Annotated in this window: 52 protein-coding genes, 1 tRNA gene and 1 pseudogene (1 of these 54 cut by a window edge); 40 read left to right on the top strand and 14 right to left on the bottom strand. The window is 61.8% G+C overall.

The genetic code is table 11. The annotated features are described in order from the left end of the window. The 10 genes from rpoE to pdxJ all read left to right on the top strand — a co-directional run. Window positions 1-461, top strand: partial view of an RNA polymerase sigma factor RpoE gene (gene rpoE / locus HKD46_RS09145; RefSeq protein WP_171865323.1) — the 3' portion only. Its footprint begins 121 nt before the window's first position; only the last 461 of its 582 coding nucleotides appear in the window; its start codon lies beyond the left edge, outside the window; the stop codon is at window positions 459-461. A gap of 22 nt (window positions 462-483) precedes the next feature. After that, window positions 484-1,071 carry a sigma-E factor negative regulatory protein gene (locus HKD46_RS09140; RefSeq protein WP_161470275.1) on the top strand — a complete coding sequence of 196 codons (588 nt, stop codon included), beginning with the start codon at window positions 484-486 and terminating at the stop codon, window positions 1,069-1,071. A 21-nt stretch (window positions 1,072-1,092) separates the two neighbouring features. Further along, a complete protein-coding gene (locus tag HKD46_RS09135; RefSeq protein ID WP_010675643.1) occupies window positions 1,093-2,073 on the top strand; it encodes a MucB/RseB C-terminal domain-containing protein in 981 nt (326 codons plus the stop codon). 90 nt (window positions 2,074-2,163) lie between these two features. Then, entirely contained in the window at window positions 2,164-2,625 is a 462-nt protein-coding gene (locus HKD46_RS09130; protein ID WP_039040538.1) for a SoxR reducing system RseC family protein, read from the top strand. A gap of 159 nt (window positions 2,626-2,784) precedes the next feature. Continuing rightward, the gene (lepA, locus tag HKD46_RS09125; RefSeq protein ID WP_010675641.1) at window positions 2,785-4,578 is read left to right on the top strand and encodes a translation elongation factor 4; all 1,794 of its coding nucleotides are present in this window, start codon (window positions 2,785-2,787) and stop codon (window positions 4,576-4,578) included. A gap of 3 nt (window positions 4,579-4,581) precedes the next feature. Beyond that, complete coding sequence (gene lepB, locus HKD46_RS09120; RefSeq protein ID WP_010675640.1) at window positions 4,582-5,505, top strand: signal peptidase I; 924 nt, start codon at window positions 4,582-4,584, stop codon at window positions 5,503-5,505. Beyond that, on the top strand, window positions 5,506-6,177 hold the full coding sequence (rnc, locus tag HKD46_RS09115) for a ribonuclease III (RefSeq protein ID WP_010675639.1): 672 nt from the start codon (window positions 5,506-5,508) through the stop codon (window positions 6,175-6,177). 61 nt (window positions 6,178-6,238) lie between these two features. Then, window positions 6,239-7,138, top strand: coding sequence for a GTPase Era (gene era, locus HKD46_RS09110; RefSeq protein WP_041211854.1), 900 nt, complete (start codon window positions 6,239-6,241; stop codon window positions 7,136-7,138). Then, window positions 7,139-7,849, top strand: coding sequence for a DNA repair protein RecO (gene recO / locus HKD46_RS09105; RefSeq protein WP_039040537.1), 711 nt, complete (start codon window positions 7,139-7,141; stop codon window positions 7,847-7,849). It begins immediately after the preceding gene. Between the two features lie 157 nt (window positions 7,850-8,006). Further along, window positions 8,007-8,744 carry a pyridoxine 5'-phosphate synthase gene (gene pdxJ / locus HKD46_RS09100; RefSeq protein WP_010675636.1) on the top strand — a complete coding sequence of 246 codons (738 nt, stop codon included), beginning with the start codon at window positions 8,007-8,009 and terminating at the stop codon, window positions 8,742-8,744. A 141-nt stretch (window positions 8,745-8,885) separates the two neighbouring features. Here pdxJ and HKD46_RS09095 read toward each other — a convergent pair whose 3' ends face one another. The 3 genes from HKD46_RS09095 to barA form a co-directional block, all read right to left on the bottom strand. Further along, window positions 8,886-9,776, bottom strand: coding sequence for an N-acetylmuramoyl-L-alanine amidase (locus tag HKD46_RS09095; protein WP_171865321.1), 891 nt, complete (start codon window positions 9,774-9,776; stop codon window positions 8,886-8,888). Between the two features lie 32 nt (window positions 9,777-9,808). Then, window positions 9,809-10,294, bottom strand: a complete 486-nt coding sequence (locus HKD46_RS09090; RefSeq protein WP_010675634.1) for a DUF1456 family protein — start codon at window positions 10,292-10,294, stop codon at window positions 9,809-9,811. 64 nt (window positions 10,295-10,358) lie between these two features. Then, the gene (gene barA / locus HKD46_RS09085) at window positions 10,359-13,079 is read right to left on the bottom strand and encodes a two-component sensor histidine kinase BarA (RefSeq protein WP_171865319.1); all 2,721 of its coding nucleotides are present in this window, start codon (window positions 13,077-13,079) and stop codon (window positions 10,359-10,361) included. Window positions 13,080-13,348: 269 nt separating this feature from the next. Here barA and rlmD point away from each other — a divergent pair, with 269 nt between their 5' ends. The 14 genes from rlmD to rpoS all read left to right on the top strand — a co-directional run bounded on the left by rlmD (window position 13,349) and on the right by rpoS (window position 28,234). Further along, window positions 13,349-14,671 (top strand): 23S rRNA (uracil(1939)-C(5))-methyltransferase RlmD, encoded by a 1,323-nt coding sequence (rlmD, locus tag HKD46_RS09080; RefSeq protein ID WP_171865317.1) that lies wholly within the window; start codon window positions 13,349-13,351, stop codon window positions 14,669-14,671. A gap of 349 nt (window positions 14,672-15,020) precedes the next feature. After that, the gene (gene relA, locus HKD46_RS09075) at window positions 15,021-17,231 is read left to right on the top strand and encodes a GTP diphosphokinase (RefSeq protein WP_109421795.1); all 2,211 of its coding nucleotides are present in this window, start codon (window positions 15,021-15,023) and stop codon (window positions 17,229-17,231) included. Window positions 17,232-17,402: 171 nt separating this feature from the next. After that, window positions 17,403-18,200, top strand: coding sequence for a nucleoside triphosphate pyrophosphohydrolase (mazG, locus tag HKD46_RS09070; protein WP_109421796.1), 798 nt, complete (start codon window positions 17,403-17,405; stop codon window positions 18,198-18,200). A 141-nt stretch (window positions 18,201-18,341) separates the two neighbouring features. Further along, window positions 18,342-19,979, top strand: coding sequence for a glutamine hydrolyzing CTP synthase (gene pyrG, locus HKD46_RS09065; RefSeq protein ID WP_039041042.1), 1,638 nt, complete (start codon window positions 18,342-18,344; stop codon window positions 19,977-19,979). An 89-nt stretch (window positions 19,980-20,068) separates the two neighbouring features. After that, the gene (gene eno / locus HKD46_RS09060) at window positions 20,069-21,370 is read left to right on the top strand and encodes a phosphopyruvate hydratase (protein ID WP_171865312.1); all 1,302 of its coding nucleotides are present in this window, start codon (window positions 20,069-20,071) and stop codon (window positions 21,368-21,370) included. 177 nt (window positions 21,371-21,547) lie between these two features. Further along, a complete protein-coding gene (gene ftsB / locus HKD46_RS09055) occupies window positions 21,548-21,865 on the top strand; it encodes a cell division protein FtsB (protein WP_010675628.1) in 318 nt (105 codons plus the stop codon). Further along, window positions 21,858-22,589 (top strand): 2-C-methyl-D-erythritol 4-phosphate cytidylyltransferase, encoded by a 732-nt coding sequence (gene ispD / locus HKD46_RS09050; protein WP_010675627.1) that lies wholly within the window; start codon window positions 21,858-21,860, stop codon window positions 22,587-22,589. Before ftsB ends, ispD begins: the two co-directional genes overlap by 8 nt. A 58-nt stretch (window positions 22,590-22,647) precedes the next feature. Further along, a complete protein-coding gene (gene ispF, locus HKD46_RS09045; RefSeq protein WP_010675626.1) occupies window positions 22,648-23,124 on the top strand; it encodes a 2-C-methyl-D-erythritol 2,4-cyclodiphosphate synthase in 477 nt (158 codons plus the stop codon). After that, window positions 23,124-24,182: a tRNA pseudouridine(13) synthase TruD gene (truD, locus tag HKD46_RS09040; protein WP_171865337.1), complete on the top strand. Its 1,059-nt coding sequence runs from the start codon at window positions 23,124-23,126 to the stop codon at window positions 24,180-24,182. The genes ispF and truD overlap by 1 nt, the downstream gene beginning before the upstream one ends. Next, window positions 24,163-24,924, top strand: a complete 762-nt coding sequence (gene surE / locus HKD46_RS09035; RefSeq protein WP_104454747.1) for a 5'/3'-nucleotidase SurE — start codon at window positions 24,163-24,165, stop codon at window positions 24,922-24,924. Before truD ends, surE begins: the two co-directional genes overlap by 20 nt. Window positions 24,925-24,928: 4 nt before the next feature. Next, window positions 24,929-25,546 (top strand): protein-L-isoaspartate(D-aspartate) O-methyltransferase, encoded by a 618-nt coding sequence (locus tag HKD46_RS09030; RefSeq protein WP_010675623.1) that lies wholly within the window; start codon window positions 24,929-24,931, stop codon window positions 25,544-25,546. Then, complete coding sequence (locus HKD46_RS09025) at window positions 25,543-26,124, top strand: YqaA family protein (RefSeq protein WP_010675622.1); 582 nt, start codon at window positions 25,543-25,545, stop codon at window positions 26,122-26,124. The genes HKD46_RS09030 and HKD46_RS09025 overlap by 4 nt, the downstream gene beginning before the upstream one ends. A 9-nt stretch (window positions 26,125-26,133) precedes the next feature. Continuing rightward, complete coding sequence (locus HKD46_RS09020; RefSeq protein WP_010675621.1) at window positions 26,134-27,204, top strand: LysM peptidoglycan-binding domain-containing protein; 1,071 nt, start codon at window positions 26,134-26,136, stop codon at window positions 27,202-27,204. A 46-nt stretch (window positions 27,205-27,250) separates the two neighbouring features. Then, window positions 27,251-28,234: an RNA polymerase sigma factor RpoS gene (gene rpoS / locus HKD46_RS09015; protein WP_052814807.1), complete on the top strand. Its 984-nt coding sequence runs from the start codon at window positions 27,251-27,253 to the stop codon at window positions 28,232-28,234. 73 nt (window positions 28,235-28,307) lie between these two features. On the opposite strand, the gene tsaD is transcribed toward rpoS, so the two are convergent. Further along, on the bottom strand, window positions 28,308-29,321 hold the full coding sequence (tsaD, locus tag HKD46_RS09010) for a tRNA (adenosine(37)-N6)-threonylcarbamoyltransferase complex transferase subunit TsaD (RefSeq protein WP_041213897.1): 1,014 nt from the start codon (window positions 29,319-29,321) through the stop codon (window positions 28,308-28,310). A gap of 179 nt (window positions 29,322-29,500) precedes the next feature. On the opposite strand from tsaD, the gene rpsU reads away from it, so the two are divergent. From rpsU to HKD46_RS08985, 5 genes are all read left to right on the top strand, one after another. Further along, entirely contained in the window at window positions 29,501-29,716 is a 216-nt protein-coding gene (rpsU, locus tag HKD46_RS09005) for a 30S ribosomal protein S21 (RefSeq protein WP_005309452.1), read from the top strand. A gap of 15 nt (window positions 29,717-29,731) precedes the next feature. Continuing rightward, window positions 29,732-30,175: a GatB/YqeY domain-containing protein gene (locus HKD46_RS09000; RefSeq protein ID WP_010675618.1), complete on the top strand. Its 444-nt coding sequence runs from the start codon at window positions 29,732-29,734 to the stop codon at window positions 30,173-30,175. 89 nt (window positions 30,176-30,264) lie between these two features. Continuing rightward, complete coding sequence (gene dnaG, locus HKD46_RS08995; protein ID WP_171865310.1) at window positions 30,265-32,052, top strand: DNA primase; 1,788 nt, start codon at window positions 30,265-30,267, stop codon at window positions 32,050-32,052. A 183-nt stretch (window positions 32,053-32,235) separates the two neighbouring features. Next, window positions 32,236-34,131: an RNA polymerase sigma factor RpoD gene (gene rpoD, locus HKD46_RS08990; RefSeq protein WP_263639565.1), complete on the top strand. Its 1,896-nt coding sequence runs from the start codon at window positions 32,236-32,238 to the stop codon at window positions 34,129-34,131. A gap of 194 nt (window positions 34,132-34,325) precedes the next feature. Further along, window positions 34,326-34,402, top strand: a tRNA-Ile gene (locus HKD46_RS08985). 47 nt (window positions 34,403-34,449) lie between these two features. Here HKD46_RS08985 and HKD46_RS08980 read toward each other — a convergent pair. From HKD46_RS08980 to purH, 6 genes and pseudogenes are all read right to left on the bottom strand, one after another. Then, window positions 34,450-34,920, bottom strand: a complete 471-nt coding sequence (locus HKD46_RS08980) for a tetratricopeptide repeat protein (RefSeq protein ID WP_171865308.1) — start codon at window positions 34,918-34,920, stop codon at window positions 34,450-34,452. A 147-nt stretch (window positions 34,921-35,067) separates the two neighbouring features. Beyond that, window positions 35,068-37,643 (bottom strand): annotated as a pseudogene (locus tag HKD46_RS08975) (alpha amylase C-terminal domain-containing protein). 266 nt (window positions 37,644-37,909) lie between these two features. Beyond that, on the bottom strand, window positions 37,910-38,464 hold the full coding sequence (locus HKD46_RS08970; RefSeq protein WP_103243703.1) for a cytochrome b/b6 domain-containing protein: 555 nt from the start codon (window positions 38,462-38,464) through the stop codon (window positions 37,910-37,912). Next, a complete protein-coding gene (locus tag HKD46_RS08965; protein WP_045521970.1) occupies window positions 38,445-38,819 on the bottom strand; it encodes a cytochrome b562 in 375 nt (124 codons plus the stop codon). The genes HKD46_RS08970 and HKD46_RS08965 overlap by 20 nt, the downstream gene beginning before the upstream one ends. Before the next feature lie 405 nt (window positions 38,820-39,224). After that, window positions 39,225-40,514, bottom strand: coding sequence for a phosphoribosylamine--glycine ligase (purD, locus tag HKD46_RS08960; RefSeq protein ID WP_041211074.1), 1,290 nt, complete (start codon window positions 40,512-40,514; stop codon window positions 39,225-39,227). A gap of 104 nt (window positions 40,515-40,618) precedes the next feature. Next, complete coding sequence (gene purH, locus HKD46_RS08955; RefSeq protein ID WP_103243702.1) at window positions 40,619-42,211, bottom strand: bifunctional phosphoribosylaminoimidazolecarboxamide formyltransferase/IMP cyclohydrolase; 1,593 nt, start codon at window positions 42,209-42,211, stop codon at window positions 40,619-40,621. Between the two features lie 432 nt (window positions 42,212-42,643). Here purH and zntR point away from each other — a divergent pair, with 432 nt between their 5' ends. The 3 genes from zntR (at window position 42,644) to HKD46_RS08940 (ending at window position 43,933) form a co-directional block, all read left to right on the top strand. Beyond that, a complete protein-coding gene (gene zntR / locus HKD46_RS08950; RefSeq protein WP_041211075.1) occupies window positions 42,644-43,081 on the top strand; it encodes a Zn(2+)-responsive transcriptional regulator in 438 nt (145 codons plus the stop codon). Further along, window positions 43,071-43,607: a dihydrofolate reductase family protein gene (locus tag HKD46_RS08945; RefSeq protein ID WP_010675608.1), complete on the top strand. Its 537-nt coding sequence runs from the start codon at window positions 43,071-43,073 to the stop codon at window positions 43,605-43,607. Before zntR ends, HKD46_RS08945 begins: the two co-directional genes overlap by 11 nt. Before the next feature lie 107 nt (window positions 43,608-43,714). Continuing rightward, window positions 43,715-43,933: an alternative ribosome-rescue factor A gene (locus HKD46_RS08940; protein WP_010675607.1), complete on the top strand. Its 219-nt coding sequence runs from the start codon at window positions 43,715-43,717 to the stop codon at window positions 43,931-43,933. A gap of 116 nt (window positions 43,934-44,049) precedes the next feature. Here HKD46_RS08940 and hemW read toward each other — a convergent pair whose 3' ends face one another. Together hemW and rdgB are read right to left on the bottom strand one after the other, a co-directional pair. Then, window positions 44,050-45,195 carry a radical SAM family heme chaperone HemW gene (hemW, locus tag HKD46_RS08935; RefSeq protein ID WP_171865306.1) on the bottom strand — a complete coding sequence of 382 codons (1,146 nt, stop codon included), beginning with the start codon at window positions 45,193-45,195 and terminating at the stop codon, window positions 44,050-44,052. Between the two features lie 132 nt (window positions 45,196-45,327). Beyond that, entirely contained in the window at window positions 45,328-45,924 is a 597-nt protein-coding gene (gene rdgB / locus HKD46_RS08930) for an RdgB/HAM1 family non-canonical purine NTP pyrophosphatase (RefSeq protein WP_010675605.1), read from the bottom strand. A gap of 234 nt (window positions 45,925-46,158) precedes the next feature. On the opposite strand from rdgB, the gene HKD46_RS08925 reads away from it, so the two are divergent. The 3 genes from HKD46_RS08925 to HKD46_RS08915 all read left to right on the top strand — a co-directional run bounded on the left by HKD46_RS08925 (window position 46,159) and on the right by HKD46_RS08915 (window position 49,027). After that, a complete protein-coding gene (locus tag HKD46_RS08925; protein WP_039040832.1) occupies window positions 46,159-47,322 on the top strand; it encodes a multidrug effflux MFS transporter in 1,164 nt (387 codons plus the stop codon). Between the two features lie 103 nt (window positions 47,323-47,425). Further along, on the top strand, window positions 47,426-48,475 hold the full coding sequence (locus HKD46_RS08920; protein WP_041213888.1) for an oxidoreductase: 1,050 nt from the start codon (window positions 47,426-47,428) through the stop codon (window positions 48,473-48,475). Window positions 48,476-48,781: 306 nt separating this feature from the next. Further along, window positions 48,782-49,027 (top strand): hypothetical protein, encoded by a 246-nt coding sequence (locus HKD46_RS08915; protein WP_010675602.1) that lies wholly within the window; start codon window positions 48,782-48,784, stop codon window positions 49,025-49,027. 80 nt (window positions 49,028-49,107) lie between these two features. On the opposite strand, the gene HKD46_RS08910 is transcribed toward HKD46_RS08915, so the two are convergent. After that, window positions 49,108-49,563, bottom strand: coding sequence for an NfeD family protein (locus HKD46_RS08910; RefSeq protein WP_010675601.1), 456 nt, complete (start codon window positions 49,561-49,563; stop codon window positions 49,108-49,110). Then, window positions 49,560-50,483, bottom strand: coding sequence for an SPFH domain-containing protein (locus HKD46_RS08905; RefSeq protein WP_029314806.1), 924 nt, complete (start codon window positions 50,481-50,483; stop codon window positions 49,560-49,562). Before HKD46_RS08905 ends, HKD46_RS08910 begins: the two co-directional genes overlap by 4 nt. 197 nt (window positions 50,484-50,680) lie before the next feature. On the opposite strand from HKD46_RS08905, the gene cysG reads away from it, so the two are divergent. The 5 genes from cysG (at window position 50,681) to cysC (ending at window position 57,297) form a co-directional block, all read left to right on the top strand. Continuing rightward, window positions 50,681-52,105, top strand: a complete 1,425-nt coding sequence (cysG, locus tag HKD46_RS08900; protein WP_161470263.1) for a siroheme synthase CysG — start codon at window positions 50,681-50,683, stop codon at window positions 52,103-52,105. 104 nt (window positions 52,106-52,209) lie between these two features. Then, window positions 52,210-53,178 carry a sulfate adenylyltransferase subunit CysD gene (gene cysD, locus HKD46_RS08895; protein ID WP_171865304.1) on the top strand — a complete coding sequence of 323 codons (969 nt, stop codon included), beginning with the start codon at window positions 52,210-52,212 and terminating at the stop codon, window positions 53,176-53,178. Window positions 53,179-53,202: 24 nt separating this feature from the next. Then, window positions 53,203-54,630: a sulfate adenylyltransferase subunit CysN gene (gene cysN, locus HKD46_RS08890; RefSeq protein WP_171865302.1), complete on the top strand. Its 1,428-nt coding sequence runs from the start codon at window positions 53,203-53,205 to the stop codon at window positions 54,628-54,630. Window positions 54,631-54,634: 4 nt separating this feature from the next. Further along, a complete protein-coding gene (locus HKD46_RS08885) occupies window positions 54,635-56,359 on the top strand; it encodes an SLC13 family permease (RefSeq protein WP_042016322.1) in 1,725 nt (574 codons plus the stop codon). A gap of 347 nt (window positions 56,360-56,706) precedes the next feature. Continuing rightward, window positions 56,707-57,297, top strand: coding sequence for an adenylyl-sulfate kinase (gene cysC / locus HKD46_RS08880; protein WP_171865300.1), 591 nt, complete (start codon window positions 56,707-56,709; stop codon window positions 57,295-57,297). Window positions 57,298-57,457: the final 160 nt, after the last annotated feature.

The raw sequence follows: 57,457 nt of genomic DNA, 5'->3' as shown, positions 1-57,457 counted from the left end.
ATGTCAACAATCCGGGCGATGTACCGGATGTGGCGCAGGAGGCATTCATCAAGGCCTACCGTGCGTTACCGACATTCCGTGGCGAGAGCGCGTTTTACACCTGGTTGTACCGGATTTCCGTCAACACGGCCAAAAACTACCTGACGTCACAGGGGCGCAGACCGCCCAGCAGTGATGTCGAAGCGGACGAGGCTGAATATTATGGTGGTGGTGAAGCCCTGCAAGAGGTGGCCACCCCGGAAAACCTGGCGCTGACCGACGAGATCAAGCGTACCGTGTTTACCGCCATAGAAGCCTTGCCAGAAGATTTGAGAACGGCGATCACCCTTCGTGAAATGGAAGGGCTGAGCTACGAGGAGATTGCGGAGATCATGGATTGTCCGGTGGGTACGGTGAGATCCCGCATCTTCCGGGCGAGGGAAGCAATCGATAAAAAGCTGCAACCTCTGATCGAGCATTAACTGGGGAAAGACAGGCAAACTTATGGCAAATAAAGAGCAACTTTCAGCCCTGATGGATGGCGACCTTAGCGAAATCGAGGTACTGAACGAGCTGGGAACGGATCCCGCTCTGCAGGATACCTGGTCGCGTTACCATCTGATCGGTGATGCCATGCGGGGTGACCTGCCGGTCAATCTGCAACTGGATCTCAGCGACAGCATCATGCTGGCGCTGGAGGATGAACCCACCATACTGGCGCCCAAGCCGGCACAGCCTGCTGCGCCCCAGGTGCAGCCCGCCGGCAAGGTGATCCCCTTCGTTCGCCGCTTTGGCCAGCAAGTGGGGCAGTATGCCATTGCCGCCTCCGTGGCTGCCGCCGTCATCTTCGGCGTGCAGCAGTACCAGGGCAAGGATGGTGTGCCGACCAGCCCGGTGCTCAATACCATACCCGTGGGTGGCAGTGCTGCGCCGGTGAGCGTGCACTATCCCCAGGATGGCAGCCGGACCGGTGTGCGTCAGCAAGGTCTGAGCGAGCAGCAGATGCAGGAGCAGCGCGAGCGCATCAATGCCTTCCTGCGCGACCATCAACTGCAACAGCGTCTGCTGCAAGACAAGCAGATTCAGGAATAACGCATTTTTAGGGATCAGATCGTGCGCCAGTCCAGCCGTATCCTGCTGGCCTCTCTCCTGTTGATTTGTGCCAAGGCCTCGGCCGACGATCTGTCGGCCGAGGCCTTGTTGCAGCAGATGCAGAGTGCCGTTTCGCAACAGAACTTCGAATTGTCCATGGTCAAGGCCCGCCAGGGGCGCCTCGAGCCTATCCGTTTCAGCCACGGGATCATCGATGGCAAGGAGGTGGCTCACCTGAGCTATCTCGACGGCAAGGCCGTGGAGTTCCTGCAACGCCAGAACGAATACACCTTCTTCGAAAACACCCATGAACCCTACACCCTCAAGGGGGCGCGTTTCCCCGGGGTCTGGTCGAGCCTGGTGAGGATGCCGCTGCCCCGGGTGATGGAGAGTTATGACCCCGTGCTGGCGGGCCGCAGCCGGGTGGCCGGCCTGGTGGCACAAGTGGTGCGGCTGGTGCCCAAGGAGGCGGACAAGTACGGCTTCGTGCTCTGGATTGATGAACAGAGCCATCTGCTGCTGCGGGTGGACATGGTGGATCGGGAAGGCAATCTGGTGGAGCAGGTGCTGGGGGTGGATCTGGACAGGCAATCTGCGCCGGCCCCCTGGCTGGTCACCCTGGCACGCAGCAAGCTGCCGGATGCGCTGGCGCTGGAAGATGCCTATCCCGCTCCCCAGCAGACCCTCAACTGGCACCTGACCTGGTTGCCCGATGGCTTCAAGGTGCTCTCTCAGGATCGGCATCAGCTGGTCAGCACCAGTCTGCCGGTGGATTACATGATGCTCTCCGATGGGCTGGTGGATCTCTCCGTCTACGTCTCACGGGTCGATCCCAAGCAGGCGGTGCGCCAGCAGTTGATTCGCCAGGGGGCCACCTCGCTGGTGAGCTTCGTCAACGAGGTCGGGGTGGAGATCACCGTGGTGGGCGAGGTGCCCGCCGAAACCGCCAAGCGCATCGCCGAGGCAGTGCAGCCATTGGCCCGCAACGAGGCGGTGCAGTGAGTCTTTGCCGTGAGACTTGCCCTGAGGGTGCCGCCGTGCTGAGATCCGGAGCATCCACCGCCCCCTGTGAGGAGTCATCAGGTGAGTAACATGAGTGAAGAGCTGGCCACAGTAGTGGCCATCGACGGCAATCACGCCTGGGTGGAGTGTGAGCGGCGATCCGCCTGCAGCGGTTGCCACCAACAATCCAGCTGCGGGACCGGCACCGTCGCCAAGGCCTTTCCCATGAAGGCGCAGCGGCTGCGGGTCGCCCTCACCGGCGATGTGGCGGTGGGCCAGCAGATCCGCCTGGGCATCCCTCAGGCCAGCATCCTGCGCGGTGCGGCTCTGGTGTACGTGCTGCCGCTCTTCTGTCTGCTGCTGGGCGCCCTGCTCGGCCAGCTCTGGCTGGTGCCGCTCTTGTCGGCGGGAGAGGGGGTGACCATCCTCTGCTGTCTGCTGGGCGGCGCCATCGGATTTTTACTGGTTCGTTACTTTTCTGACCGGCTCGAGCAGGGGGAATACGGTCCCCGCATGCTCGGGGTGGTGCTCAATACCCGTCATCTCTCTTGAGGGGCCGGGTCTGGCGGAGGGCATCCAGGTGCCCAACGCCCGCCAGACAAGGCGCTATTTGTGGGGCCCGCCGACTAAAGATTGGCCGTCGACCGGGTTATCCAGTAAAATCCTGCCCTCATATCCGACCCTAACTTAATTTTGAGTGATTCTTGCTCGATGAAACACATTCGTAACTTTTCGATTATTGCGCACATCGACCACGGTAAGTCGACCCTGTCGGACCGTCTGATCCAGACTTGCGGCGGCCTGTCCGATCGCGAGATGCAGGCCCAGGTGCTGGACTCCATGGATCTGGAGCGGGAGCGCGGCATTACCATCAAGGCACAGAGTGTGACCCTGAACTACCAGGCACAAGACGGTAACACCTATCAGCTGAACTTTATCGACACCCCGGGCCACGTGGATTTCTCCTACGAGGTTTCTCGCTCCCTGGCTGCCTGTGAAGGGGCACTGCTGGTGGTGGATGCCGGTCAGGGGGTTGAGGCACAGACTCTGGCCAACTGCTACACCGCCATGGAAATGGATCTGGAAGTGGTGCCGGTGCTGAACAAGATTGACCTGCCGGCCGCAGAGCCCGAGCGGGTTGCCGAGGAGATCGAGGACATCGTCGGCATCGATGCGGTGGACGCGGTGCGCTGCTCCGCCAAGACCGGCCTCGGTGTCGATCTGGTGCTGGAAGAGATCGTCGCCAAGATCCCGTCCCCGGAAGGGGATCCGGAGGCGCCGCTGCAGGCGCTGATCATCGACTCCTGGTTCGACTCCTACCTCGGGGTCGTGTCGCTCGTGCGGATCAAGAACGGTTCCCTGAAAAAGAACGACAAGATCAAGGTGATGAGCACCGGTCAGGTATGGGGTGTGGATCGCATCGGTATCTTCACGCCGAAGCAGGTGGACACCGACGGCCTGGGTTGTGGCGAGGTAGGTTGGGTCGTCTGCGGCATCAAGGACATCCACGGTGCGCCGGTGGGGGATACCCTGACCCTGGCCAAGCACGGTGCCGAGAAGGCGCTGGCCGGCTTCAAGAAGGTGAAGCCCCAGGTCTATGCGGGCCTGTTCCCCATCTCCAGCGATGACTACGAGTCCTTCCGTGATGCGCTGGAGAAGCTCTCCCTCAACGATGCCTCCCTGTTCTACGAACCGGAGAGCTCCACGGCGCTGGGCTTCGGCTTCCGCTGCGGCTTCCTCGGGATGCTGCACATGGAGATCATCCAGGAGCGTCTGGAGCGTGAATACGATCTGGATCTCATCACCACAGCGCCGACCGTGGTCTACGAGATCGAGCTGAACGATGGCTCCACCATCCACATCGACAGCCCGGCCCAGATGCCCGCCATCAACAACATCAAGGAGATGCGCGAGCCCATCGCCGAGTGTCACATCCTGCTGCCGCAGGAGTACATGGGCAACGTCATCACCCTCTGCATCGAGAAGCGCGGCGTACAGACCAACATGGTCTACCACGGTAAGCAGGTGGCGCTGACCTACGAGATCCCGATGGCGGAAGTGGTGCTCGACTTCTTCGACCGTCTGAAGTCCACCAGTCGCGGCTACGCCTCCCTGGACTACGGCTTCAAGCGCTTCGAAACCTCCGACATGGTCCGTCTGGACATCATGATCAACGGCGAGCGGGTCGACGCCCTGGCCATCATCACCCACAAGGAGAACGCCCAGTATCGTGGTCGCCAGGTGGTGGAGAAGATGCGCGAGCTGATCCCGCGCCAGATGTTCGACATCGCCATTCAGGCCGCCATCGGCAACCAGATCATCGCCCGCAGCACTGTCAAGGCATTGCGTAAAGACGTCACCGCCAAGTGCTACGGTGGTGACGTGAGCCGGAAGAAGAAACTGCTGAACAAGCAGAAAGAAGGCAAAAAGCGGATGAAGTCCCTGGGCCGTGTGGACGTGCCGCAAGAGGCCTTCCTCGCCATTCTCCACGTCGGAAAGGATTAATCGATGGCAAGCACCTTTTCCCTGATCCTCGTCGTCGTCACCCTGCTGACCGGCATCATCTGGACGCTCGACAAGCTGGTCTGGGCCAAGCAGCGGGCGGCCAAGATTGCCGCCGCCCGTGCCAATGCCGGTCCGGATGTGGACGAGAAGACACTGGCCAAGGTGGCCCCCATGCCGGTCTGGATCGAACAGACCGGCGGGGTTTTCCCGGTGATCGCGCTGGTGCTGATCCTGCGCTCCTTCATCTTCGAGCCGTTCCAGATCCCGTCCGGCTCCATGATGCCGACCCTGCTGGTGGGCGACTTCATCCTGGTTGAGAAGTTTGCCTACGGCCTCAAGGACCCGGTGACCAACACCAAGTTCCTCGAGACCGGTGAGCCGAAGCGCGGTGATGTGGTGGTCTTCAAGTATCCGCTGGATACCCGGGTGGACTACATCAAGCGGGTGGTCGGCATGCCCGGCGATCGGGTCATCTATCGCAACAAGGAGCTGATGATCCGGCCCAAGTGCGATGAGCAGGAAGGGAAAACGTGCCCTGGCTTCCAGAAGCTGGACGTCAAGTTCGAGCAGCGCGGCGAGTTCAGCCAGATGGGGATCCCGCTGGATCGCTACACCGAACAGTTGGGCGATGTCTCCCACGAGACCTTGCGCAACCCGCTGATGCCGGACTTGGTGGACCGCTACTATCGCCAGCCCGGCACCTACCCCGACGAGTGGGTAGTGCCGGAAGGCCACTATTTCGTGATGGGTGACAACCGCGACAACAGCACCGACAGCCGTTTCTGGGGTTTCGTGCCCGAGCAGAACCTGGTGGGCAAGGCGGTCGCCATCTGGATCAGTTTCGAATTCGAGCGCGAGGAAGGGTCCAGCTTGCCGAGCTGGGTGCCGACCGGTGTGCGCTTCAACCGCATTGGCGGAATCAAGTAAATGAATATCAAGATGAACAGACTGCAGTCCCGTCTCGGGCATGTCTTTCAGGATCCTGAGCTGCTGACCCGAGCACTGACCCATCGCAGCGCAGGGTCCCGTCACAACGAGCGCCTGGAATTTCTGGGGGACTCCATCCTGAGTCTGGTGATTGCCGATGACCTCTTCCACCGCTTCCCGCAGGCGGCGGAAGGGGATCTCAGCCGGATGCGCGCCACCCTGGTGCGCGAGAAGACGCTGGCCGAGCTGGGCCGGGAATTCGACCTCGGGGATCACCTGATCCTGGGGCCGGGGGAGCTGAAAAGCGGCGGTTTTCGCCGCGAGTCCATCCTGGCCGACACCGTCGAGGCGGTGATCGGCGCCATCTATCTGGACACGGATCTGGAGCGGGTGCGCAGCCTCCTGCTCGGCTGGTATGCCAGCCGCCTTGGCGAGATCAAGCCCGGGATCGAACAGAAGGATCCCAAGACCCGTCTGCAAGAGATCCTGCAGGGAAGCCGCAAATCCCTGCCGACCTACACGGTGACCAACGTCAAGGGCGAGGCCCACAACCAGGAGTTCACCGTCCAGTGCGAAGTGGATGGGCTGGATGGCCCCCTGGTCGGGATCGGCTCCAGCCGCCGCAAGGCCGAACAGGCCGCGGCGCAGCAAGCACTGGAACGGCTGTCATGAGCACCATGACGGATCCGGCACTGTGCGCTCTTTTCACTCCATCAGCATTGGGAACGCGGTCATGACAGATACCACTTATTGCGGCTTTGTCGCCATCGTGGGCCGCCCCAACGTGGGCAAGTCCACCCTGCTCAACAAGTTGCTCGGCCAGAAGGTCAGCATCACCTCGAAGAAGCCCCAGACTACCCGTCACCGGATCCTGGGGATCGACACCGAGGAGAACCATCAGACCATCTATGTGGATACCCCGGGTCTGCACATCGAGGAGAAGCGGGCCATCAACCGCCTGATGAACCGCGCCGCCACCAGTTCCCTGGGGGACGTGGCCATGGTGGTGTTCGTGGTGGACGGCACCCACTGGACCAAGGATGACGAGATGGTGCTGGGCAAGCTGCGCCACCTCAAGTGCCCCGTGGTGCTGGCGGTCAACAAGATCGACAACGTCAAGGAGAAAGAGGATCTGCTGCCGCACCTCGAGTGGCTGGGTCAGCAGATGAACTTTGCCCACATCCTGCCCATCAGCGCCGAGAAGGGCACCAACGTGGAGAAGATCCGCGAGTGGGCCAAGGATCTGCTGCCGGAGAACGTCCACTTCTTCCCGGAAGATTACGTGACCGACCGCTCTTCCCGCTTCATGGCCTCCGAGATCATCCGCGAGAAGCTGATGCGCTTCACCGGTGAGGAGCTGCCCTATTCGGTGACGGTGGAGATCGAGCGCTTCAAGGTGGAGGAGACAGGTCTTTACCACATCCACGGCCTCATCCTGGTGGAGCGCGAAGGCCAGAAGAAGATGGTCATCGGCAACAAGGGCGAGAAGATCAAGACCATCGGCACAGAGGCGCGCATCGACATGGAACGGCTGTTCCAGAACAAGGTGCATCTCGAGCTGTGGGTCAAGGTCAAGTCCGGCTGGGCCGACGACGAGCGGGCCCTGCGCAGCCTCGGGTATGGCGACGACTGATTGCTGACCCCGGCTTTCGTCATCCACAGTCGGCCCTATCGGGAGACCAGCCAGCTGGTCGAGGTCTTCACCCAGGATAGCGGTCGATTCACCCTGGTGGCTCGCGGTTCCCGCGGGCCACGCTCCTCTCTGAAGGGGCTGCTTCAGCCCTTCACCCTGCTCACCATTGCCTGGCGCGGCAAGGGGGATCTCAAGAACCTCACCCAGGTGGAGTGCCCGGATCACTCGTTGCGCCTCGGCGGGGATCGTCTCTTCTACGGCCTCTATCTCAACGAGCTGGTCTACTACCTGCTGGAAGCGCACACCCCCTTCCCCGAGGTGTTCGACGCCTATGCCCGTGCCATCATGGCCCTGGCGGACGGAGAGACCCCGGAGCTGCCCCTGCGCCGCTTCGAGTTCCTGCTGCTGCAGGCCCTGGGCTACGCGGTGGACTTCGAATATGCCGCGGACGACGACTCCCCCATCGACCCCACCCTGCTTTATGGCTTCGAGCGGGAGCTCGGCTTTGTCGCTTGCGAGCGGGCGCCGGATCCCCGTACCCTGTTCCTCGGCGCCCACCTGCTGGCCTTCGCCGAGGGGCGTTTCGACACTCCTCCCTTGCTGCAGGCGGCCAAGCGTTTCAGCCGGCTGGCGCTGCAGCCCTATCTCGGCAAGCGTCAACTGAAGAGCAGGGAGCTCTTTTTGAAGCGAAAAGGCAGTGTTTCAAGCTGATTTTTATTATCTAGTGATGTTTTGTGTTTATGACATCGCTTTTGATGAACAATAATGCTGTCGCCGCGACCAGAACCGGCCTGCGGCGGCACATGGACAGAGGGGCGGGCACCACCCGTCCCGGCATTCACAGATGACCTGTATCAAGGAGTAAGCAATGAGCGAGATCTACCTGGGTGTGAACATCGACCATATCGCCACCCTGCGCAACGCCCGCGGCACCCAGTATCCGGATCCGGTACAGGCCGCCTTCGTGGCCGAGCAGGCCGGTGCCGATGGCATCACGGTCCACCTGCGGGAAGATCGCCGCCACATCACCGACCGGGACGTGGAGATCCTGCGCCAGACGATCCAGACCAGGATGAACCTGGAGATGGCGGTGACCGAGGAGATGATCGGCATCGCCTGCCGCATCAAGCCCCACTTCGTCTGTCTGGTGCCGGAGAAGCGCACCGAGGTGACCACCGAGGGTGGTCTGGACGTGGCGGGCCAGCTGGACAAGGTGACCGATGCGGTGACCCGTCTTGCGGCCGTCGGTGCTCAGGTATCCCTCTTCATCGATGCGGATCCGTTGCAGATCGATGCGGCCGCCGCGAGCGGTGCTCCCTTCATCGAGATCCACACCGGCCGCTACGCCGATGCCACCACGGACGCCGAGCGCAACGCCGAGTTCAAGCGCATCGCCGCCGGTGCTTCCTACGCCGCTGGCAAGGGCTTGAAGGTCAATGCGGGCCACGGTCTGCACTACCACAACGTCAAGGCCATCGCCGCCATCCCCGAGCTCTATGAGCTCAACATCGGTCACGCCATCATCGGTCGCGCCGCCTTCGACGGTCTGGCCAAGGCGGTCAGCGACATGCGTGCGCTGATGCAGGAAGCCCGTCAGGGGATCTGATGCCGCTTCGCAGGTATGAAAACCACAAGGGACGCTTCGGCGTCCCTTGTGGTTTTCAGGAGTGGAAGGCGGGGTGAACCCCGTGTTCATCTGGCATGGGGCCGGGCATCCGTGTGCAGAGGGCGAAAGGGAAGGGGCGTCTCAGCCTGGTTCCGGGAAGTAGCGCTCCAGCAGGGCGGTGAGGATGGCCTGGCACTCGGCATCCGGCTCGCCGGTGACCAGGGCGGGGCGAAAGTGAAGCTGGAAGGCGCGCAGGACGGCGCGGCTCTGCTCATCCCAGGCGCCGTGCTGGGGTAGGCCGTAGCCGTAACGGGCAAGCTGCTGCTGCCATTGCAGCGCATCCCAGGGGATGAGCTGCGTCTGGCGCAGCTCGGCCACCCGGGCCTCGTCGGGCCAGGCGCCGACACCGTAGCGCAGGGCGAGCTCGCGCCAGGGGAACCGGGGGCCGGGATCCTGCTTGCGCTCGGGGGCGACATCGCTGTGGGCCAGCACCTGGGTGGGGGGGATCTGGTAGCGTTCGACCAGATCCCGGGCGAGGGCGCCGAGGGCGTCGATCTGAGCAGGGGGATAGGGTTGCCAGTGTCTCAGATGGGCGGGCAGGGCCGCGTCTTTCTCGTCATACCCGAGATTCACTATCTCGATGCCGAGCGAACTGGCGTTGAGCCCGGCGTAGTGATGCCAGCGACTGCGTCCGGCGTGCCAGGCCCGCTGGCTGTCGGGCACCAGCTGGTAGACCGGGAACGGTTGCTCGTCGGTGTCGCGGGGGATCAGGTAGTGGGCGCTCACCTTGTGCTCCGGCTCGGTCAGCAGGCGCAGGGAGCGGGCATCCTCTTCATCCGTGTAGTGCAGGATGAGAAAGGCGATGCGCTCGTTCTGGCTGGCGCTCTGATGATCCTGATTGAGCCGATAGGGTGCAGGCTGGCAGGCGCCGAGCAGCAGGATGAGGGGCAGTGACCAGCGCCAGCGCGCCGCGAACCGACACGCACCGCCGCTCGCCGACGGGCGTGGAGTCAGCAGGCGGCGCCAGCCCATGGTCTAGCCTCGCACCTGGCCGAAGGCGGTCATCAGGGCCCGGGCCTGTATTTGGCGGTGAGGCCAATCAGGAAGTTGCGCAGGATCTGATCCCCGCAATCCTGATAGTGCTTGTGATCCCTGGCGCGGAACAGGGCGCTCAGCTCGGACTTGGAGAGGTTGAAGTTCGCGAGCTTGAGGGTGCCCAGCATCTCCTCTTCCTTGTAGTTGAGGCCGATGCGCAGCTTGCGCAGGATCAGGTTGTTGTTGATCCGGTTCGGGATCACCTGGGGCGGGGCATCTTCCCGCACACCGCGGCGCAGGGCGATGAAGCCGTCGAGGAACTGGCTCAGTGCCGAGTCCGGGCAGGCGGCGAAGCCCGCTTCCTGTGCCTCGCCCTCTTCGGCCTCTTTCATCAGCCAGCCGTGCAACTGGGCATGGGTGATGGCCAGATTGCCCTTGGCAAAGATCTCGACCATCTGGTCGTTGCTGATGCTGAGGGCATAGCGCAGGCGGCGCAGAATATCGTTGTTGGTCATGTTGACTCCTGTGGAAACGGCGCAGATGTTACCACCTGCCGCCTGTCCAGTCAGAAAAAGCGCCTCAGTCGGTCAGGGCCAGGTAGCGGGGGGCCTCCTGCCTCACCTGCTCCAGGGCATCCTGCAGCTCCAGCAATTCGGGTTCCAGATCGCTCACGGCGACCCCGTCGCGCAGCTGCTGCTCGAGCTGGGAGAGCAGGCGTTGCAGACCCGGCACCCCGGAGTAGGCGCAGCCACCGTTGAGGCGGTGGAGCTGGGCCAGCACGTCTGCATCGTCGGCACTCCCTTCCAGCGCCGCCGCCAGGATGGGCTCCACCTCGTCGAAGCTGGCCAGCAGCATGGTCAGCATCTCCCGGGCGAGGGCTGGCTTGCCGGCGGCCTGACGCACGGCGAGGGGCCAGTCTATCTGCTGATCCCCGTGATTCTGGTGCCGCCGGTGGGCGAAGTCGGTGATGAGCTGCGCCAGCATCCCCTCGTCGATGGGTTTGGCCAGGTAGTCGTCCATGCCCTGGCGAATGAGGCGCTCCCGCTCACCGGGAATGGCATGGGCGGTGACCGCGACGATGGGGGTCTCGGTGTTGAGGGAGTGGTGGCGGATCGCCTGGGTGGCGCTGATGCCGTCCATGACGGGCATCTGGATATCCATGAAGATGATGTCGAACGGCTGGCTCTGGGCCAGGTTGACCGCCTCCTTGCCGTTCTTGCACACCACCACCTCGGTCACCATCTCCTTGAGCATGGCGGCGATGAGCTTGAGGTTGGCGGCGTTGTCATCCACCGCCAGCACCTTGACCGCCTGCACGCTGCGCGGCGTCGGCGCGGGCAGGGGGGCACGGCGTACCGCCTCGGGGGAGAGCAGAGCGTGCAGCAACTTGCGATGGTTGATGGGCTTGGAGAGGCAGTGGACGGCGCCGTGGGCCAGCATGGCGTCGTAGAGGGCCGGCTCGTGGCTGCTGAGCAGCACTATGGTGTTCTGCTGGCCGTCCAGTCCGTCGAGACGGGCAATCACCTGCTGCGGGCTTTGCAGGGTGCTGCTGCCGATGAGCACCATGTCCTGGCTGCTCATCGGGGGCCACTCCTCGTCCACCGTCAGGGAGTGCACATCCAGGTGCCACTCTCCCAGCAGGGCGAGCAGGGAGGCGTGAGTGAAGGGATCTGGCTCCAGCAGCCAGACCCGCTTGCCCTGGATGCGATCCAGCGGAAGCCGCTCGCTCTGGGGCAGGGGCGAGACATCCAGATCCAGGTGGAACGAGAAGACCGACCCCTTGCCGAGTTCGGATTCGAAGCGGATCTGGCCCCCCATCTGCTGCACCAGCTTCTGGGTGATGACGAGCCCGAGCCCGGTGCCCCCATAGCGGCGGGAGATGGAGGAGTCTGCCTGGTTGAAGGCCTGGAACAACTGGCGCTGCTGCTCTTCGGAGATGCCGATGCCGGTATCGCGAATCAGCACCCGCAGGCGCACCTTGTTGCCGCTGGATTCCCCGGTCTGCTCGACACGCACGTCCACGTTGCCTCGCTCGGTGAACTTGATGGCGTTGCCGGTGAGGTTGGTGAGCACCTGCTGCAGACGCATGGGGTCGCCGGTGAGGTAGTCCGGCACGGCGGCATCCACCTGGAGGGAGAGTTCGAGCTGCTTGTCGTGGGCGCTCGGCCCCAGCAGGTGCATGGTCTCGTTGAGGGTGTCCCGCAGGCTGAAGGGGATGTGCTCGAGCTGCAGCTTGCCCGCCTCCAGCTTGGAGAAGTCGAGGATGTCGTTGATGATCCCAAGGAGGTTGCGCGCCGACTTCTCGATGGTCTGCATGTAGTCGGTCTGGCTCGGGGTCAGACTGGTCTTGAGCAACTGGCGGGTGAAGCCGATGACCCCGTTGAGAGGGGTGCGCAGCTCGTGGGACATGTTGGCGAGGAACTCGGACTTGACCCTGGCCGCCTCCTGGGCGCGCTTCTTCGCCATGTCGAGCTCGACGTTCTGGATCTCGATCTGCTCGAGGGTCTCCCGCAGATCCGACGTCGCCTGATCGATGTTCTGCTGCATCTCCTCGTGATATTCGGAGAGCGCCTTGGCCATGGCGTTGATGCCGTTCTTGAGCATGTCCAGCTCGCCGGTGAGCTGGCCGCTGACCCGGGTATCGAGCCGCCCCTCCCTGATCCGGTGCACCGCCTGCACCATGTCGGTGATGGGCTGGGTCACGCTCTTGACCAGACGGAAGCCGAACAGGGCGCTGATGGCCAGCCCGATGAGCACGATGATGACCGCGAAGAAGGCGTCGCGGTACTGCAGGACGATGGCCCTGTCCGTGGCGAGTTGCATGGAGATGTAGCCGATGACCGGCGGCTCCAGATCGCTTGGCAGCGGGAAGCCGTCCAGGCTGGTCTCTGCCTGGATGGGGGTGCGCAGTATGATGTCATCGCCGTTGACGGAGACGCTGGTCAGGGCCGGGATGACGCTGCCGTCCGGCAGACGAAGCTGGCTGAAGTCCCTGTGGTAGTTGGACGTCACGAACAGCTGATTTTCCTGGGTGAAGACGGCGATGGACTTGATGAAGGGCGAGTTCTTGCGATGGGTGAGCCCGATCAGCCGCTTGAGGGATTCGCGGCTGTGCTGTGTCATGCCGTATTCGCTGGCGATGGCCAGGGGCTCGATGATGTTGATGCCCTGATCGATGAGGTTGTTTTCCAGCTGCTGATAGCGGTGGAAGGTGAAATAGCCGGCGATGAGGCCGCCAATGATGAGGGTCGGCAAGATGGTGAAGGCCAGCACCCGGGCCCTGAGACCGTACTTGGTCATGCCGCCGACCCGCCTTTCGCAAGAGAAGCCATGACCCGGGGCGCATGCAGGCACTGGGGTCGGGCAGGCAATACAGTCATTGTCGCTGTACGGGGTCTCAGGCCGTATCCGGTCATATCAATGGGCCACTTTTGGTCAGAATGGACGATGGGGCGGATGCCGCGGCTGGGGCCCTCAGGCCGTATTTGGTCATACGATTATTCTTGTGGGACAATGGTCTGCCGCAGATTCCACAATCATGACATAGCCACCTATAGGCACCAAGTTTTATGGCCCAGTTTTTCAAGCCCCAAAAGAAATCCACCCAGCCCCAACGTATTGAATTTACGGTAGACAGTCTGGATCACCACTGTGTCGGCGTCGGCCGTCATCAGGGCAAGGCCATCTTCGTCGAAGGGGCGCTGCCCGGCGAGGCCATCAAGGCCCGCATCATCGACGACAAGAAGCACTATGCCCACGCCGCCCTGCAACAGGTGGTGACCCCGGCGGCCAACCGGGTCGCCCCCTTCTGCGACCACTATCGCGAGTGTGGCGGTTGCAGTGCCCAGCACCTGGGAGAGGGAGATCAGCTGGCGGCCAAGGAGGCGGGACTGGTCAGCCTGTTCGAGCGCCTTGGCAACATCCAGGCGCCGGCGCTGGCACCTGCGCTGACGGGGGAGTCCCGCGCCTACCGCCGGGTCTGCCGTCTGGCCATCAAGTTTGACAAGAACGGTCGCTGCACCCGGGTGGGCTTTCGTCGTCGCCAGTCGAACGATCTGGTAGAGATTGCCGGCTGTCCTGTGCTGGCCGAGCCCCTCTCCGCCCTTATCGCCCCTCTGCGCGAATGCCTCAACCGGCTGAAGAGCCAGCGCGAACTGGGCCATGTGGAACTCATTCAGGGGGAGCAGGGCATTCTGATGCTGCTGCGCCACACCGGTCGCCCCACCGAGGCGGACCGGGCGCACTTGACCGAGTTTGCCACCGCCCAGGGGATAGACCTCTATCTGCAGGCGGCGGACGAGCAGATCGAACCTCTGCGTCAACAGTCTCAACCAAGTTACACGCTGGATGGCCTGTCTCTTGCATTCGCTCCCGGCGACTTCATCCAGGTCAACGGGCCCGTCAACCAGCGCATGGTGGAGCAGGCATTGAGCTGGCTCGACGCAGGCAGGGATGACAAGGTGCTGGACCTCTTCTGCGGCATCGGCAACTTCACCCTGCCGCTGGCCCGTCAGGCCCGCGAAGTGGTGGGGGTGGAAGGGGAGCTCTCCATGGTGACGCGTGCACAGGAGAATGCCCGCCGCAACGGCATCGACAACGCCCGCTTCTACAAGGCGGACTTGAGCGGCGACATCGTGGGCATGTCCTGGGCCCGGGAAGGGTTCGATCTGGTACTGCTGGATCCGGCCAGACCCGGGGCGCTGGAGGTGATGAGCCACGTGGTGGCACTTTCCCCCAAACGGGTGGTCTATGTTTCCTGTAACCCGGTCACCCTGGCCCGTGACAGTCAGGTGCTGGTGCAGGGGGGCTACAAGCTGACCCGTCTAGGGATGCTGGACATGTTCCCCCACACCGGTCATCTGGAGTCCATGGCGCTGTTCGAACGGGGCTGAGTCGAGACGACTGCATTATTCTGGATGAATCAAGATGCGGTCGTGATGATTTTTCGATGTGCATGATGCTGCCAGAGTGAGGTAAAACAGGTGTTTTTCGCTGCCTTCAACGGGCAGGGCAGCATGCGGTTATCTTGGTTTTCCAGCGGCGGCAGCGCTGTTTGAGCGGGAGTGATTAGGGTAATCTAGGTCGTCGATAGTGGATCGGATGCGGGGAAGAGCCCTGTCACCTTGCGCGGTGACATGCCTTGAAAACTCTTTCATGCATCCCCATTTGAGGCAGTCATCAGTTGATGAGGGGATGAGGAGAGCATCGGCTTTCGACCCCACACTTTTAAGGATTGATACCATGGTTGCGGTGCGCGATATTCATTTGAAAGACAATTTCACTCTGGATGAGTGGGTCAGTTCCCTTACCCTGAGTGAAAGTGACAAGAATCAGTTGCGAACCGTCTACCAGTATTGCCTGACCCTGGGTGACGAAGCGCTCACCAACCGCCTGCTGGTGCGCGGGGTCGAGATGGTGGGCATCCTGCTGATGCTCAGCATGGATCTCGCCACCCTCAAGGCCGCCATTCTCTATCCCTTCGTCGAAGCCGGTCTCATCAGCCAGGAAAAGGTGAACGAGGACTTCGGCCCCAAGATCGCCAAGCTGGTGGAAGGGGTGCTGGAGATGGAGGCCATCCGCTCCCTGCAAACCCTTCACCGCAGCGAAACCTCGCCGGAGCAGGTGGACAACGTGCGCCGCATGCTGCTCGCCATGGTCGAGGACGTGCGCGCCGTGGTCATCAAGCTGGCGGAGCGCATCGCCTGCCTGCGTGAGGCGAAGAAGGCGGATGAGGAGACCCGGGTGCTGATGGCCCAGGAGATCACCAACATCTATGCCCCCCTTGCGAACCGCCTCGGTATCGGTCAGCTCAAGTGGGAGCTCGAGGATCTCGCCTTCCGCTACCTGCACCCGGACACCTACAAGCAGATCGCCAAGCAACTGGACGAGAAACGGCTCGACCGCGAGCGCTACATCCGTGAATTCGTGCAGTCTCTGCGCGATGCCCTGGCCGAGGCCGGCGTCGAGGCCGAGGTCTATGGCCGACCGAAACACATCTACAGCATCTGGCGCAAGATGCAGAAGAAGCACCTCGAATTCAACGAGCTGTTCGATGTGCGCGCGGTGCGGGTGATCACCAAGCGGCTGCAGGATTGCTACGCGGCGCTCGGTATCGTTCACACCCATTTCCACCATATTCCCCGCGAATTTGACGACTATGTCGCCAACCCCAAGCCCAATGGCTACCAGTCCATCCACACCGTGGTGGTGGGGGAGGAGGGCAAGACGGTGGAGATCCAGATCCGTACCGAGCAGATGCATCAGGATGCGGAGCTCGGTGTGGCTGCGCACTGGCGCTACAAGGAAGGGGCACAGCCCGCTGCCAAGACCAGCACCTTCGAAGACAAGATCGAATGGCTGCGCAAACTCCTCGCCTGGCAGGAGGATCTCTCGGAGAGCGGCTCCTTGCTGGACGATCTGCGCAGTCAGGTGTTCGAGGACAGGGTTTATGTCTTCACTCCCAAGGGCGATGTCATCGACCTGCCGGCAGGGGCGACGCCGCTCGACTTCGCCTATCACGTGCACAGCATGATCGGTCACCGCTGCATCGGCACCAAGATCGACGGCCGTATCGTGCCCTTCACCTATACGCTGCAGACCGGCGACCAGGTGGAGGTGATCACCCAGAAGGAGCCGAACCCGAGCCGCGACTGGATGAACCCGAACGCCGGCTTCCTGCGCTCCAGCCGGGCGCGGGCCAAGGTGGCCACCTGGTTCAGAAAGCTGGACCGGGACAAGAACATCGCCGCTGGCAAGGAGCTGCTGGAGAAAGAGCTGGACAGACACAACCTCACTCTCTCCAAGGTGGACAAGGTGGTGCTGGAGCGTTTCCATGCGGAGGAGCTGGAAGATTTGCTGGCCGGTATCGGCAGCGGCGACATCCGCATCAACCAGCTGCTCAATTATCTGGACACCCGCTACAACAAGCCGACGGCGGAAGAAGAAGATCGCCGTCTGCTGGAGAAGCTGGAGCAGAAGGCCAATGTGCCCTTCCGCCCCAAACCCAAGGATCACATCGTGGTGGAAGGGGTGGGCAACCTGATGACTCACATCGCCCGCTGCTGCCAGCCCATCCCGGGGGACGCCATCCAGGGCTTCATCACCATGGGACGGGGGGTTTCCATCCACCGGGAGGATTGCGAGCAGCTCAAGGAACTGTCGCGTCGCAACCCGGAGCGCTTGATCGATGCGGTTTGGGGGGAGAACTACTCCGGCGGTTACGGTCTCACCATCCGCATTCTCTCCAACGACAGATCCGGCCTGCTGCGCGACATCACCACCGTGCTCGCCAACGAGAAGATCAACGTGATGGGGGTGCGTTCGCGCTCCAACGTGCGCGAGCAGACCGCCGAAATCGACATGGAGCTGGAGATTTACAACATCAACGCCTTCAACCGGGCATTGGCCAAGCTCAGTCAGCTCAACGACGTGATCAGCGCCAAGCGGCTGTAATGCTCAACAGACCGGCCCCAGTGGCCGGTCTGCATTTTCTCCCTCCTTGCAGAGCATTGAAGACGGTTATCATGCACCCCATCTCCGTCCGCCATGGCTCCACATCATGTGGAACAGTGGCGTGAGCGGATCTTCATGAACCCCATTTACCGAATCGAAAGTGAGTTGCCCATGTCCCAACGCTACGACCTTCCCCAACTGCTCGACATCATGGCCAGATTGCGTGACCCGAACGGGGGCTGCCCCTGGGATCTCAAGCAGAGTTTCCAGACCATAGTGCCGCACACCCTGGAGGAGGCCTACGAGGTGGCGGATGCCATCGAGAGCGAAGATTGGCAAGGGCTGAAGGGGGAACTCGGTGATCTGCTGTTCCAGGTGGTGTTCTATGCCCAGCTCGGCAAGGAGCAGGGGTTGTTCGACTTTGCCGACATCGTCGATACCGTGAGCGAGAAGCTCATTCGCCGCCACCCCCATGTCTTCTCCGATGCCGACCTGGGTGACGAGCAGGCGGTTAAAGCGAACTGGGAGGCGGAAAAGGCGAAAGAGCGTGCGGCGCTCGACAAGGAGAGCGTGCTGGACGATATCCCCCTCTCCCTGCCTGCCCTGACCCGGGCCGCCAAGATCCAGAAGCGCTGCGCCACCGTCGGTTTTGACTGGAAGACGCTGGGGCCCGTGGTGGACAAGATCCACGAGGAGATCGACGAGGTGATGGAAGAGGTGTTGATGGCGGATGTGGACGAGGGGCGGGTGAGCGACGAGCTCGGCGATCTCTTGTTCGCCACCGTCAACCTGGTGCGCCATCTGGGCAAGGATCCCGAGCAGGTGCTGAGGGCTGCCAACACCAAGTTTGAGCGTCGTTTTCGTCAGGTTGAACACTTTATTGCCGCAGAAGGTCTGAAAATGACGGATTGCTCCCTGGAGAAGCTTGACGAGGCCTGGAACAGGGCCAAGGAAACCGAGCAAAGTTGATTTGGCGCAAGACGGGGCGGCGGGGAGCCTGATAGATTTTTGTTCATTGTTTGGGAGTGGGGGTTTTGGTATACTGTTTCCCCGTCCTGCTTCATCCCCGAAGCACCCCTTAAAATTCCCTAAACTTCTTTCAGGTTCAGCATGACGACCAAATATATTTTTGTGACTGGTGGCGTTGTTTCATCCCTCGGCAAAGGCATTGCCGCAGCTTCTCTGGCAGCCATTCTGGAAGCCCGTGGTCTGGATGTGACCATCATGAAACTGGACCCGTACATCAACGTGGATCCGGGCACCATGAGCCCGACCCAGCATGGTGAAGTGTTCGTAACCGAGGACGGGGCCGAAACCGATCTGGATTTGGGCCACTACGAGCGTTTCATCCGCACCAAGATGACCCGCCGCAACAACTTCACCACCGGCCGCATCTATGCAGACGTGCTGCGCAAGGAGCGTCGTGGTGACTATCTGGGCGCCACCATCCAGGTAATCCCGCACATCACCAACGCCATCAAGGAGCGGGTGATTGCCGGTGCCGAAGGCCATCAGGTTGCCATCGTCGAAGTGGGCGGTACCGTGGGCGACATCGAGTCCCTGCCGTTCCTTGAAGCCATTCGTCAGCTGGCGGCCATCGTGGGTCGCAACAATGCCATGTTCATGCACCTGACCCTGGTTCCTTACCTGGCCGCCGCCGGCGAGGTGAAGACCAAGCCGACCCAGCACTCCGTGAAGGAGCTGCTCTCCATCGGTATCCAGCCGGATGTGCTGATCTGCCGCTCCGACCGCGCCATTCCGGCCAACGAGCGTGCCAAGATCGCCCTGTTTTGCAACGTGCCCGAGCGCGCCGTCATCTCCATGAAGGATGTCGACTCCATCTACAAGATCCCGGCGCTGCTGAAATCCCAGGGGCTGGACGGCTACATCACCGAGCGCTTCGGCATCGAGTGCAAAGAAGCCGACCTGGCCGAGTGGGAACAGGTCATCTATGAAGAGGCCAACCCGACTGCCGAAGTCACCATCGGCATGGTGGGCAAGTATGTCTCCCTGCCGGACGCCTACAAGTCCGTCAACGAAGCGCTCAAGCACGGTGGCCTGAAGACCCGTCTCTCCGTCAACATCAAGTACATCGACTCCCAGGACATCGAGACCCGTGGTGCCGAGCTGCTGGAAGGTCTGGATGCGATCCTGGTACCGGGCGGCTTCGGCGAACGCGGCGTGGAAGGCAAGATCCTGGCCGCCAAATATGCCCGCGAGAACAAGATCCCGTACCTCGGTATCTGCCTGGGCATGCAGGTCGCTTTGATCGAATACGCCCGCAACGTGGCGGGCATGGAAGGGGCCCACTCCTCCGAGTTCAAGAAAGACAGCCCGTACCCCGTGGTCGGTCTCATCACCGAGTGGGTGGATGACGAAGGCAACGTCGAGACCCGGACCGAGAAGTCCGATCTGGGCGGTACCATGCGTCTTGGCTCCCAGCTCTGCCACCTGGTGGAAGATTCCAAGGTGCGTCAGATGTACGGCAGCCCGACCATTTACGAGCGCCACCGTCACCGTTATGAAGTGAACAACAAGCTGCTGCCGCAGATTGAAGCGGCAGGTCTGAAGGTGACCGGTCTCTCCGCCGACAAGAAGCTGGTGGAAATCATCGAGATCCCGGATCACCCCTGGTTCGTGGCCGCGCAGTTCCACCCGGAGTTCACCTCGACTCCCCGTGATGGCCACGCCCTGTTCGCCGGTTTTGTGAAGGCGGCGGGCGAGTATCAGAAGCGTAATTTGAAGTAATTGAAAATAAATGCGGTTGGGGCTCTGTGCCACAGCCGCTTTTTTTGGCATATTTTTGTTGTTTTTTTACGAAACCTGAGGAAATACACATGTCCAAGATCGTTAAAGTGATCGGTCGTGAAATCATCGACTCCCGTGGTAACCCGACCGTTGAGGCCGAAGTTCACCTGGAAGGTGGTTTTGTTGGTATGGCAGCCGCTCCGTCTGGCGCGTCCACCGGTTCCCGCGAAGCGCTGGAACTGCGTGACGGCGACAAGAGCCGTTTCCTGGGTAAAGGCGTGCTGAAAGCCATCGAAGCCGTCAACGGCCCGATCGCTCAGGCTCTGCTGGGTAAAGATGCCAAGGACCAGGCCACTGTCGACCAGATCATGATCGACCTCGACGGTACCGAGAACAAATCCAAGTTCGGCGCCAACGCCATCCTGGCTGTTTCCCTGGCCAACGCCAAAGCTGCCGCTGCTGCCAAAGGCATGCCGCTGTACGCCCACATCGCCGAGCTGAATGGCACCCCGGGCGTCTACTCCATGCCGCTGCCCATGATGAACATCATCAACGGTGGTGAGCACGCCGACAACAACGTCGACATCCAGGAGTTCATGATCCAGCCGGTTGGCGCCAAGACCCTGAAAGAAGCCGTTCGCATGGGCGCAGAAGTGTTCCACAACCTGGCCAAAGTGCTGAAGTCCAAGGGCTACAACACTGCCGTCGGTGACGAAGGTGGTTTCGCTCCGAACCTGAAATCCAACGCCGAAGCGCTGGAAGTGATCGCTGAAGCCGTTGCCGCTGCCGGTTACAAACTGGGCACCGACATCACCCTGGCCATGGACTGCGCTGCGTCCGAGTTCTACGACGCAGAGAAGAAAGAGTACAACCTGAAGGGCGAAGGTCGTATCTTCACCTCCAACGGTTTCTCCGACTTCCTGGCTGACCTGACCACCAAGTTCCCGATCGTCTCCATCGAAGATGGCCTGGACGAGTCCGACTGGGAAGGCTTCGCCTACCAGACCGCCGAACTGGGCAAGAAAATCCAGATCGTGGGTGACGACCTCTTCGTAACCAACACCAAGATCCTGAAGCGCGGTATCGACAACGGCATCGCCAACTCCATCCTGATCAAGTTCAACCAGATCGGTTCCCTGACCGAAACTCTGGCTGCCATCAAGATGGCCAAAGACGCTGGCTACACTGCCGTCATCTCCCACCGCTCCGGTGAGACCGAAGACGCGACCATCGCCGACCTGGCTGTGGGTACCGCTGCTGGCCAGATCAAGACCGGTTCCATGAGCCGTTCTGACCGTGTTGCCAAGTACAACCAGCTGATCCGTATCGAAGAAGCCCTGGGTGTCAAGGCTCCGTTCCGTGGTCTGAAAGAAGTGAAGAACCAGGCTTAATTTTCGCCTGCGCTCATGCTTCACAAAGCCCCGCCATCTGGCGGGGCTTTTTCGTTCTGCGCTTATGGGCGTGTGCGAACTGCATTTTTTATTCCGACCAACCCATCCGGCACACAGGCTTTCTTTTGTCTTGCCTGCGAATATGGGAAACTAGGCCGCTTGAAGGAGACTCAGTGCATGCGGCTACTCACTCTTATCCTGCTCCTCCTGTTGGGAGGGCTGCAATATGACCTCTGGCTGGGGAAAAACGGCCTCTCCGACTATCGGGAACTCTCCACCGCCATCGAGCGGCAGCAACAGGACAACCTGGTACTCAAGGATCGCAACAGTCTGATTTACCGCGAAATCGACGATCTTACCTCTGGCCTTGAGGCCATCGAGGAGTTGTCGCGCAACGATCTTGGCTACATCAAGCAGGGCGAGACCTTCTACCGAATCATTCCCAAAGAAAAGGATCAGGTGACGGAGCCTGATGGTGCCCCCTACGATGACTGATAGCCTGAGCGGCCTGACCGCCATCGTCCCGGCTGCCGGTATTGGTAGTCGCATGGGGGCCAGTTGCCCCAAGCAGTACCTGTCCCTGGCAGGGAAATGCATTCTGGAGCACACCCTGGAGCGTCTGCTCTCCCATCCCGCCATCGCCCGTGTGATCGTGGCGCTGGCGCCCCACGACCGCTGGTTTGAGACGCTGACCGTGGCAACCGATCCGCGGGTGCTGCGAGTGGAAGGGGGAAGCGAGCGCGCCTTCTCCGTGCTCAATGCGTTGCACATGGCAGAAGGGGAGTGGGCACTGGTGCATGACGCCGCCCGGCCCTGTCTGACCCACGAGGATCTCGATGCGCTCATTGCTGCCGCCATGGCCTCTGGCGGTGCCATCCTCGGCAGCCGGGTGCGCGATACCATGAAGCGCACCGATGCGGCCGGCAATATCCTCGCCACCGTGGATCGCGAGCAGCTCTGGCATGCCCTGACGCCCCAGATGTTTTTAGTCCGCCCCCTCAAGCGGGCGCTGGAGGAGGGGCTGGCGCTCGGCGCTGCCATCACCGATGAAGCCTCCGCCATGGAACGCGCCGGTTTCCCCGTGCGCATGGTGGAAGGGCGGGCCGATAACATCAAGGTGACCCGGCCGGAAGATCTCTCCCTGGCCGGGCTCTATTTACAGCAACAACGTGCGTGCCGGTCGGCACGACCCGATTCATCCCCAGAGGAGCAGGCATGATCCGCACCGGACATGGTTTTGATGAGACAGATTTCCGTGTATTGAGGAGGGCGCAGGCATGATGCGGATCGGACATGGTTTTGATGTTCACAAGTTTGGCGGGGTCGGTCCCTGCATGCTGGGCGGGGTGGCGGTGCCCTATGAACAGGGCCTGCTGGCCCACTCCGATGGTGACGTGGTGCTGCATGCGGTGAGCGATGCCCTGCTGGGGGCCATCGGCGCTGGCGACATCGGCCGCCACTTCCCCGATACCGCCGCCGAATTCAAGGGCATCGACAGCCGCATCCTGCTGCGGGATGTCTTTGCCCGCGTGCAGCTCGCAGGTTATGCCATCGGCAACCTGGATGTGACCATCATCGCCCAGGCCCCCAAGATGGCCCCCCATATCGACGCCATGTGCGCCGTGCTGGCCGCAGATCTGCAATGTGATTTGAACCGGGTGAACGTCAAGGCGACCACCACCGAACAACTCGGATTCACGGGGCGCAAGGAAGGGATCGCCACCGAAGCCGTCGTCTTGCTGGTGAAACAATGATGCTTGAACAACTTGCCTATCTGCACGGGACGCCCAGTGCTCGCGGCATCCTCAAGGCCGAGGCCGCCGACTTCGTGGTCAATGAAGATCTCGGGTTTGCACCTTGTGGCGAGGGGGAACACATCTTCGTCCGGGTACGCAAAACCGGCGAGAATACCGCCTGGGTGGCTGGCCTGCTGGCCGATGCGGCCGGGGTTGCCCGTAATGCGGTGACCTGGGCTGGTCTGAAAGATCGCCATGCGGTGACCGAACAGTGGTTCGGCATCCATCTGCCGGGCAAGGGCGAACCGGATCTCTCGGTCATCGAGAACGACAACATCCGGATCCTTGAGGTGAAGCGCCACAACAAGAAGCTGCGGGTCGGCTATCTCAAGGGCAACCACTTCACCCTGCGCCTCACCGGGCTGGAGCAGGCCGACGGGCTGGAATCCCGTCTGCAGGCGATTGCAACCCAGGGGGTGCCCAACTACTACGGCGAGCAGCGTTTCGGCCGAGGTGGCAACAACCTGGAGGCCGCCAAGGCGATGTTCGCCGGCAAACGGATCAAGGATCGCAACAAGCGATCCCTCTATCTGTCCGCCGCCCGCAGCATGCTGTTCAATGCCATCGTCAGCGCCCGCATCGAGCAGGGACTGGCCCATCAGCTGCTGGCAGGCGACTGCGTGATGCTCAAGGGCAGCCACTCCATCTTCAGCGAAGAGAGCGTGACTCCCGAGCTGGAGGCTCGCCTTGCCTCCGGAGACGTGCAGCTGACCGCTCCCCAGTGGGGCCGTGGCCGTCTGGCGAGCCAGGGCGCTGCTGCCGAGTTCGAGCAAGAAGTGCTGGCTCCTTATGGTGACTGGTGCGAAGGACTGGAGAAAGTCGGGCTGGATCAGGACAGGCGCCCGCTGCTGCTCAAGCCGGAGCAGATGAGCTGGCAACGGGAGGACGAGGTGCTGACCTTGTCGTTCTTCCTGCCTGCCGGCGCCTTTGCCACCAGCGTGGTACGAGAGTTAATGCAGGCCGAAGAGGCCGATCACGGTTTCAGGAACTCAACCGATGCGAATTCTGGTCAGTAATGACGATGGGGTACACGCCGAGGGTATTCGCGCCCTCAGCGAGGCGTTGCGTGCCTGTGGCGAGGTCGTGGTGGTGGCGCCGGATCGCAACCGCAGCGGTGCCAGCCACTCCCTGACGCTGGAAGTACCGCTGCGGGTCACCCGCCTCGATGCGTCCAGTTTTCACGGCATCAAGAGTTATGCGGTCAAGGGGACGCCGACCGACTGCGTTCATCTGGCGGTTAACGAACTGCTGCGCCCTGAGCCCGACATGGTGGTGGCCGGTATCAATCACGGGGCCAACCTGGGGGATGACGTCATCTACTCGGGGACGGTGGCGGCCGCGACGGAAGGGCGTCATCTTGGTTTCCCCTCCATCGCCGTATCGCTGGTGGGCAAGACTCATTTCGCCAGTGCAGCCCACTACGCCGCCAAGCTGGTGCGGGGGCTGATGGTGCATCCGTTGCCTGCGGATCAGATCCTCAACGTGAATGTGCCGGACCTGCCGCTCGAGCAGATCAAGGGGATCAGGGTGACGCGTCTTGGCAATCGCCACCGGGCGGAGTCGGTGATCCGCACCGAGGATCCCCGTGGTCAGCCCGTCTACTGGATTGGCCCCCCCGGCAACCAGCAGGATGCGGGAGAGGGAACGGACTTTGCCGCCATCGAGCAGGGTTATGTCTCCATCACTCCCCTGACCATCGACATGACGGCCTACGGCAGTCTGTCGACCCTGGGCGCGTGGCTGGATCTGCAGGGATGACGTTGTGATAGTACAGCGCCTGTTGAATCAACTGATTGCCCAGGATGTCCGCGATTTCCGCGTATTGGCGGCGATTGCGAAGGTGCCGCGCCAGCTGTTCGTGGATGAGGCCATGGCCCACAAGGCCTGGGACAATACTGCCCTGCCCATCGGCCATGGGCAGACCATCTCCCAGCCTTACATCGTGGCGCGCATGACCGAGCTGCTGATCCAGAACGATCCGGCCCATGTGCTGGAGATCGGGACGGGATCGGGCTACCAGACGGCGGTACTGGCCCACCTGGTGGAGCATGTCTACACCATGGAGCGGATCAAGTCGCTGCAGTTTCAGGCCCGGCGCAGATTGCGCCAGCTCGATCTGCACAATGTGTCGGCCAAGCACGGCAATGGGTGGCTAGGTTGGCCCAACAAGGGCCCTTTCGACGCCATTCTGGTGACGGCGGCGGCCAGTGAGGTCCCCAAGGCCCTGACCGATCAGCTGGCTGACGGTGGTCGTCTGGTGTTGCCGGTGGGTGATGGCCAGCAGACCCTGCAGCTCATCGAGCGATCGGGCTCCCAGCTCACCAGCCGGATCCTGGAGCCGGTACGTTTCGTTCCCCTGATTGACGGAGATGTCGAGTGAAGTTGTTTTCCCGCCTTTATGTTCTGGTGATGCAGTGGGCACGCCACAAGTATGCCCCCTGGTATCTGGCCATCACCGCCTTTATTGAATCCATCTTCTGGCCCATTCCGGTGGATGTGATGCTGGCGCCCATGGCGCTCGGCAAACCTCATCGCGCCTGGCACTATGCCGCGCTGGCCACCCTCTTTTCGGTGCTGGGCGCCCTGTTTGGTTATCTGCTCGGCTATGCCCTGTGGGAGCCAGTGGTGCAGCCGCTGGTGACCTCGGTTGGCTATGAGGACAAGATTGCCCTGGCCGAGCAGTGGTTCGCGCAGTGGGGCATCTGGGTTATTTTTATTGCCAGCTTCACGCCGATCCCCTACAAGGTGTTTACCGTCACGGCTGGCTTGCTCCACATGGCACTGTTGCCTTTCATCCTGACCTCGCTGATCGGTCGTGGCATGCGCTTCTTCCTGGTTGCAGGTCTGATGCGCTGGGGCGGCGAGAAGATGGAGCGCAAGCTGATGCACTATGTGGATGTGCTGGGCTGGCTCTGTATTGGTTTGGCCGTTGCGGCCTATTTCTGGTTTAGTCGTTAAGGATCCACTATGTGTTCGCGTGTTTGGCAAGGTAGCGGTGTCGTCGTGTTGTCATGGCTGCTGCTTGCCTGTTCCTCCAGCAAGACTGCGGCTCCGGTGCACAGCCTGGGCAATGATCAGGTCGCTTCGACCATCCCCGTGCGTCAAGGTATGACCAAGCCCGGCATTGCAGGCAACGGGTACACCGTGGTCAAAGGAGACACTCTCTACTCCATTGCATTTCGTTCTGGCATGGATGTGGCCTCGCTTATCAGCATCAATGGCATCACTCCCCCCTATAACATTTATCCCGGCCAGCAGCTCAGGCTCGATGGCGCTTCCGCCCCCATGGCGGTGGCAACCGTCGGCAGCCCTGTCAGTCGTGGCAGCGTGACGGGGTCTGGCAGTTACGAGGTGCGCCGTGGCGATACATTGAGCAGCATCGGTCGCCAGTTCGGTCTTTCCAACCAGGCCTTGGCCCAGCGCAACAACCTCCAGGCTCCTTATGCATTGCACGTGGGCCAGGTGCTCAATGTGGGGGGAGCGGGTTCCTCGGGTGGTCAGATGGTGGCAGCAACCACACCGGTTGTGACCAGCACGGGGCCCAAACCCCTGGCCACGGCTCCGGCAGGTACGACCACACCATTTATTGCTCAGAAAACGATTGCTCCTGCCTCGTCAACAGCATACGCTCAGGCGAAAGAACAAAAAACCGTCAGTTCCTCGTCAACACTCTCCTGGCATTGGCCGACCAAAGGGCGGATCGTTGAAGGCTTCTCCGTTGCGGAACAAGGCAACAAGGGCATCGACATTTCCGGCCAGAAGGGCCAACCCATTTACGCTGCGAGCAGCGGCAAAGTGGTCTATGCGGGCAGTGCACTGCGAGGTTATGGCAAGCTGATAATTCTCAAGCACAACGATGACTACCTCTCCGCCTACGCTCACAACGATGAGTTGAGGGTCAAGGAGGGAGACACCGTGAAGGGCGGAGCGGTTATCGCCAATATGGGTAGCACGGATGCGCCGGATGTGCGCTTGCACTTTGAAATCCGGTACAAAGGCAAGTCGATCAACCCGATGGGCTATTTGCCAAAGCGTTAACTCAGAGAGCTGAGTCTTACTCTGGTGTAGGTCAGGGAGAGATATCATGAGCCAAGAACAACTGGTAATGCAGGATGCAGAGTTAGAGTTCGACGAGGAGCTGGAGGTTCAGGAGGAAGAAGAGGTTCAGGAAGTGGTGGCCGAAGCCGAAGAAACCATTTCCGATGAACTGATGGCGCCAGAGCTGAACAAGGTAATGGACGCCACCCAGCTCTATCTGGGGGAGATAGGCTTCTCCCCCTTGCTCACGGCCGAAGAGGAAGTCTATTACGCCCGCCGTGCCCTGCGTGGCGACAAAGCGGCGCGCAAGCGCATGATCGAATCCAACCTGCGCCTGGTGGTCAAGATTGCCCGGCGCTACAACAACCGCGGCCTGGTGCTGCTGGATCTCATCGAAGAGGGCAACCTCGGCCTTATCCGCGCCGTCGAGAAGTTCGACCCCGAGCGAGGCTTCCGTTTCTCTACCTATGCCACCTGGTGGATCCGCCAGACCATAGAACGGGCCATCATGAACCAGACCCGTACCATTCGTCTGCCCATCCATGTGGTCAAGGAGCTGAACGTCTATCTGCGCACTGCGCGCGAGCTTTCTCATCGTCTCGACCATGAGCCGACCGCCGAGGATATCGCCTCTGCACTGGATCGCTCTGTGGACGATGTGAATCGCATGCTCAAGCTCAACGAGAAGATCACCTCGGTGGATACTCCCATTGGTGGCGATCGCGACAAGGCGCTGCTGGATGTACTTTCCGACGAGCGCGGCATGGGGCCCGAGCTGGAGTCCCAGGAAGATGACATGCGCAGCAGCATAGTGCACTGGCTGGAGGAGCTGAATCCCAAGCAGCGCGAAGTGCTGGCCCGCCGTTTCGGTCTGCTCGGCTATGAACCGGCCACCTTGGAAGACGTGGGCGCCGAGATTGGTCTGACCCGCGAGCGAGTGCGTCAGATCCAGGTAGAAGGGTTGCGCCGCTTGCGGGAGATCCTGCTGGGGCAGGGACTCTCCATCGAAGCGTTGTTCCGCACCAACTAAACGGGTATGAATACCGTCATCAAGATGAAAAAGGGGCCGCAGGCCCCTTTCTTTTTGTCGTGGATCGTCAGGATCACACCGGATCCAGGGTATCCAGCGGCCAGCGCGGCACGGCCTTGACGACGAGGGGTTCGAAGACTCCCGCCTTCAGGCGTTGCATGCCGGCATAGGCGATCATGGCGCCGTTGTCGGTGCAGTATTCGGTGCGCGGGTAGAAGACTTCACCTTTGAGGCTCTCCATCAGCTCGGCCAGCTGGGCGCGCAGATGACGGTTGGCGCTGACGCCGCCTGCCACGACCAGACGATTGAGACCGGTCTCTTTCAGGGCACGACGGCACTTGATGGCCAGGGTGTCGACCACCGCATCCTCAAACGCCCGGGCGATGTCGGCACGGGTCTGCTCATCATCGCCGTTGGCGGCGATGGTGTTGGCGGCGAAGGTCTTGAGACCGGAGAAGCTCATGTCGAGCCCGGGACGGTCGGTCATGGGACGCGGGAAGGTAAAGCGTCCAGTGGTGCCCTTTTCTGCCAGCCGGGAGAGCAGCGGACCACCGGGGTAGTCCAGACCCATCAGCTTGGCGGTCTTGTCGAACGCCTCACCGGCGGCATCGTCGATCGATTCGCCCAGCAGCTGATAGCTGCCGATACCGTCGACCCGGACCAGCATGGAGTGGCCGCCGGAAACCAAGAGCGCCACGAAGGGGAACTCGGGGGCCTTCTCTTCCAGCATGGGGGCCAGCAGGTGGCCTTCCATGTGATGTACGGCGATGGCCGGCTTGTCCCAGGCCATCGCCAACGAGCGGCCTATGGTCGCCCCGACCAGGATGGCACCAACGAGACCTGGCCCCGCGGTATAGGCGATGCCATCGATGTCATCCTTGCCAAGTCCGGCCTCTTTCAAGGCGGCCTGGATCAAGGGGATCGTCTTGCGTACATGGTCCCGGCTGGCGAGCTCGGGAACGACGCCGCCGTAGTCCGCATGCAGCTTGACCTGGCTGTACAACTGGTGGGAAAGGATCCCTTTTTGATCATCGAAGATCGCGATCCCGGTTTCGTCACAGGATGTCTCTATGCCCAATACACGCATTGCTAAAAAATTTCACTGCTAAAATGAGACGGCTATGGTAACCTTCGCGGGTTTTTTAAACCAGAGCGATCTCTGCGGGTTTACTTTCATTCCCTGTCCAGAGTATAATTTCGCACCATTTTAAGACATGCTGATCGATTGAAGGTCAGCTAACAATTTATCACTGAGGTGAAAGGCACATGCCAGTAATCAAAGTCCGTGAAAATGAGCCGTTTGACGTTGCTCTGCGTCGCTTCAAGCGTTCTTGCGAAAAGGCCGGTATCCTGTCCGAAGTTCGTAGCCGTGAGTTCTACGAGAAGCCGACTACCATTCGCAAGCGCGCCAAAGCGTCCGCTGTCAAGCGTCACGCCAAGAAGCTGTCCCGCGAAAACGCACGTCGTATCCGCCTGTACTAATCAAGGGATCATGCCGTGTCTCTGAAGGATCAACTCAAGGATCAGCAAAAGCTCGCCATGCTTGCCAAAGACAAGCCTCGGTTGGGTGCTATCCGCTTGTTGATGGCAGAAATCAAGCAGCGTGAAGTCGATACCCGTGTCGAGCTCAATGATGAAGAGATCCTCGCCGTCGTGACCAAAATGGTCAAACAGCGTCGCGATTCCATCAGCCAGTTTGAAGCTGCCGGTCGCCAGGATCTCGCCGACAAAGAGTCCGCCGAGATCGTTGTGCTGCAGGAGTTCCTGCCACAACAGCTGACCGCAGACGAAATTGCCGCCCTGATCGAGCAAGCCATCACTGAAAGTGGTGCTGCCGTCATGGCTGACATGGGTAAAGTCATGGCTGTCTTGAAGCCAAAAATTCAGGGGCGTGCCGATGTCGGCGCCGTCAGTGCTCAGGTGAAAACCCGCTTGGCGTAACAGGCAACTCTCTTGTTTGGTCGAAGAAGCCGTGCTTCCCATTGGAATGCGCGGCTTTTTTATTTCCTATGCAATGAAACAGGACGGTTATGGCTGGCAGGATCCCGCAATCCTTTATCGATGATCTGCTCGTACGCACAGACATAGTCGAGTTGATCGACTCCCGTGTGCGGTTGAAGAAAGCTGGTAAGAACTACCAGGCTTGCTGCCCTTTTCATAACGAAAAAAGCCCCTCCTTTACCGTCAGCCAGGAGAAGCAGTTCTATCACTGTTTCGGTTGTGGTGCCCACGGCAATGCCATCGGCTTTGTCATGGAGTACGACGGCCTGGAATTCCCCGATGCCATCGAAGAGCTGGCAAGCCTGCACGGCATGCAGGTCCCCCGTGAGCAAACGGCGGGTGGATCAAGCCATAGCCAACCAGCCGTCAGCAAGGATCTGTTCGAGCTGATGAACCAGATTGCGCGCTTCTACGAGAGCAATCTCAAGAACGCGCCTCAGGCGGTGGAGTATCTGAAAGGCCGGGGCCTGACTGGCGAGGTGGTCAAGCGCTTCAACATCGGTTATGCCCCTGGTGACTGGGATCAGGTGCGTCGCCGCTTTGGCGCCAGTCGGGATCACGAACAACTGCTGATTTCGGGCGGTATGCTGATACCCCGTGACAGCGGCCCGGGCAGCTACGATCGTTTCCGCGATCGCATCATGTTTCCGATCCGGGACAAACGCGGCCGGGTCATCGGCTTCGGTGGTCGAGTGCTGGGAGATGGCACGCCCAAGTACTTGAACTCCCCCGAAACCCCCATCTTCCACAAGGGGCGAGAGCTGTTCGGCCTTTATGAGGTCAAGCAGGCACACAAGGATCCGCGCCGGATCCTTGTGGTGGAAGGCTACATGGATGTGGTGGCGCTCGGCCAGTACGACATCGACTATGCGGTGGCGGCACTGGGGACTGCGACCACCAGCGATCACATCCACACCCTGTTCCGTACCACGGCAGAGGTTGTCTGTTGCTACGACGGCGACAACGCCGGTCGGGAAGCGGCCTGGCGGGCGCTGGATAACGCGCTCTCCCACCTGCAGGACGGCCGTGAACTCAAGTTCGTCTTTTTGCCGGATGGCGAGGATCCCGACTCGCTGGTACGCCAGATCGGCAAGGAGGGGTTCGAAGCGTTACTCGACAAGGCCCAGTCGTTTGCGGATTTCATGTTCGAACGCCTCGGGCGCGATGCGGCTCTTTCCGGTGAGGCAGGCAAGTTTGAAGTGGCCAACAAGGCCGCCGAGCTGATTCGTCGGGTACCGGAAGGTTTCACTCGCGAGGGGTTGATTACCCGACTTTCCAGCATGATGCGTTGGGGAGAAAACAAGCAGCGGATTGCCGAGCTGTTTGCCCGCAGCAGCCAGCCCAAGGTGGAAGTCAACAAACCCAAGGCGACCAAACTGACGCCGATCCGCAGGGCTCTGGCCCTGATGGTGCAGTATCCGGCGATCACCGCCGAGCTGCCGGCCATGCCCGAGTTGGCCGGGCTGCGCCTGCAGGGGATCCCTTTCCTGCTGCAACTGCACCAGCAGATCCTGATCCAGCCGGGAGTGACAACGGGTATCCTGCTGGAGCATTGGCGCGGCACAAAAGAGGGAGAAATACTTGCCCAACTGGCGATGCATGACCTGTTTGAAGAGGTAAAGCTCGACCAGGAGCCCGATATTCTGGGAGAATTGCAGGATACCTTTGTCGGTTTCATCAACCTTTTCCTGAAGCAACGGATCGAAGAATTGCAGGCCAAGGTGGCGCAGGAAGGGCTAAGCTCTGAGGAAACTCAGGAGCTGATGATGCTGATCAGAGAGGTGCAGATTGAGAAAAGAAATGAGAGTGGGGCTTGATATTTGAGTGAGCAGTCCCAATATGAATAGCGTTGCCCGAATCGACGGGATTGAAAGCAAACACTTTATAACCACCTGGCCCCGACAACACTGCGGGCAGGGGTTTCTCATGACCGACGCCGCAACCAGACATAGCATGTCTGGCGGTTTTCTATTAGAATTGGCTATTTGCGCAGCAGCGCACTGTACGCGCAACCTAGCAACACCAACCGGATGAGTTCTATGGAGCAAACCCCGCAGTCTCAGCTTAAACTCCTCGTTGCCAAAGGTAAAGAACAGGGCTACCTGACCTATGCCGAGGTGAACGATCACCTCCCGCAAGACATTGTCGATTCAGACCAGATCGAAGACATCATCCAGATGATCAACGATATGGGCATTCAAGTGGTTGAAAACGCTCCGGATGCCGATGACCTTATCATGGCTGAAGGTGGTACCGCCGATGAGGACGCTGCCGAAGCAGCGGCCCAGGCTCTGGCATCTGTTGAATCTGAGATTGGTCGCACGACCGATCCCGTCCGCATGTACATGCGGGAAATGGGTACCGTCGAACTGCTGACCCGCGAAGGCGAGATCGACATCGCCAAGCGGATTGAAGACGGTATCAACCAGGTACAAAGCTCCGTCGCCGAGTACCCTGAAGCCATCACCTATCTGCTCGAACAGTACGACAAGTACGAAGCCGAGCAGCTTCGCCTGTCCGACATCATCTCCGGCTTCATCGATCCGAACGAAGTGGATGACGTGGCACCGACCGCCACTCATATCGGCTCCGAGCTCAGCGAGGACGACCTCGCCGACGAAGACGAAGATGAGGACGAAGACGAAGACGAAGACGGTGACAACTCCGACGATGATGGCGACGGTGGCCCGGATCCGGAAGTCGCTCGCGAGAAATTCGGCGAACTGCGTGCCCAGTACGAGGTGACTCGTCTCTCCATTCAGCAGAATGGCCGTGCCCACGACGACACCCAGAATGCCATCGCCCAGCTGGCCGATGTCTTCCGTCAATTCCGCCTGATGCCCAAGCAGTTCGATCGCCTGGTCAACAACATGCGGGAGATGATGGAGCGTGTCCGAGTGCAGGAACGCATCATCATGAAGCTCTGCGTTGAGCAGGCCAAGATGCCGAAGAAAACCTTCGTCGCGGCCTTCACCAACAACGAGTGCGAAACTGCCTGGTTCGAATACCAGAAGCAGGCCGGCAAGGCGTGGTCTCCCCGCCTGCTCGAGATGGACGAAGAAGTACTGCGTTCCATCGGCAAGCTGCAGCAGATCGAAGAAGAGACCGGTCTGTCCATCGCCCAGATCAAGGACATCAACCGCCGCATGAGCATTGGTGAGGCCAAAGCCCGCCGTGCGAAGAAAGAGATGGTTGAGGCCAACTTGCGTCTGGTTATCTCCATCGCCAAGAAGTATACCAACCGCGGTCTGCAGTTCCTGGATCTGATCCAGGAGGGCAACATCGGTCTGATGAAGGCGGTCGACAAGTTCGAATATCGTCGCGGCTACAAGTTCTCGACCTATGCCACCTGGTGGATTCGTCAGGCCATTACCCGCTCCATCGCGGATCAGGCCCGTACCATCCGTATCCCGGTGCACATGATCGAGACCATCAACAAGCTCAACCGTATCTCCCGCCAGATGCTGCAGGAGATGGGTCGTGAACCGAACCCGGAAGAGCTGGCCATGCGCATGGGCATGCCGGAAGACAAGATCCGCAAGGTACTGAAAATCGCCAAGGAGCCCATCTCCATGGAGACGCCCATCGGTGATGATGAAGACTCCCACTTGGGCGACTTCATCGAAGATACCACCCTGGCTCTGCCAGCGGATGCGGCCACCAGCGAGAGCCTGCGCAACGCGACCCGCGAAGTGCTGGCCGGGCTGACCGCACGGGAAGCCAAGGTACTGCGCATGCGCTTCGGTATCGACATGAACACCGACCACACCCTCGAGGAAGTGGGCAAGCAGTTCGACGTCACCCGTGAGCGTATCCGTCAGATCGAAGCCAAGGCCCTGCGCAAACTGCGCCATCCGAGCCGCTCGGAAGTGCTGCGCAGCTTCCTGGACGAGTAGTCCCGGGTTCTGTCAGCCTGACATTGCAACAAAAAGCCCCGCCATGCGGGGCTTTGTTTTATCCGTGCTGGCATGGGCGTGAAGAGGGGTCATGGAACCGCTTGAATATGGATTAAATCTCGCCAAGTGGTTGATCTGACTATGGACGGGGTATCCGCCATCCCCTATAATCCACGCCGCTAACCAGCATCAATGGCCCCTTAGCTCAGTTGGTCAGAGCAGTCGACTCATAATCGATTGGTCGTGGGTTCAAGTCCCCCAGGGGCCACCATTTTCAGACAAAGCCGCTCTTTTGAGCGGCTTTGTCGTTTCTGGCGCTTACCAGTGTCTGTCCAGATCCTCGGCATAGAGTGCCATGGCGCGCCGGTAGGGAAGCAGGGCGGGATCCGTGGTGGTGGTCGCGAGGATCCCCAGCAGCGTCTCCATCCCCTCCTTGCTGCGCCCCAGGTTGTAGCAGGTCATGGCACGAAACACCTTGAACTCCACGGCATCGGGGAAGCGGGCCAAGGCCTCGTCAAAGGTGGCCAGCGCCTCGGCATGACGGCCCGTGGTGCGATAGGAGCTGCCAAGTCCAAGCAGGGCCCCGCGCAGCGACGCCTCGCCAAGCCCCAGCGACACGGCCTTCTGATAGAGCGGAATGGCCTCGGCCTCTCGCCCCAGCATGTCGTGCAGTCCGGCCACTTCGTAATGCAGCTCGGCGTGGGCCGGGTGCGCGATGAGTTGCAGCAGACCGTGCTGACGGGCTTCCTCGATCCGTCCCTCGGCCTTGAGGGTGTTCAACTGTTTCATATGTGCTCCTGCATGGGGATGAAGGATCAGTATGCCTGCCGACAGGCTGGCGGGGAACGGGTCATGGAGCCATGAAAAAGGCCTCCCGCCGATGGCGGGAGGCCTGGCTCGGCGCCGGGGCGCAATCGCCCTGGCGTGTGTCCAGCCTTACTGGGCGCTCAGGCTGTAGGCCAGGGTCTGGTCGTTGAAGCGCACCACATAGGCACCGACCACTGCCGTGGTGATGTCTGCCCCGGCCAGCTCGGCCACGCCATCCTTGTTGGTGTCGCCGTAGTTCTGGGTCCAGTCCCCCTTGACGTCGAACTTGAAGCGCTGGCCACCGTTCCCATCACCGCTGCCGGTGAAGGTGACGCTGGCCTGCCAGAGGTGATCCCCGACCAGGGACATGGGGGTGGTGCCCCAGTTGTTGGTTGTGCCGCGAATGTTGAGGCTGGCGACATTCTTGGCATAGGTGACGCTCACCGGAGTCAGGCTGTATTGCAGGGTCTGATCGTTGAAACGTACCCGGTACTGGCCGATGACCGGGGTGAGGATGTCACTGCCGGTCAGTTCGGCCACGCCGTCCTTGTTGGTGTCGCCGTAGTTCTGGGTCCAGTCCCCCTTGACGTCGAACTTGAAGCGCTGGTTGGTCTGACCGTCGAAGGTGACAAGGGCTTCCCACTGATTGTCGGCGATCAGCGTCATGGCAAGGGATCCCCAGGCATTGGGGGTGCCGCGGAAGTTCAGGGTGGGCAGTACGCTGGCGTAGGTGCCGTTGTCGTCGGTGACGGTCACGGTGGCGCTGGCACTGGCGGTCAACCCTTCCGCATCGGTCACGGTGACCGTCACGGTATGGGTACCCGGGGTATCGAACCGGACTGTCTCCGTGGCGGCGGTGCCCCCGCTGGACCAGCTGTAGCTCACCGCGCCGCCGTCATCGCTGGAAGCGGAGGCGTCGAACACCACGCTCTCGCCCGCCTTGACGCTGAGGGTTTTGGGAGAGAGGGCGGCGACCGGTGCCTGGTTGCTGGTGAGGGGGGTGACCGTGTAGCGCAGATCGCTCTCGCTCAGGGTGATGCGGTAGGTGCCCGCCCCGCTGACCAGGATATCCTTGCTGCTGCCCTTGTCGGCGATGCCATCCCCTTCGTTGTCGCCGTAGTTCTCGGCCCAGTTGCCGAAGACGTCGAACTTGAAGCGCTGGGCACCGGTGGCGTCACCGTTGCCGGTCAGGGTGAGGGTGGCGGACCAGACACGGTTGGCATCGACGGTCATGGGGGTGTTGCCCCAGGCGTTGTGGGTACCGCGCAGATTCATGCTGCTGAACTTGTTGCCCGGCAGGACGGAACCGCCGCAGGGGCTGGCCTTGGTGCAACCGGCGATGATGGCGGCCGCCTTCATGCCGGGGACGTTCAGGCTGGCCTTGCCGCTGCCGTCGACGGTGACATAACCGCCGCTGCAGTAGTCATTGCCCCCCAGGAGGTTGCAGTACTCGCCGGCCGGCAGGCTGGTCTGCACCGAGGCCACCAGGCTGCCGCTCTCGTTGTTGATGGCGACGAAGCCCTTGTCACCGCGGCTGAAGGCGATCTGGTTGTTGCCGTTGTCCCACCAGTTGCTGACGGGCTGGCTTTCGGTCCGGTTGTGGAACAGGGCCATGTTCATGATGGTCGGTCGGCGCTGTTCGCAGTTCCACTGGCTGTCCGTGCAGGGCGTGCTGCCCGGCGCCCCCTTGTCGGTTTCATAGGTGCCCATGTTTTCGAAGCGATAGCCGGACATCACCTGCTTCCAGCCATAGGGCCAGGCCATCATGAAGGTGTTGGCCAGATCGTAGCGTGCACCGCTCATGAAGGTGAGCATGCCGCCACCGCCGTGGCCGCGTTCGCGGTCGTGGTTGACCACGAAGACGAAGGCCTTGTTGGAGGGGAGCAGGCCCCAGCTCTCGCCCAGGGTCTTGAGGTTCTTGATCTGGCCGTTGAAGTTGGCGGCGAGATCGGTGCCGTATTTGAAGTCGGTGACGGTGTCGATGTAGGTGTAGCGGCCCGGCTGGATGTCGGGAGACTCCCCGCCTGCGCCGATCACCTCCAGGTAGGCCCTGGGGCTGCCTGCCTTGTCGAGGATGGCCTTCACATCGGCCGGCGCCATGTGCTTGGCCGCATCGATGCGAAAGCCCGCCACGCCCCAGCCGAGCAGGGTCTTCATGTAGGTGGCGATCTGATCCTGGACGTAGGATGAGCCGGTATTGAGGTCCGGCATGCCGTAGAGGGCGCCGTTCCAGACGTTGTTGCTGTCACCGGGTTGGTGATGTCGCCGCTGTGGTGGAAGTCGTTGTAGCCGAACTGGGGATATTGGAACTGCCCCGAGTTGTAGCTGCCGCCGCCGGTGGCGGTGCCCGAACCCGATGCCAGCTGGTTGAAGACGGCGTCGGCATAGACCTTGACCCCGGCCGCGTTGCAGCGGGCGATCATGCTCCTGAGCTCTGCCTCGCTACCGCCGAAGCTGTTGAAATTCTTGAAGCTGACCGGTTGATAGACGGTCCACCAGACCTGGCTGCCCTGCTTGTGCTCGGCCGGTGGGGTGATCTGGACGCCACCGAACCCCTTGGGCCCGAGCACGGTCTCGCACTCGTTGGCGATGTCGTTGAACTTCCATTGGAACAGGTGAACCATGACTCCTTCGGCGCTGGCAGTGTGGCTGAAAGAGCCGAGTGCCGTCGCCAGCAGGGCGGTTCGAAACAGTGTGTTGTGCATGACGATTTTCCCTTCGATCTTGTTATTGACGTATCACTGTCGTGTAGTCGAACGGACAACAAACAACCTCGTTCAGCTCCGTAGCATTCATGAAATCGATGTGGTTGAAAATCGAACAAGCTGAATTAATTAAGAAATGTGAATGAAAATGCTTTCATGCCATTCGGTGGCAGCAGGAGGATGCAGAGGGGAGCAGATCGGTGCGAGATCCCGTCAAGCGGGTAGCGAAGGGGATGAACAGGGGCCCCGCAGGGCCCCGTGAACGTTCAGACGTTGGGTTCCTGCTGCCCGGCACTGGCCCGGGCACGACGCCCTGGCAGCATGCGGGTGACCAGGTTGCTGCGCTGGCGCCAGGAGGTGTAGGCGATGGCGCACAGGTGCAGGGCGATCATGCCCTGGAGTGCCCAGGTGCACCACTCGTGCCAGTCGTCCGCCCCCAGATCGAAGCCGGTCTCGGTGTTCTGGAACCAGCCGGTCCCTGCGGTGGCGAGTACCAGCAGCCAGAGTGCCCAGACCGCCAGCTTGCCGCTGCCGTGATGGCCAGGGGTGGGCGGGGTCCGTTCGCGCAGGGCGTCGGCCTGATGGCGAAAATCCTCCCGGCTCGGGATGAGGGCGCGCAGGCGGGCGTGGCCGCGAGCGAAGGTGAGCCCCCATAGCAGGCGTATGCCGATGAGCACCATGACGGCGTATCCCATCCGCTCGTGCCACTCCTCGCCCGCCTCGTTGAGCCAGAGGTTGCCGATACAGATGGCCGCCACACCCCAGTGGGTGAGGCGCACCAGAGCATCCCAGTGGAAGGGATCAGCCTTTCTGCTTGGCATAGTTGTGGTACTCCTTCTTCAGGTCGTTGACCTTGGCCAGGTGCTCGCGCGCCTTGGCCTCGTCACCGGCCTTGAGGGCTGCCAGGCTGGCATCCAGCTCGGTCTGCACTTCGGTCATGCCTTCCAGGAACTTCTCCTTCTTGGCGGCGGGCATGTTCTTGCCCTTGGCGACGTCCAGCTGGGCCTTCATCTCCTTGATGTATTTCTCCATGGTGGCCGCGTCGTCGGCCTTGACGGCCTGCTTGTAGTTGAAGCCGATCTTCTTCATCGGCTGCTCCAGATCGCCGGCCATGGCAGGCAGGGCCATCAGGCCGAACATCAGGGGCAGCAGCAGGGGGCGCACAGTTTTCAGCATGGGATTTCCTTATGAGACGACGAGATTGCAGGTTGTTATAGCACTCATTTGAGTGCGGTTTCACGCATCATGATGCCATGAAAGGGCGATCATTGTATGAAGAAAGTGCGACCAATTGTGACGAATTGTGCAGGGGATTGCTGTGGGAATGTAGCCGAAAGAGAACGGCCACCGGATCTCGCCTCCGGCAGGGATACAAGGGCGCGCATCTGGTCCGGGAAGGGGCTCGCAGGCAGTGAATCATGCTGCCATTATTTATCACACATCGGTTTTTTAAAGTCAGGTGAGTTTTTCAGGTGTTTTTGTTTTTGAAAGTCATCATCCATGGACGATTTCACTGCCCGTACAGACGCTGTGCAACAAAAAAAGGGCCCGCAGGCCCTTTGAGTGATCGGGATCCGGCCCTTATTCGGCCTGCTCGCGCTCGATGGCACGCCAGCCGATGTCCTTGCGATAGAAGATGCCGTCCCACTGGATGCGGCCAGCCAGGGCATAGGCCCGCTGCTGGGCTTCCTGCACCGTGTGGCCGAGGGCGGTGGCGCACAGCACGCGGCCACCCTGGGTCAGGCTGGTGTGTCCTTCCAGGCGGGTGCCTGCATGGAACACCTTCTCCCCTGCCACTTCGTCCACCGGCAGACCGCTGATGGGGTGGTTGCTGGTGTAGTCGCCGGGATAGCCACCCGCCGCCAGCACCACGCCGATGGCGGCACGGGGGTCATAGACGGCTTCCTTCTGATCCAGCTGGCCGGCGCAGGCGGCGAGGCAGAGATCCACCAGATCGGACTGCATCCGCAGCATGATGGGCTGGGTTTCGGGGTCGCCGAAGCGGCAGTTGAACTCGATCACCTTGGGGTTGCCCTCGGCATCGATCATCAGGCCGGCGTAGAGGAAGCCGGTGTAGACGTTGCCCTCGGCCGCCATGCCGCGCACGGTCGGCATGATCACCCGCTCCATCACGCGCTGGTGCACTTCGTCGGTCACCACGGGGGCCGGGGAGTAAGCCCCCATGCCGCCGGTGTTGGGGCCGGTGTCGCCGTCGAAGGCGCGCTTGTGATCCTGGCTGGTGGCCATGGGCAGCACGTGCTCGCCGTCCACCATGACGATGAAGCTCGCCTCTTCCCCGTCCAGGAACTCCTCGATCACCACCCGGGCGCCGGCATCGCCGAAGGCATTGCCGGAGAGCATGTCACGCACCGCCGCTTCCGCCTCGTCGAGGGTCATGGCGACGATCACCCCTTTGCCGGCGGCCAGACCGTCGGCCTTGATGACGATGGGGGCGCCCTTCTCGCGCAGATAGGCCAGCGCTGGCTCCACCTCGGTGAAGTTCTGGTAATCGGCGGTGGGAATGGCGTGGCGGGCCAGGAAGTCCTTGGTGAAGGCCTTGGAGCCTTCCAGCTGGGCAGCGGCGGCGGTCGGGCCGAAGATGGTCTGATCGGCGGCGCGGAAGGCATCGACCACCCCTTTCACCAGGGGGGCTTCCGGTCCGACGATGGTGAGGCCGATCTGGTTCGCCTTGGCGAAGGCCAGCAGGCCCTCGATGTCGGTGGCCTGGATGGCGACGTTCTCGATGCCCGGCTCAAGCTGGGTGCCCGCATTGCCCGGTGCCACGAAGACCTGGGTCACCAGGGGGGAGTGTTTGGCCTTCCAGGCCAGGGCGTGTTCACGGCCGCCGTTGCCAATGATCAGTACTTTCATCGTCTCGCTCGCTTCTGTCTGAGTTCACTGGCGCTGCGGTGGCACTGCCAGTGGAAAGGATCCGGTGCTAAAGAGGCAGGGCCGCCATCGGCGGCCCTGGGCTGTCAGTGACGGAAATGACGCATGTTGGTGAACACCATGCACATGCCGTGTTCGTTGGCGGCGTCGATCACCTCCTGGTCGCGCATCGAGCCACCTGGCTGGATGACGCAGGAGATGCCCGCGGCAGCGGCGGCATCGATGCCGTCGCGGAACGGGAAGAAGGCGTCGGAGGCCATGACGGAGCCCGCCACGGTCAGCCCTTCATCCTCGGCCTTGATGCCGGCGATCTTGGCAGAGTAGACGCGGCTCATCTGGCCGGCGCCGACGCCGATGGTCTGGCCGTTCTTGGCGTAGACGATGGCGTTGGATTTGACGAACTTGGCGACCTTCCAGCAGAACAGCAGATCCTGCAGCTCGGCCTCGGTGGGCTGACGCTGGCTGACCACCTTCAAATCCCCGAGCGTCACCATGCCCAGATCGCGCTCCTGCACCAGCAGGCCGCCGTTGACGCGCTTGAAGTCAAAGCCTTGCGCCGGGGCAGTCCACTGGCCGCACTCCAGCAGGCGCACGTTCTGCTTGGCGGCGACCGCCTCGCGGGCTGCCTGGCTGATGCTGGGGGCGATGATCACTTCCACGAACTGGCGGGCGACGATGGCCGCGGCGGTCTCGCCGTCCAGTTCGCGGTTGAAGGCGATGATGCCGCCAAAGGCCGAGGTGGGGTCGGTCTGGTAGGCGCGATCGTAGGCTGCCAGCAGGTCGTCACCGATGGCGACGCCGCAGGGGTTGGCATGCTTGACGATGACGCAGGCCGGTTCGCTGAACTCCTTCACGCACTCCAGCGCCGCGTCGGTGTCGGCGATGTTGTTGTAGGAGAGGGCCTTGCCCTGCAGCTGGATGGCGCTTGCCACCGAGCCCGGCGCGGCCTGCTCTTCGGCGTAGAAGGCGGCAGCCTGGTGGCTGTTCTCGCCGTAGCGCATGTCCTGCTTCTTGATGAACTGGTTGTTGAAGGTGCGGGGGAAGCGGGACTCTTCGTCGCCTTCCTTGTTTTCGCCGTAGGAGGGCACCAGGGTGCCGAAGTAGTTGGCGATCATGCCGTCGTAGGCGGCGGTGTGCTCGAAGGCGGCGATGGCCAGATCGAAGCGGGTGGAGAGGGTCAGGCTGTTGCCGTTGCCATCCATCTCGGCGATGACGCGGTCATAGTCGGAGGCCTTGACGACGATGGTGACGTCCTTGTGGTTCTTGGCAGCGGAGCGGACCATGGTCGGGCCGCCGATGTCGATGTTCTCGACGGCGTCTTCCAGGGTGCAACCGGCTTTGGCCACGGTGGCGGCGAAGGGATAGAGGTTGACGACGACCATGTCGATGGGGGAGATAGCGTGCTCGGCCATGATGGCGTCATCCCGGTCGCGACGGCCGAGAATGCCGCCGTGTACCTTGGGATGCAGGGTCTTGACCCGGCCGTCCATCATCTCGGGGAATCCGGTGTAGTCGGACACCTCGGTCACCGGCAGGCCCGCATCGGCCAGCAGCTTGGCGGTACCACCGGTGGAGAGCAGGGCCACACCACGCGCGTCGAGTGCCTTGGCAAATTCCAGGATGCCAGTCTTGTCAGACACACTCAGCAGTGCACGGCGAATGGGTCGAGCTTGTTCCATCACACTATCGTCCTCAGCATAACGGGGACCGTTCCATGGGAGGCGAGGCTCAACACACAGAGAGTCCCCAAATAAATGGAAGTGGGGGATTTCGCAAACCACTCTCGCCCGGGGCGGCCGTTGGCAAAAGCGTTTTAGGAAATGCCCGCTTGACGCGACGCTCTCTTGTGGGCGCGTATTCTACACAAAAAATGTGACCTGTGGTGGATTTTTTAAAGAGGAAAACCCTTGTGGGATGCGGCGTTAAACGTTTTCTGGTGAATTTTTGTGAAACGTTTGTCTTTTCAGTGTTTTGGGGATAAATGGCCGGCAAGTGGGGGGTTAGCTGCTGCTTTCCTGCCTTTGACTGGCAATCGCCGGGCAAAGAGGTGATAGTGGAGGCCGGTTTATATTGAGTACCATGTCGGGAATGTCATGCGGGGGGAGAGGACCATGTATCGGATCGGTGAACTGGCCAAGGCGTGCGGGGTGAAGGCCGACACCCTGCGCTTTTACGAGAAGAACGGCCTCATCTCGCCGGGCATTCGCAACGAATCCGGTTATCGCCTCTACGGGGAGCAGGACAGGCGGCGGCTGGAGTTCATCATCCGCGCCAAGTCGGTGGGCTTCTCCCTCGCGGACATCGGCGAGCTGCTTGCCCTGGACACCAACAAGGCCAAGGTCACCTGCCAGGAGGTGAAGGCGGTGGCCGACACCAAGCTCGAACAGGTGGAGCAGAAGCTCCTGGAGCTGACCCGTTTTCGCGAGAACCTGAAGGCCCTCTCCGACATCTGCTGCGGCGGCCCGCGCTCGGCGGAGCACTGCGCCATCCTCGAGACCCTGGAGTCCGGCGCCCCTTCCCGCCACGAGCACCACGACCATGAGCACTGAGCTGCGCCGGCCCCGGGTCTCCGCCTTTCTCGCCCTCTCCCTCGACGGTTTCATCGCCGGGGAGGGGGGCGATCTGGCATGGCTGGCCCCCTATGGTGGCGACGGGCCGGAGGAGACCGGCTACAGCGCCCTGATGGCGAGCGCGGACACCCTGCTGATGGGGCGCAACACCTACGATATCGTGAGCGCCTTTCCCGAGTGGCCCTACGGTGACAAGCCGCTGGTGGTACTGACCCACAGGCCCGCCGACCCCCGTCCTCGGGTCTCCTTCCGGCAGGGGGCGCTGGCGCAGGTGCTGGACGAGTTGTGGCAGGGGGGAAGCCGTCACCTCTATCTGGATGGCGGGGAGCTGGTGAGGCAGGGTCTGCAGGGGGCCCTGGTGGACGAGCTGACCCTGTTCTGGGTGCCGGTCACCCTGGGGGGCGGGATCCCGCTCTTTACCGGGCCTCTCCCCGCAGGGTTGAGACCGGTGTCGAGCGCCGTGCTGCCAAGCGGCCTGGTGCGGGTTATCTATCACCCCGCCTGACAGCTTGCACGGGGGAGGCAAGAGGCGCACAATCGGCGCGTTTTTCGCCATCTGCCCTTCTAGGCAGGGACGATAGGCAAACACGACAACCCCATCAAGGAGCCCATATGGCTAAGAAGAAGGTGACCTGTGTCACCGCCGAACCCGCCTGCGAACATCAGCGCGGCATCATTCAGGACAACCACCTCAAGGCACTGGTGACCTCCCCCCTGTTCCAGGCCAGGGTCGAGCCGAGCAAGAAGGGCAAGGGCAGCTATCAGCGCAAGGCCAAGCACGGCAAGCGGTGGGAGCCCGGCCAACAGCAGATGGCAAGCGTCTGCTGCTGAGCGGGTTTCTGCCGCAAGGCATCAGCTAACACAATCAGGGCGCCAATGGCGCCCTGATTGTTTTTCTATTCGCTGGTGCTGACTTGCGGTCTTGACGCCAGAGAGTGAACCCGTGCTCACTCGTCCATAAAGAGTTCGAGCAGCACGTTGAGGTAGCGATGGCCCAAGGACGTGAGCTGCCAGCTGTCGCCGAGATCCTCGATCAGCTCCTTGGTCCGGGCGATGGCGAGCATGGTCTCTACCCGCTCCAGCGGTAGCCCCGTGAAGGCCTCGAACTCCGCCTTGGGGGCGGGTTCAAACAATCTGAACCGGTTCATGAAGTACTCGAGGGGCAGATCGTCCGCGCTCACCTGCCATTGGCTGTCCAGATAGGGGCGGCTCGGATCCAGATAACCTTTCGGATGCTTCACCTTGGCGGTGCGCAGGATCTGCTGGCTCGCAAGATCCGTCACCTTGCCGTGGGCGCCGCAGCCGATCCCCAGATAGTCGCCAAAGCGCCAGTAGTTGAGGTTGTGGCGGCACTGATACCCCTCTTTGGCATAGGCCGAGATCTCGTACTGCTGATAGCCCTGGGTGGTCAGCATGGCGTGGCCCTGCTCGTAGATGTCCCACAGGGTGTCATCTTCCGGCAATGTGGGGGGTTTGGAGGCGAATGCCGTGTTCGGCTCTATGGTGAGCTGATACCAGGAGAGGTGCGGCGGCGCGCAGTCGATGGCCTGCTGCAGGTCGTAGAGCGCATCGTCCAGGCTCTGATCCGGCAGGCCGTGCATCAGATCCAGGTTGAAGGTGGGAAGCGCGATGGCGTGGGCCAGTTCGGCGGCCTTGCGCGCCTCCTCGGGGCCGTGGATGCGGCCGAGCCGGGTCAATTTCTCCTGCTGGAAGCTCTGTACCCCGATGGAGATGCGGTTGATGCCGGCCCGCTGGAAGCCGGCGAACTTGTCCGCCTCCACCGTGCCCGGGTTGGCCTCCATGGTGATCTCGCAGTCCGGGATCAGTGCGATCCGTGCGCGCACCCCGTCCAGCAGCGCCTGCATGGCGTCGACGGAGAGCAGGCTCGGCGTGCCGCCACCGATAAAGATGGAGGAGAGGGGGCGCCCCTGGGCCCAGTGCAGATCCTGCTCCAGATCCTCCAGCAGGGCCGCCACGTACTCGAGGTGGGGCAGCTCCCCCTTCTGGGCGTGGGAGTTGAAGTCGCAGTAGGGGCACTTCTGGACGCACCAGGGCACGTGGATATAGAGGGAGAGGGGCGGCAGTTGCAGCATGGGATTTCCAGTATTCAACAATCAAAAGGGGTCGGGTGGCCCTGGTTGCCGGTGACAACGGGCGGGGCGCCGCGAACGAAACGGGGGCCGACGGCCCCCATTGTAGATGACAACGCGGCGGGAGACAGCGCTTTAGTTGACCGCCGCCAGGGCCGCTTTGAGCTTGGCCAGGGCCTGGCCGCGATGGCTGAGCTGGTTCTTGAGCTCCGCCGGCATCTGGGCCGAGGTGCAGTCGTGGTCGGGGACGAAGAACACGGGGTCATAGCCGAAGCCGTGCTGGCCGCGGGGTTCGTCGATGATCATCCCCTCCCAGCTCGCCTGGCAGATAATGGGGGTGGGATCGTCGGCGTGGCGCATGTAGACCAGCACGCACCAGAAGCGGGCGCTTTTCAGGTAATCCGGCGCGCCCTTGAGCTCGGCCAGCAGCTTGTCGATGTTCTCCTTGTCGCTGGCACCGGCACCGGCAAAACGGGCGGAGTAGACGCCGGGGCGGCCGTGCAGCAGATCCACTTCCAGACCGGAGTCGTCGGCCACGGCGGGCAGGCCGGTGACGCGGGCGGCGTGGCGGGCCTTGATGATGGCATTCTCGACGAAGGTGGTGCCGGTCTCGTCGGCATCGGAGACTGCAAACTCGCTCTGCGGGATCACCTGGATCTTCATATCGGCCAGCATGGCGGCCAATTCCTTCACCTTTTTCTGGTTCCCTGTTGCCAGGACAAGCTTGTTCATCACACACCTCCGCAAAAATAATCTGCGCATTCTATGCGGGGGAGGGGTTTAGTAAAAGCGCCAATTGCCCGGGATCCGGTGCCAACGGGGGATCCTGGTTCCACCCCCTGAGAGGTAGAAGAGATACATGTTTCCAACAGGGAATAACCGAAGTGATTAAATACCATTTCAATTCATTACTCTGAGTCAGTAGACTCGCGGCCCAATCGATATTCCTAGGGCTTGAGGTGACTGATGCCATTGATTCTTTTGCTTGTACTCCTGGTGTTGTTCAGCCCGCTGGCCATCGACATCTATCTGCCTGCCATCCCCCAGATGGCCGAGCAGCTGGGGGCCGAAGTGACCCTGATGCAGGGCACCATTACCTGGTTCCTGTTCAGCATGGGGCTGGGGCAACTGCTGGTGGGGCCGCTGGCCGATCGCTACGGGCGTAAACCCATTGCCCTGGGGGGCGTGCTGCTCTATGGCCTGAGCGCCCTGGCAGCCGGCTTTGCTGCCAGCCTGGGCGAGCTGATGCTGGCGCGGGTGCTGCAAGGCTTCGGGGCCTGCGCCACCTCGGTGGCCGCCTTCTCGGTGGTCCGTGACAGCTATGGCCCCAAGAAGAGCGGTCAGATGATCTCCTATCTGAACGGTGCCATCTGCTTTATCCCCGCACTGGCGCCCCTGCTGGGTGGCTGGCTCACCGCCAAGGCGGGCTGGTCGGCGAACTTCTGGTTCATGGCGGGTTACGCCGTCGTGGTCGGCAGCTGGCTGCTGTGGCGGATGCCGGAAACCCGCCCTGAGGAGACCAGCAGTGCTGGCCCGCTCATCAGCTGGTCCCGCTACAGCCCGGTGCTGCGCTCCCCGAGCTTCCTGTTCAACGCGGCGCTGTGCATGCTGGCGATGGCGGTGATCCTCGCCTACGTGACGGCGGCACCGGTACAACTGATGGTGACCCTGGGGCTGGACATGAGTGGCTTCAGCCACTGGTTCACCGCCAATGCGGCACTCAACATCCTGGCCTGCTTCCTGGCCCCGCGCTTCATCGCCCGGGTAGGGCCAAGACGGACCCTGCGTATCGGCCTGCTGGTGCTGCTGCTCTCCGCCATCACCCTGACCCTGGCCATGCACATCCCGCACCCGCTGGCCATGATGGGCCCGGTGTTCCTCTCCAGCATCGGCTTTGCGATGATCCTGGGCGCCGCCGCCGGTATGGCGCTGGCCCCCTTCGGCCACTGCGCCGGCACTGCGGCCGCCCTGCTCGGCCTGTTCCAGATGAGCGGCTCCGGCGCCCTGGTGGGGATCACCGGTTGGCTGATGCCGGATCCCCTGAGCCAGCTGGCCCTGCACATGTGGCTGCTGCTGCCCCCGCTGGTGATGCTGATGACCCGCCAGGGTCGCCGCTTGTGTTTGCAATAAATCCTGTGCTCTGATGAGCACACTCGGGGGGCCTTGAGCCCCCTTCTCTTTTTCAGGTGACCTCGCCTGCCTCGCATGATCACAGACCCGTGGAGAAAACCGGATGAGCCACACAATCAACGCCGCCCTGGTGGGATACGGCTTCGCAGGACAGACCTTTCACGCCCCCTTCCTGGCCACGACCCCGGGCCTGACCCTGCGCTGGGTGGTGAGCCGGGATGCCGCCAAGGTACAGGCGGCGTTGCCCGGCACCCGGGTCGGCACCCTGGAGCAGGTGCTGGCCGATGACAGCCTCGATCTGGTGGTGATCGCCACCCCCAACGACACCCACGCCCCCATCGCTCGCGAGGCCCTGCTGGCGGGCAAGCACGTGGTGATCGACAAGCCGTTCGCCCTGGATCTGGCCGAAGCGAAGGCGCTGGTCGAGTTGGCGGAGAAGCAGCAAAGGCTGCTCAGCATCTTCCACAACCGGCGCTGGGACGGGGACTTCCTCACGGTGCGCCGTCTGCTGGCGGAGGGGGCGCTGGGGCAAGTCGCCCAGTTCGAATCCCACTTCGACCGTTATCGCCCCGAGGTGCGCCAGCGCTGGCGCGAGGCGGGCGGACCGGGCTCCGGTCTCTGGTTCGATCTTGGCCCACATATCCTCGATCAGTCGCTTCAGCTGTTCGGTCAGCCGGACTGGTTGCAGGCGGATCTGGGCAAGCAGCGCCCCGGGGCCCTGGCGGACGACTACTTCCATGTGGTGCTGGGTTACGGAGAGATGCGGGTCATTCTGCACGGCAGTTGTCTGGTGTCGGCCGTGATGCCCCGCTTCGTGGTGCACGGCAGTCAGGGCTCCTTCATCAAGTTCGGCATGGACGTGCAGGAGGAGCAGCTCAAGGAGGGCAAGCGGCCTCCGGCGGCGGACTGGGGTGTGGATCCCGCCCCCGGCCAGCTCAGCCAGATCCGGGACGGTCAGCTCGTGCAGCAGACCGTGGCAGGCGAGGCGGGGGACTACGGCGCCTACTATCGCGGCGTCTGCGCCGCCATCCGGGGAGAGGGGGAGAACCCGGTGCCGGCCGACGAGGCTCTGGCGGTGATGGCCTTGCTGGACCTGGCCCGGGAGAGCGACCAGCAGGGGCGGCGCCTGCCTTGTCAGAAGCTGTCTGACTGACGGCGTTATCCGGCAGCGCCGAGAGCCTGACAGAAAGACAATGGCTGACTGGCAATTGCCAGGTAATTGGCGATTTGTTGTGCGAATTTGGTGGTGAATGGGTGTTTTATATTAATATTTGTCGTTGCAGCAGTGTTTCTTATCATGCCAACGAGAAAATATCATTGTGATACGCGTTTTCATCGGCCGCATATGGGGATATATTTCGCGCGCCTTCGGGCTCCAGCGGCCGGTGTGCCGACAGGAGCCGGGGCGTACAGTGATGGTCCCTGCACCATCTCTCCATCTTTTTTTGAGGGTATGCACATGAACAAAGTACTGGTAGCCGGTATCCTGGGTCTGATGTTGACCGCCTGTGGTCAGAAAGAAGAAGCTGCCGCTCCGGCTGCGACCCCGGCCGCAGACGTTGCTGCCACTGTCGAGAAAGCCGCTAGCGAAGCGTCTGCTACCGTCGAGAAGGCTGCTTCCGAAGCTTCCGCTACTGTCGAGAAGGCTGCCGCTGACGTGGCCACCAAGGCTGAAGCTGCCGTGAGCGATGCCAAGGCCAACTAAGCCAGCACCTCATTGAAAAACGGGCCCGGCGCACTCGCGCCGGGCCCGTTTTTTTATAGCCATGACGGGGCGTTGCCCGGTCAGCCGAGGGGTTCCACCAGCAGGATGTGGGAGTCGGCCCCCACCACCTTGACCCGGCTGCCAGCCGGCAGCGGCGCGTTGCAGCGCACCGTCCAGACGGTGTCGTCCAGATGCACCCGGCTCATTCCCTGGCTGACCTCGTCCAGCAGGGTCAGCTCGCGGCCCATGTAGCTTTGCATCCGCTCGTTGATGGGGGCGGCGGCATCCAGCCCGGAGCGATCCCGGCGATGCTGCCAGCGCCACCAGGCCCAGGTGGTGAGCAGGGATTGCAGGGCGAAGAGCAGCAACTGCGCCTGCCAGCCGAAGGGCCAGACCAGCAGCAAGAGTCCCACCTCCAGGGCGGCGATGCCGGTCCAGAGCAGAAAGCCCACCGACCCCATCACCTCGATGGCCAGCAGCACGAAGCCGAGCCCCAGCCAGTGCCAGTGGGTCAGCCCCTCGAACAGGGCTGTCATGATTTGCCCGCCTTGCCGTCTTTGTTGAACAGCTCGGCCATGCCCGCCACCGAGCCTATCAGGCTGCCCGCTTCCAGGGGCATCATGATGATCTTGCTGTTGGGGCCTTCACCGATGCGGGCCAGGGCCTCGGTGTATTTCTGGGCCACGAAGTAGTTGATGGCCTGCATGTCGCCCTCGGCGATCGCCTGGGAGACCATGTGGGTCGCCTTGGCTTCCGCCTCGGCGGCCCGCTCCCGCGCTTCGGCGGCGAGGAAGGCGGCCTGACGCTCACCCTCGGCTTTCAGGATCTGGGACTGCTTCTCCCCCTCGGCCTTCAAGATCTTGGACTGGCGCACCCCTTCGGCCTCCAGCACCTCGGCCCGCTTCTGGCGCTCGGCCTTCATCTGGGCGTTCATGGCTTCCACCAGGGCGAGGGGCGGGCGCACATCCTTGATCTCGATCCGGGTCACCTTGATGCCCCATGGGGCGGTGGCGGCATCCATGGTGCGCAGCAGCTTCTCGTTGATGGTGTCGCGCTGGGAGAGCATTTCGTCCAGCTCCATGGCGCCGAGCACGGTCCGCATGTTGGTCATGGTGAGATTGCGGATGGCACTGGTGAGATCATTGACCTCGTAGCCCGCCTTGCGGGCATCCACTACCTGCACGAAGCTGATGGCGTCGATGGTGACGTTGGCGTTGTCCCGGGAGATCACCTCCTGGGCCGGGATGTCCAGCACCTGCTCCATCATGATGATCTTGTGACCGATGCGGTCGATGTAGGGGATCAGCAGGTTGAGGCCCGGGGAGAGGGTGCGGGTGTAGCGGCCGAAGCGCTCCACGGTCCAGTTGTAACCCTGGGGCACTATCTTGATGCCGGCACTCAGGGTGGCGAGTACCAGGAATATGAAGATCCCCAATACAATCAATGACTCATTCATGATTAAGCTCCTTATGAAACACTTTCACTAGCCTAGGGTCTGGTGCCATCCACCACAAGCAGATTCGCTTCTCTATTGCCGCCACACGGCTTTACTAATTACCAAAACGCATTAAAGAGCATTTTTTATTATTTTGAGGGATAAGCGCTCCTGCCTATAGTCGCCCCAGATGTCGCGATGCCGAGGAGCGGGCCCTGATGGATTATTTACCTATGTTTGCCAGGTTGGAAGGCCGCCCGGTACTGCTGGTGGGCGGGGGCGAGGTTGCCCTGCGCAAGGCGCGCCTGCTGCTGGCGGCAGGTGCCCGGATCACCCTGGTCTCTCCCGCGCTCGAGCCCGAGTTCCATGAATTTGCCGGTCGCTTCACCCATGTGGCGGCGCGTTTCGACCCGGCTCACCTGGCAGGGCAGATCCTGGTGGTGGCCGCGACCGATGATCTCGAGGTCAACGCCCTGGTCTACCAGAGCGCCACCGAGCGCGGTCTGTTCGTCAACCTGGTGGATGACCCCGAGCGCTCCAGCTTTATCTTCCCCTCCATCATCGATCGCAGCCCCATCGTGGTGGCCGTCTCCAGCGGCGGCAAGGCCCCCGTGCTGGTGCGTCTGTTGCGCGAGCGGCTCGAGAGCCTGCTGCCCCGCCATCTTGGCGGTCTGGCGGAGCTCTCCGGCCGGGTGCGCCGCCGGGCCAAGCAGGTGCTGACCTCCCTCTCCGATCGCCGCCGCTTCTGGGAGCGCGCCTTTGCCTCCAACACCCTGGCCGGTCTGATTGAGAAAGCCGATTGGCAGGGTGCCGAGCAGTGGCTGAACGAGGGACTGGACAAAGCCCGTACCGAAGTGGGAGAAGTGGTGCTGGTAGGGGCGGGCCCGGGAGATCCTGGCCTGCTGACCCTCAAGGCGCTGCAACAGATCCAGCAGGCCGAAGTGGTGCTCTATGACCAGCTGGTCTCCCCCGAGATCCTGGACCTGGTGCGCCGCGACGCCACCCTGGTGTCGGTCGGCAAGAAGGCGGGTGCTCACAGCGTGCCCCAGGAGGAGACCAATCGCCTGCTGGTGGAATACGCCAAAGCGGGTAACCGGGTGGTGCGCCTCAAAGGGGGCGATCCCTTCATGTTCGGTCGTGGCGGCGAGGAGCTGGAAGTGCTGGCCGAGGAGGGCATTCCCTTCTCGGTAGTGCCCGGCATCACGGCGGCTGCCGGTGCCACCGCCTATGCGGGCATTCCGCTCACCCACCGCGACCATGCCCAGAGCGCCGTCTTCATCACCGGCCACTGCCAGAAGGAGGGCAAGGAGCCCGACTGGCAGCAGCTTGCGGCCACCAACCAGACCCTGGTCATCTACATGGGGCTGATGCGCTCCGAGCATATCCAGCAGCAACTGGTAAGCCATGGCCGACGCGCCGCCACCCCCATCGCCATCATCGAGCGGGGCACCACGGCCCGCCAGCGGGTGCTGACCGGCACCTTGGCGGATCTGGCAGAGCTGGCCCAGCAGGCGGTGAGCCCGTCGCTTATCGTCATCGGTGAAGTGGTGGCACTGCGCCAGCAACTCGCCTGGTTTGGCGAACAGGGGCAAGGGCAGGAGGCAGAAAGCGGCCACGAGCTCAAGCTGGTGAGCCTGGCCTGAGAGGCGAGACCCGAATCGATTTGACGGTGCGGCCAAGGCGGCACCGAACTGAACCAACACCGCGCCCCGAGCAGGTGCGATAGTAATGAACCGAGGACCCAGACATGGACCGTGAAAGACTGACCCAACTGCAGCCATCCGATGCACAGAGCATCCGTGCAGGTGTCACCCGCGAGCGACTGACTCACCTGCAGCAACTGGAAGCCGAGAGCATCCATATCATCCGCGAGGTGGCCGCCGAATTTGAAAACCCGGTGATGATGTACTCCATCGGCAAGGACTCCTCCGTCATGCTGCACCTGGCCCGCAAGGCCTTCTACCCGGGCAAGATCCCCTTCCCCATGCTCCACGTGGACACCAACTGGAAGTTCAAGGAGATGATCAAGTTCCGGGACGAGACCGCCAAAAAGTTCGGGCTGGATCTCATCGTCCACAAGAACCCGGACGGTCTGGCCATGGACATCAACCCCTTCGTGCACGGCAGCAGCAAGCACACCGACATCATGAAGACCGAGGGGCTCAAGCAGGCGCTCAACAAATACGGCTTCGATGCCGCCTTCGGTGGTGCCCGTCGCGACGAGGAGAAATCCCGTGCCAAGGAGCGTGTCTACTCCTTCCGCGACAAGTCCCACCGCTGGGATCCGAAGAACCAGCGCCCGGAGCTGTGGCGCGTCTACAACAGCCAGGTCAACAAGGGGGAGAGCATCCGTGTCTTCCCGCTCTCCAACTGGACCGAGCTGGACATCTGGCAATACATCTATCTCGAGAACATCGACATAGTCCCGCTCTACTTCGCGGCCATGCGCCCCGTGGTGGATCGCGGCGGCATCAAGATCATGGTGGATGACGAGCGCATGCCCATCGGCCCGGAAGACGAAGTGAAGCAGGAGCTGGTGCGCTTCCGTACCCTCGGCTGCTACCCGCTGACCGGGGCCATCGAATCCAATGCCACCACCCTGCCGGAGATCATCGAAGAGATGCTGATCACCACCTCGAGTGAGCGGCAAGGGCGGCTCATCGACCACGATCAGGCCGGCTCCATGGAGCAGAAGAAGCGTCAGGGCTATTTCTAAAAAAATGTTCTAAGGAATCGCATCATGAACAACCACATTCAGACCGCCATCAGCGAACAGGGCATTGAAGCCTACCTGCACGCCCAGCAGCACAAGAGCCTGCTGCGTTTTCTCACCTGCGGCAGCGTGGACGACGGCAAGAGCACCCTCATCGGCCGCCTGCTGCACGACTCCCAGCAGATCTATGAAGATCAGCTCAAAGCGCTGGAGTCCGACAGCCAGAAGCTCGGCACCACCGGCGAGAAGCTGGACCTGGCCCTGCTGGTGGACGGCCTGCAGGCGGAGCGCGAGCAGGGCATCACCATCGACGTGGCCTACCGCTATTTCTCCACCGCCAAGCGCAAATTCATCATCTCGGATACCCCGGGCCATGAGCAGTACACCCGCAACATGGCTACCGGCGCCTCCACCTGCGATCTGGCCATCATCCTGATCGACGCCCGCAAGGGGGTGCTGGATCAGACCCGCCGCCACAGCTTTATCGCGAGCCTGCTCGGCATCAAGCAGTTCGTGGTGGCAGTGAACAAGATGGACCTGGTGGAGTTCAGCCAGGAGGTGTTCGATCGCATCAGCTTGGAGTACCGCGAATTCGCCAAGAAGCTCAGCGTCGACACCATCCACATCGTGCCGGTCTCGGCCCTGGACGGCGACAACGTGGTGAACCCGAGCGACAAGCTGGCCTGGTATCAGGGCGAGACCCTGCTCTCCTTGCTGGAGTCTGCCGAAGTGGAGCGCGAGCTGGAGCGTCACCCGGTGCGCCTGCCGGTGCAGTACGTGAACCGCCCCAACCTCGATTTTCGCGGCTTCGCGGGGACCTTGGCCTCCGGCATCCTGCGGGTGGGCGACAAGCTTGCCGTGCTGCCGTCCGGCAAGGAGAGCACGGTCACTCGCATCGTCACCTTCGACGGGGATCTGGAGTACGCCCTGCCGGGTCAGGCCATCACGGTCACCTTCGCCGATGAAATCGACATCAGCCGGGGCGACCTGCTGGTGGATGCCGCCAGAAAGCCGCTGGTGACCCAGAACCTGCTGGCCCACATCGTCTGGATGGGGGAGGAGTCCCTGCAACCGGGCCGGGTCTACGACGTCAAGCTGGCCACCAAGAAGAGTCGCGGCCAGGTGGAGGCTATCCGCCACCGCATCGAGATCAACAAGCTCGACGAGCTGCCCGCCTCCGAGCTCAAGCTCAACGAGATCGGCCTGTGCGAATTCAGCCTGACCGACCCGGTGGCGTTCGACCCCTACAAGGAGATCCGCGACACCGGCAGCTTCATCCTCATCGACCGGCTGACCAACGTCACCGTCGGTGCCGGCATGATAGTGGAAGGGCTGGCGGCCAAGGTGATGGCAGGGCAATACAGCGAGTTCGAAGTGGAGCTCAACGCCCTGGTGCGCAAGCACTTCCCCCACTGGCAGGCGCTGACCATCAGCAACGACGCAAGCAAGGAATAAGCCCATGACCTGGCAACAATCCCTGGTGCTGGGTCTGCTGGCTGCCCTCGTCGCCCTGCTGATCCAGGGCAAACTCCGGCCGGCGCTGCTCTTCTCGGGCGCCGTGCTCATCACCTACCTGAGCGGCCTGGCGGACATCAATGCCGTGGTGGCGGGCTACACCAACAGCGCCCTGCTGACCCTGGTGTTGCTGCTGCTGGTGTCGCTCGCGGTGGAGAAGACCCGGGTCATGAGCTGGTTTGCCAACCTGGTGGGCACCGGCTCCTTCAACAAGGTGCTGGTGAAGGTGTGGTTTTCCACCGCCTTCCTGTCGGCGTTCGTCAACAACACCGCCGTGGTGGCGTCCATGCTGGGGGCGGTCAAGCGCAACCCCAACCATGCGCCCTCCCGGCTGCTGTTGCCCATGTGCTTCGCGGCGACCTTTGGCGGCGTGCTGACCCTGATCGGCACCTCCACCAACCTCATCGTCAACAGCTTCCTCATCAAGATGGGGGCCAAGCCGCTCGGCATGTTCGACTTCTTTATGGTGGGTGCTGGCACATTATTGACAGGGCTGGTGGCCGTGCTGCTGTTTGCCCGCCACCTGCCGGAGCAGGACACCGAGATGAGCCGGGAATCCGGCTATTTTCTCGAGGCCAAGGTGGGCCCCGGCTCCCCCATGGCCGGGCGCAGCGTCAAGGAGAACGGCCTGCGCAGCCTGAAAAGCCTCTATCTTGCCGAGATCATCCGGGGCAACCAGGTGATCTGCCCGGTGCAGCCGGAACACGAGCTGCACGAGGGGGACATGCTGCTGTTCTGTGGCGACGTGGAGAGCGTCGGCGTGTTGCAGGAGCTCAAAGGGTTGGATCTCTACGGCCAGCACCGCCTCAACGGCCAGCACCTGGTGGAGGTGATCGTCAGCCACAGCTCGCGCCTGGTGGGTCAGACCATCAAGGATGCGGAGTTTCGTACCCACTTCGATGCGGTGGTGCTGGCGGTGCGCCGGGGTGAGACCCAGCTCACCGGCGGCCTCGGCCAGATTGAACTGCACGCAGGGGACACCTTGCTGCTGGCCCCCGGCCCCAAGTTTGCGGGCAACAAGTCCCTCTCCCGGGAGTTCGTGGTGGTGAGCGGGCTGGAGGCCTCCACCCGGCTCGATGCCACGCGCAGCGCCGCCGTGGTGGCGGGGTTCCTTGGGGTGTTGACCCTGTCGGTGCTCGATCTGGTGCCGCTCTTCAAGGGGCTGCTGGTGATGCTGGTGGTGCTGCTCTTCTCCCGCATTCTGACCCTGGACGAGATCCGCCGCCGCTTTCCCCTGGATATCTGGCTGGTGGTGGGCGGGGCGCTCGCCATCGCCGATCAGCTGGAGAAGAGCGGCCTGGCCAAGCTCATCGCCGACTGGCTGATGGGGGAGTTCAACGGGGCCAGTCCCTTTATCGCCTTCGTGGGGATCTATCTGTTTACCCTGGTGCTGACGGAGTTGATGAGCAACAACGCGGCGGCGGCCCTGGCCTTCCCCATGGGATTCCAGCTGGCGCTCAGCATGGATGTCTCCACCATGCCGTTCATTCTGGCGGTGCTGTTCGGGGCGAGTTCCAGCTTTATCCTGCCCTACGGCTACCAGACCAACCTGATGGTCTATGCGGCGGGCAACTACAAGATGCCGGATTATCTCAAGCTGGCCCTGCCGGTCTCCCTGGCCTACAGCATCGGGGTGATCGTCATGGTGCCCCTGCTGTTTCCGTTTTAAGGTCTGATACCGGGGGGATGTGTTAAGGGCTGCTTATGTTAACGCGGCTTTTATCAAGGCTGCTTATGACACAGGGGAGTGCCAGGGCACTGGCATCCAGGCGTGAGCGCCAATCAGGTGGGGTTGCATGCGCAATCTCAGGGCATCAGCACCTTGCCGCCTCATGGTGCGAGGCGGCTTCCTGCGGTAACGGACAGTGTCAGTATTGAGGCATGAGCGCCAATCAAGGAGTGTTGGGTGAGCAATGCCATGGCATCAGCACGTTGTCGGCTGATAGTCCGAGGTGGCTCCCTGTGGTGCCGGACAGTTTAAGTTTTGAGGCGTGAGCGCCAATCAAGGAGTGTTGGATGAGCAATATCGTGTGGCATCAGCATGCCGTCGACAAACAGAGCCGGGCCGAGCAGAAGGGGCAAAAGCCCCTGGTGATCTGGTTTACCGGGCTCTCCGGGGCGGGCAAATCCACCCTGGCGGGGGCGCTGGAGCAGGCGCTGGCCGCCTCGGGCAAGCACACCTATCTGCTGGATGGGGACAATGTGCGCCACGGCCTCTGTGGCGATCTCGGCTTCGATGACGCCGCCCGCCAGGAGAATATCCGCCGGGTCGGCGAAGTGGCAAAACTCATGGTGGATGCGGGCCTTATCGTGCTCACCGCCTTTATCTCGCCGTTTCGTGCCGAGCGGGAGCTGGTGCGCAATCTCGTGGGTGAAGGGGAATTTGTCGAGGTGTTTGTCGATGCGCCCCTTAGCGTGTGTGAAGAGCGCGACCCCAAGGGGCTCTACAAGAAGGCGCGGGCAGGGGAAATTCGCAACTTTACCGGTATCGACTCCGCCTACGAGGCACCGGAGCAGCCGGAAATCCATCTGCTTAATGACGGTAAACCGGTGGAAGCGCTGGTGGAGGAGCTGCTGACTGCTCTGCGGCAGGGGGGGCGAGACTGAGGTCGATTGTCTGGGTGTATGGACAGAAGATATATTGTATGGAGATGGTATTCACCTGACAGTTGCCCACAAAAGGGAGTGGTCATACGGCTTCAAACCGGATAACAAAACGGTACCCCTACCGTGTTATCCGGAGTCACCGTATGACCACCAACGAGAA

The sequence above is a fragment of the Aeromonas sp. TW 6 genome (genome assembly GCF_013168745.1).
Taxonomy (GTDB): Bacteria; Pseudomonadota; Gammaproteobacteria; order Enterobacterales; family Aeromonadaceae; genus Aeromonas; species Aeromonas caviae.
The sequence above is the reverse complement of the archived record's forward strand: the minus strand, read 5'-3'. Positions and strand labels throughout refer to the sequence as shown.

Coding starts and splice junctions, on each gene's coding strand:
- HKD46_RS09140 (WP_161470275.1), top strand. CDS start 484: ATGGCAAATAAAGAGCAACTTTCAGCCCTGATGGATGGCGACCTTAGC.
- HKD46_RS09130 (WP_039040538.1), top strand. CDS start 2,164: ATGAGTGAAGAGCTGGCCACAGTAGTGGCCATCGACGGCAATCACGCC.
- lepA (WP_010675641.1), top strand. CDS start 2,785: ATGAAACACATTCGTAACTTTTCGATTATTGCGCACATCGACCACGGT.
- lepB (WP_010675640.1), top strand. CDS start 4,582: ATGGCAAGCACCTTTTCCCTGATCCTCGTCGTCGTCACCCTGCTGACC.
- rnc (WP_010675639.1), top strand. CDS start 5,506: ATGAATATCAAGATGAACAGACTGCAGTCCCGTCTCGGGCATGTCTTT.
- era (WP_041211854.1), top strand. CDS start 6,239: ATGACAGATACCACTTATTGCGGCTTTGTCGCCATCGTGGGCCGCCCC.
- pdxJ (WP_010675636.1), top strand. CDS start 8,007: ATGAGCGAGATCTACCTGGGTGTGAACATCGACCATATCGCCACCCTG.
- HKD46_RS09095 (WP_171865321.1), bottom strand. CDS start 9,776: ATGGGCTGGCGCCGCCTGCTGACTCCACGCCCGTCGGCGAGCGGCGGT.
- HKD46_RS09090 (WP_010675634.1), bottom strand. CDS start 10,294: ATGACCAACAACGATATTCTGCGCCGCCTGCGCTATGCCCTCAGCATC.
- barA (WP_171865319.1), bottom strand. CDS start 13,079: ATGACCAAGTACGGTCTCAGGGCCCGGGTGCTGGCCTTCACCATCTTG.
- rlmD (WP_171865317.1), top strand. CDS start 13,349: ATGGCCCAGTTTTTCAAGCCCCAAAAGAAATCCACCCAGCCCCAACGT.
- relA (WP_109421795.1), top strand. CDS start 15,021: ATGGTTGCGGTGCGCGATATTCATTTGAAAGACAATTTCACTCTGGAT.
- mazG (WP_109421796.1), top strand. CDS start 17,403: ATGTCCCAACGCTACGACCTTCCCCAACTGCTCGACATCATGGCCAGA.
- pyrG (WP_039041042.1), top strand. CDS start 18,342: ATGACGACCAAATATATTTTTGTGACTGGTGGCGTTGTTTCATCCCTC.
- eno (WP_171865312.1), top strand. CDS start 20,069: ATGTCCAAGATCGTTAAAGTGATCGGTCGTGAAATCATCGACTCCCGT.
- ftsB (WP_010675628.1), top strand. CDS start 21,548: ATGCGGCTACTCACTCTTATCCTGCTCCTCCTGTTGGGAGGGCTGCAA.
- ispD (WP_010675627.1), top strand. CDS start 21,858: ATGACTGATAGCCTGAGCGGCCTGACCGCCATCGTCCCGGCTGCCGGT.
- ispF (WP_010675626.1), top strand. CDS start 22,648: ATGATGCGGATCGGACATGGTTTTGATGTTCACAAGTTTGGCGGGGTC.
- truD (WP_171865337.1), top strand. CDS start 23,124: ATGCTTGAACAACTTGCCTATCTGCACGGGACGCCCAGTGCTCGCGGC.
- surE (WP_104454747.1), top strand. CDS start 24,163: ATGCGAATTCTGGTCAGTAATGACGATGGGGTACACGCCGAGGGTATT.
- HKD46_RS09020 (WP_010675621.1), top strand. CDS start 26,134: ATGTGTTCGCGTGTTTGGCAAGGTAGCGGTGTCGTCGTGTTGTCATGG.
- rpoS (WP_052814807.1), top strand. CDS start 27,251: ATGAGCCAAGAACAACTGGTAATGCAGGATGCAGAGTTAGAGTTCGAC.
- tsaD (WP_041213897.1), bottom strand. CDS start 29,321: ATGCGTGTATTGGGCATAGAGACATCCTGTGACGAAACCGGGATCGCG.
- rpsU (WP_005309452.1), top strand. CDS start 29,501: ATGCCAGTAATCAAAGTCCGTGAAAATGAGCCGTTTGACGTTGCTCTG.
- dnaG (WP_171865310.1), top strand. CDS start 30,265: ATGGCTGGCAGGATCCCGCAATCCTTTATCGATGATCTGCTCGTACGC.
- HKD46_RS08980 (WP_171865308.1), bottom strand. CDS start 34,920: ATGAAACAGTTGAACACCCTCAAGGCCGAGGGACGGATCGAGGAAGCC.
- HKD46_RS08970 (WP_103243703.1), bottom strand. CDS start 38,464: ATGCCAAGCAGAAAGGCTGATCCCTTCCACTGGGATGCTCTGGTGCGC.
- HKD46_RS08965 (WP_045521970.1), bottom strand. CDS start 38,819: ATGCTGAAAACTGTGCGCCCCCTGCTGCTGCCCCTGATGTTCGGCCTG.
- purD (WP_041211074.1), bottom strand. CDS start 40,514: ATGAAAGTACTGATCATTGGCAACGGCGGCCGTGAACACGCCCTGGCC.
- purH (WP_103243702.1), bottom strand. CDS start 42,211: ATGGAACAAGCTCGACCCATTCGCCGTGCACTGCTGAGTGTGTCTGAC.
- zntR (WP_041211075.1), top strand. CDS start 42,644: ATGTATCGGATCGGTGAACTGGCCAAGGCGTGCGGGGTGAAGGCCGAC.
- HKD46_RS08945 (WP_010675608.1), top strand. CDS start 43,071: ATGAGCACTGAGCTGCGCCGGCCCCGGGTCTCCGCCTTTCTCGCCCTC.
- HKD46_RS08940 (WP_010675607.1), top strand. CDS start 43,715: ATGGCTAAGAAGAAGGTGACCTGTGTCACCGCCGAACCCGCCTGCGAA.
- hemW (WP_171865306.1), bottom strand. CDS start 45,195: ATGCTGCAACTGCCGCCCCTCTCCCTCTATATCCACGTGCCCTGGTGC.
- rdgB (WP_010675605.1), bottom strand. CDS start 45,924: ATGAACAAGCTTGTCCTGGCAACAGGGAACCAGAAAAAGGTGAAGGAA.
- HKD46_RS08925 (WP_039040832.1), top strand. CDS start 46,159: ATGCCATTGATTCTTTTGCTTGTACTCCTGGTGTTGTTCAGCCCGCTG.
- HKD46_RS08920 (WP_041213888.1), top strand. CDS start 47,426: ATGAGCCACACAATCAACGCCGCCCTGGTGGGATACGGCTTCGCAGGA.
- HKD46_RS08915 (WP_010675602.1), top strand. CDS start 48,782: ATGAACAAAGTACTGGTAGCCGGTATCCTGGGTCTGATGTTGACCGCC.
- HKD46_RS08910 (WP_010675601.1), bottom strand. CDS start 49,563: ATGACAGCCCTGTTCGAGGGGCTGACCCACTGGCACTGGCTGGGGCTC.
- HKD46_RS08905 (WP_029314806.1), bottom strand. CDS start 50,483: ATGAATGAGTCATTGATTGTATTGGGGATCTTCATATTCCTGGTACTC.
- cysG (WP_161470263.1), top strand. CDS start 50,681: ATGGATTATTTACCTATGTTTGCCAGGTTGGAAGGCCGCCCGGTACTG.
- cysD (WP_171865304.1), top strand. CDS start 52,210: ATGGACCGTGAAAGACTGACCCAACTGCAGCCATCCGATGCACAGAGC.
- cysN (WP_171865302.1), top strand. CDS start 53,203: ATGAACAACCACATTCAGACCGCCATCAGCGAACAGGGCATTGAAGCC.
- HKD46_RS08885 (WP_042016322.1), top strand. CDS start 54,635: ATGACCTGGCAACAATCCCTGGTGCTGGGTCTGCTGGCTGCCCTCGTC.
- cysC (WP_171865300.1), top strand. CDS start 56,707: ATGAGCAATATCGTGTGGCATCAGCATGCCGTCGACAAACAGAGCCGG.